At 48.3% G+C, this 57,671-nt stretch carries 52 protein-coding genes (2 of these 52 only partly in view); 9 read left to right on the forward strand and 43 right to left on the reverse strand.

Features of this window, described 5'->3' with window-relative positions:
- The 5 genes from SY83_RS22080 to SY83_RS22100 all read right to left on the reverse strand — a co-directional run.
- Positions 1 to 483, reverse strand: partial view of a phosphate ABC transporter substrate-binding protein gene (locus SY83_RS22080; protein WP_068610509.1) — the 5' portion only. It extends 375 nt beyond the left edge of the window; only the first 483 of its 858 coding nucleotides appear in the window; its start codon is at positions 481 to 483; its stop codon lies beyond the left edge, outside the window.
- Positions 484 to 520: 37 nt separating this feature from the next.
- Positions 521 to 1,981: a stalk domain-containing protein gene (locus SY83_RS22085; RefSeq protein WP_068610511.1), complete on the reverse strand. Its 1,461-nt coding sequence runs from the start codon at positions 1,979 to 1,981 to the stop codon at positions 521 to 523.
- A gap of 319 nt (positions 1,982 to 2,300) precedes the next feature.
- Positions 2,301 to 3,044: an amidohydrolase family protein gene (locus SY83_RS22090; RefSeq protein ID WP_068610513.1), complete on the reverse strand. Its 744-nt coding sequence runs from the start codon at positions 3,042 to 3,044 to the stop codon at positions 2,301 to 2,303.
- Positions 3,041 to 4,099, reverse strand: a complete 1,059-nt coding sequence (locus SY83_RS22095; RefSeq protein WP_068610515.1) for a Gfo/Idh/MocA family protein — start codon at positions 4,097 to 4,099, stop codon at positions 3,041 to 3,043. Before SY83_RS22095 ends, SY83_RS22090 begins: the two co-directional genes overlap by 4 nt.
- Before the next feature lie 2 nt (positions 4,100 to 4,101).
- Positions 4,102 to 4,968, reverse strand: a complete 867-nt coding sequence (locus tag SY83_RS22100; RefSeq protein WP_068610517.1) for a phosphogluconate dehydrogenase C-terminal domain-containing protein — start codon at positions 4,966 to 4,968, stop codon at positions 4,102 to 4,104.
- A 153-nt stretch (positions 4,969 to 5,121) separates the two neighbouring features.
- Here SY83_RS22100 and SY83_RS22105 point away from each other — a divergent pair, with 153 nt between their 5' ends.
- Entirely contained in the window at positions 5,122 to 5,946 is an 825-nt protein-coding gene (locus SY83_RS22105) for a sugar phosphate isomerase/epimerase family protein (RefSeq protein ID WP_068610519.1), read from the forward strand.
- Positions 5,943 to 6,569, forward strand: a complete 627-nt coding sequence (locus SY83_RS22110; RefSeq protein ID WP_068610521.1) for a GntR family transcriptional regulator — start codon at positions 5,943 to 5,945, stop codon at positions 6,567 to 6,569. The genes SY83_RS22105 and SY83_RS22110 overlap by 4 nt, the downstream gene beginning before the upstream one ends.
- Before the next feature lie 165 nt (positions 6,570 to 6,734).
- On the opposite strand, the gene SY83_RS22115 is transcribed toward SY83_RS22110, so the two are convergent.
- Positions 6,735 to 8,081 (reverse strand): MATE family efflux transporter, encoded by a 1,347-nt coding sequence (locus SY83_RS22115; protein ID WP_068610523.1) that lies wholly within the window; start codon positions 8,079 to 8,081, stop codon positions 6,735 to 6,737.
- A gap of 78 nt (positions 8,082 to 8,159) precedes the next feature.
- A complete protein-coding gene (locus SY83_RS22120; protein WP_068610525.1) occupies positions 8,160 to 8,954 on the reverse strand; it encodes a DUF817 domain-containing protein in 795 nt (264 codons plus the stop codon).
- A gap of 150 nt (positions 8,955 to 9,104) precedes the next feature.
- Between SY83_RS22120 and SY83_RS22125 the strand changes: the two genes are divergently transcribed.
- Positions 9,105 to 10,193 (forward strand): M15 family metallopeptidase, encoded by a 1,089-nt coding sequence (locus SY83_RS22125; protein WP_231891324.1) that lies wholly within the window; start codon positions 9,105 to 9,107, stop codon positions 10,191 to 10,193.
- A gap of 66 nt (positions 10,194 to 10,259) precedes the next feature.
- Here the strand turns inward: SY83_RS22125 and fsa are convergent, their stop codons facing one another.
- Genes fsa through SY83_RS22140 form a run of 3 tightly spaced genes read right to left on the reverse strand, consistent with a single transcriptional unit; the run spans position 10,260 to position 12,845 of the window.
- Complete coding sequence (fsa, locus tag SY83_RS22130; protein WP_068610528.1) at positions 10,260 to 10,916, reverse strand: fructose-6-phosphate aldolase; 657 nt, start codon at positions 10,914 to 10,916, stop codon at positions 10,260 to 10,262.
- 49 nt (positions 10,917 to 10,965) lie between these two features.
- Positions 10,966 to 11,796, reverse strand: coding sequence for a sugar phosphate isomerase/epimerase family protein (locus SY83_RS22135; protein WP_068610530.1), 831 nt, complete (start codon positions 11,794 to 11,796; stop codon positions 10,966 to 10,968).
- A complete protein-coding gene (locus tag SY83_RS22140) occupies positions 11,793 to 12,845 on the reverse strand; it encodes a Gfo/Idh/MocA family protein (protein ID WP_068610533.1) in 1,053 nt (350 codons plus the stop codon). The genes SY83_RS22135 and SY83_RS22140 overlap by 4 nt, the downstream gene beginning before the upstream one ends.
- 150 nt (positions 12,846 to 12,995) lie before the next feature.
- Between SY83_RS22140 and SY83_RS22145 the strand changes: the two genes are divergently transcribed.
- Positions 12,996 to 13,844 (forward strand): helix-turn-helix domain-containing protein, encoded by an 849-nt coding sequence (locus tag SY83_RS22145; RefSeq protein WP_068610535.1) that lies wholly within the window; start codon positions 12,996 to 12,998, stop codon positions 13,842 to 13,844.
- Positions 13,845 to 13,901: 57 nt separating this feature from the next.
- Here SY83_RS22145 and SY83_RS22150 read toward each other — a convergent pair whose 3' ends face one another.
- Positions 13,902 to 15,797, reverse strand: coding sequence for a PrkA family serine protein kinase (locus SY83_RS22150; RefSeq protein ID WP_068610537.1), 1,896 nt, complete (start codon positions 15,795 to 15,797; stop codon positions 13,902 to 13,904).
- 274 nt (positions 15,798 to 16,071) lie between these two features.
- Here SY83_RS22150 and SY83_RS22155 point away from each other — a divergent pair, with 274 nt between their 5' ends.
- Complete coding sequence (locus SY83_RS22155; protein ID WP_068610539.1) at positions 16,072 to 16,800, forward strand: DUF2161 domain-containing phosphodiesterase; 729 nt, start codon at positions 16,072 to 16,074, stop codon at positions 16,798 to 16,800.
- A 388-nt stretch (positions 16,801 to 17,188) separates the two neighbouring features.
- On the opposite strand, the gene SY83_RS22160 is transcribed toward SY83_RS22155, so the two are convergent.
- The 9 genes from SY83_RS22160 to SY83_RS22195 form a co-directional block, all read right to left on the reverse strand.
- Entirely contained in the window at positions 17,189 to 18,394 is a 1,206-nt protein-coding gene (locus tag SY83_RS22160; RefSeq protein ID WP_068610541.1) for an aminotransferase-like domain-containing protein, read from the reverse strand.
- Between the two features lie 188 nt (positions 18,395 to 18,582).
- A complete protein-coding gene (locus SY83_RS23405; RefSeq protein ID WP_197479924.1) occupies positions 18,583 to 18,750 on the reverse strand; it encodes a hypothetical protein in 168 nt (55 codons plus the stop codon).
- Positions 18,751 to 18,807: 57 nt separating this feature from the next.
- Positions 18,808 to 19,719 carry an NAD(P)/FAD-dependent oxidoreductase gene (locus tag SY83_RS22165; RefSeq protein ID WP_068611296.1) on the reverse strand — a complete coding sequence of 304 codons (912 nt, stop codon included), beginning with the start codon at positions 19,717 to 19,719 and terminating at the stop codon, positions 18,808 to 18,810.
- A 130-nt stretch (positions 19,720 to 19,849) separates the two neighbouring features.
- Positions 19,850 to 21,115, reverse strand: coding sequence for an MFS transporter (locus SY83_RS22170; RefSeq protein WP_197479925.1), 1,266 nt, complete (start codon positions 21,113 to 21,115; stop codon positions 19,850 to 19,852).
- 105 nt (positions 21,116 to 21,220) lie between these two features.
- Entirely contained in the window at positions 21,221 to 22,552 is a 1,332-nt protein-coding gene (locus tag SY83_RS22175; RefSeq protein ID WP_068610545.1) for an ABC transporter substrate-binding protein, read from the reverse strand.
- A gap of 161 nt (positions 22,553 to 22,713) precedes the next feature.
- Positions 22,714 to 23,967, reverse strand: a complete 1,254-nt coding sequence (locus SY83_RS22180; protein ID WP_068610547.1) for an NAD(P)/FAD-dependent oxidoreductase — start codon at positions 23,965 to 23,967, stop codon at positions 22,714 to 22,716.
- A gap of 161 nt (positions 23,968 to 24,128) precedes the next feature.
- The gene (locus tag SY83_RS22185; RefSeq protein ID WP_068610548.1) at positions 24,129 to 25,424 is read right to left on the reverse strand and encodes an ABC transporter substrate-binding protein; all 1,296 of its coding nucleotides are present in this window, start codon (positions 25,422 to 25,424) and stop codon (positions 24,129 to 24,131) included.
- A gap of 76 nt (positions 25,425 to 25,500) precedes the next feature.
- Positions 25,501 to 26,334: a carbohydrate ABC transporter permease gene (locus SY83_RS22190; protein ID WP_068610550.1), complete on the reverse strand. Its 834-nt coding sequence runs from the start codon at positions 26,332 to 26,334 to the stop codon at positions 25,501 to 25,503.
- Positions 26,334 to 27,215 carry a carbohydrate ABC transporter permease gene (locus SY83_RS22195; RefSeq protein ID WP_068610552.1) on the reverse strand — a complete coding sequence of 294 codons (882 nt, stop codon included), beginning with the start codon at positions 27,213 to 27,215 and terminating at the stop codon, positions 26,334 to 26,336. The genes SY83_RS22190 and SY83_RS22195 overlap by 1 nt, the downstream gene beginning before the upstream one ends.
- A gap of 175 nt (positions 27,216 to 27,390) precedes the next feature.
- Here SY83_RS22195 and SY83_RS22200 point away from each other — a divergent pair, with 175 nt between their 5' ends.
- Both SY83_RS22200 and SY83_RS22205 read left to right on the forward strand, forming a co-directional pair.
- Complete coding sequence (locus SY83_RS22200; protein WP_197479926.1) at positions 27,391 to 29,268, forward strand: cache domain-containing sensor histidine kinase; 1,878 nt, start codon at positions 27,391 to 27,393, stop codon at positions 29,266 to 29,268.
- On the forward strand, positions 29,246 to 30,871 hold the full coding sequence (locus SY83_RS22205; RefSeq protein ID WP_231891325.1) for a response regulator: 1,626 nt from the start codon (positions 29,246 to 29,248) through the stop codon (positions 30,869 to 30,871). The genes SY83_RS22200 and SY83_RS22205 overlap by 23 nt, the downstream gene beginning before the upstream one ends.
- A 320-nt stretch (positions 30,872 to 31,191) precedes the next feature.
- On the opposite strand, the gene SY83_RS22210 is transcribed toward SY83_RS22205, so the two are convergent.
- Together SY83_RS22210 and trmL are read right to left on the reverse strand one after the other, a co-directional pair.
- Positions 31,192 to 31,446, reverse strand: coding sequence for an AbrB/MazE/SpoVT family DNA-binding domain-containing protein (locus SY83_RS22210; protein ID WP_068610558.1), 255 nt, complete (start codon positions 31,444 to 31,446; stop codon positions 31,192 to 31,194).
- Positions 31,447 to 31,636: 190 nt separating this feature from the next.
- Complete coding sequence (gene trmL / locus SY83_RS22215) at positions 31,637 to 32,101, reverse strand: tRNA (uridine(34)/cytosine(34)/5-carboxymethylaminomethyluridine(34)-2'-O)-methyltransferase TrmL (protein ID WP_068610560.1); 465 nt, start codon at positions 32,099 to 32,101, stop codon at positions 31,637 to 31,639.
- 154 nt (positions 32,102 to 32,255) lie between these two features.
- Between trmL and SY83_RS22220 the strand changes: the two genes are divergently transcribed.
- Positions 32,256 to 32,972: a response regulator transcription factor gene (locus SY83_RS22220; RefSeq protein ID WP_068610562.1), complete on the forward strand. Its 717-nt coding sequence runs from the start codon at positions 32,256 to 32,258 to the stop codon at positions 32,970 to 32,972.
- Positions 32,973 to 33,039: 67 nt separating this feature from the next.
- Here SY83_RS22220 and serC read toward each other — a convergent pair whose 3' ends face one another.
- A complete protein-coding gene (serC, locus tag SY83_RS22225; RefSeq protein ID WP_068610564.1) occupies positions 33,040 to 34,125 on the reverse strand; it encodes a 3-phosphoserine/phosphohydroxythreonine transaminase in 1,086 nt (361 codons plus the stop codon).
- A gap of 121 nt (positions 34,126 to 34,246) precedes the next feature.
- Here serC and thpR point away from each other — a divergent pair, with 121 nt between their 5' ends.
- Positions 34,247 to 34,846: an RNA 2',3'-cyclic phosphodiesterase gene (gene thpR, locus SY83_RS22230; protein WP_068610567.1), complete on the forward strand. Its 600-nt coding sequence runs from the start codon at positions 34,247 to 34,249 to the stop codon at positions 34,844 to 34,846.
- Positions 34,847 to 34,864: 18 nt separating this feature from the next.
- On the opposite strand, the gene SY83_RS22235 is transcribed toward thpR, so the two are convergent.
- The 20 genes from SY83_RS22235 to SY83_RS22325 form a co-directional block, all read right to left on the reverse strand.
- On the reverse strand, positions 34,865 to 35,515 hold the full coding sequence (locus SY83_RS22235) for a TVP38/TMEM64 family protein (protein WP_068611297.1): 651 nt from the start codon (positions 35,513 to 35,515) through the stop codon (positions 34,865 to 34,867).
- A 122-nt stretch (positions 35,516 to 35,637) separates the two neighbouring features.
- On the reverse strand, positions 35,638 to 37,062 hold the full coding sequence (gene glnA, locus SY83_RS22240) for a type I glutamate--ammonia ligase (protein ID WP_068610569.1): 1,425 nt from the start codon (positions 37,060 to 37,062) through the stop codon (positions 35,638 to 35,640).
- 223 nt (positions 37,063 to 37,285) lie between these two features.
- Complete coding sequence (gene aroF, locus SY83_RS22245; RefSeq protein ID WP_068610571.1) at positions 37,286 to 38,335, reverse strand: 3-deoxy-7-phosphoheptulonate synthase; 1,050 nt, start codon at positions 38,333 to 38,335, stop codon at positions 37,286 to 37,288.
- Positions 38,336 to 38,523: 188 nt separating this feature from the next.
- Positions 38,524 to 39,030, reverse strand: coding sequence for a DUF2062 domain-containing protein (locus SY83_RS22250; RefSeq protein ID WP_157279906.1), 507 nt, complete (start codon positions 39,028 to 39,030; stop codon positions 38,524 to 38,526).
- 34 nt (positions 39,031 to 39,064) lie between these two features.
- Positions 39,065 to 40,015: a 4-hydroxy-3-methylbut-2-enyl diphosphate reductase gene (locus SY83_RS22255; protein ID WP_068610576.1), complete on the reverse strand. Its 951-nt coding sequence runs from the start codon at positions 40,013 to 40,015 to the stop codon at positions 39,065 to 39,067.
- 47 nt (positions 40,016 to 40,062) lie between these two features.
- Positions 40,063 to 41,535, reverse strand: a complete 1,473-nt coding sequence (locus SY83_RS22260) for a sensor histidine kinase (protein WP_068610578.1) — start codon at positions 41,533 to 41,535, stop codon at positions 40,063 to 40,065.
- A 4-nt stretch (positions 41,536 to 41,539) separates the two neighbouring features.
- Positions 41,540 to 42,226: a response regulator transcription factor gene (locus SY83_RS22265; RefSeq protein ID WP_068610580.1), complete on the reverse strand. Its 687-nt coding sequence runs from the start codon at positions 42,224 to 42,226 to the stop codon at positions 41,540 to 41,542.
- 118 nt (positions 42,227 to 42,344) lie between these two features.
- Positions 42,345 to 43,952 (reverse strand): S1C family serine protease, encoded by a 1,608-nt coding sequence (locus SY83_RS22270; protein WP_068610582.1) that lies wholly within the window; start codon positions 43,950 to 43,952, stop codon positions 42,345 to 42,347.
- 146 nt (positions 43,953 to 44,098) lie between these two features.
- Complete coding sequence (locus tag SY83_RS22275; RefSeq protein ID WP_068610585.1) at positions 44,099 to 44,518, reverse strand: YugN family protein; 420 nt, start codon at positions 44,516 to 44,518, stop codon at positions 44,099 to 44,101.
- A gap of 87 nt (positions 44,519 to 44,605) precedes the next feature.
- Complete coding sequence (locus SY83_RS22280; RefSeq protein WP_068610586.1) at positions 44,606 to 45,259, reverse strand: response regulator; 654 nt, start codon at positions 45,257 to 45,259, stop codon at positions 44,606 to 44,608.
- A gap of 4 nt (positions 45,260 to 45,263) precedes the next feature.
- The gene (locus SY83_RS22285; protein ID WP_068610588.1) at positions 45,264 to 46,292 is read right to left on the reverse strand and encodes a sensor histidine kinase; all 1,029 of its coding nucleotides are present in this window, start codon (positions 46,290 to 46,292) and stop codon (positions 45,264 to 45,266) included.
- A 3-nt stretch (positions 46,293 to 46,295) separates the two neighbouring features.
- Positions 46,296 to 47,285 (reverse strand): cell wall-active antibiotics response protein LiaF, encoded by a 990-nt coding sequence (liaF, locus tag SY83_RS22290; RefSeq protein ID WP_068610590.1) that lies wholly within the window; start codon positions 47,283 to 47,285, stop codon positions 46,296 to 46,298.
- 172 nt (positions 47,286 to 47,457) lie between these two features.
- Positions 47,458 to 49,005, reverse strand: a complete 1,548-nt coding sequence (locus tag SY83_RS22295) for a methyl-accepting chemotaxis protein (protein ID WP_231891326.1) — start codon at positions 49,003 to 49,005, stop codon at positions 47,458 to 47,460.
- Between the two features lie 132 nt (positions 49,006 to 49,137).
- Positions 49,138 to 49,299 (reverse strand): hypothetical protein, encoded by a 162-nt coding sequence (locus tag SY83_RS23195; RefSeq protein WP_157279907.1) that lies wholly within the window; start codon positions 49,297 to 49,299, stop codon positions 49,138 to 49,140.
- Positions 49,300 to 49,481: 182 nt separating this feature from the next.
- Positions 49,482 to 50,270: a 3D domain-containing protein gene (locus SY83_RS22935; RefSeq protein ID WP_331709964.1), complete on the reverse strand. Its 789-nt coding sequence runs from the start codon at positions 50,268 to 50,270 to the stop codon at positions 49,482 to 49,484.
- A gap of 132 nt (positions 50,271 to 50,402) precedes the next feature.
- A complete protein-coding gene (gene thrS / locus SY83_RS22305) occupies positions 50,403 to 52,361 on the reverse strand; it encodes a threonine--tRNA ligase (protein WP_068610592.1) in 1,959 nt (652 codons plus the stop codon).
- A 417-nt stretch (positions 52,362 to 52,778) separates the two neighbouring features.
- Positions 52,779 to 53,696, reverse strand: a complete 918-nt coding sequence (gene ytxC / locus SY83_RS22310) for a putative sporulation protein YtxC (protein WP_068610599.1) — start codon at positions 53,694 to 53,696, stop codon at positions 52,779 to 52,781.
- Positions 53,697 to 53,871: 175 nt separating this feature from the next.
- Positions 53,872 to 55,005 carry a cyclic dehypoxanthinyl futalosine synthase gene (mqnC, locus tag SY83_RS22315; protein ID WP_068610601.1) on the reverse strand — a complete coding sequence of 378 codons (1,134 nt, stop codon included), beginning with the start codon at positions 55,003 to 55,005 and terminating at the stop codon, positions 53,872 to 53,874.
- 95 nt (positions 55,006 to 55,100) lie between these two features.
- Positions 55,101 to 57,179: an MMPL family transporter gene (locus tag SY83_RS22320; RefSeq protein WP_068610604.1), complete on the reverse strand. Its 2,079-nt coding sequence runs from the start codon at positions 57,177 to 57,179 to the stop codon at positions 55,101 to 55,103.
- A 43-nt stretch (positions 57,180 to 57,222) separates the two neighbouring features.
- Positions 57,223 to 57,671, reverse strand: the final stretch of a protein-coding gene (locus tag SY83_RS22325) for an NAD(P)/FAD-dependent oxidoreductase (protein WP_068610605.1). 724 nt of this gene lie beyond the right edge of the window; only the last 449 of its 1,173 coding nucleotides appear in the window; the start codon falls outside the window, past its right edge; its stop codon occupies positions 57,223 to 57,225.

Genomic DNA, 57,671 nt, shown 5'->3' on the forward strand with positions numbered 1-57,671 from the left:
ACCGAAAGAACGGGTTACTACCACGATGGCAGCGTCCGCGCCGCCGACTTCTTTCCAGTTCTTGATCTTGCCAGTGTAGATGCCTTTCAATTGGTCGCTTGTCAGGTTGTCAACGCTAACGTTCTTGTTAACAATCGCTGCGAAAGGAATAACCGCAACCGGCGTAGCTACTTGACCGCTGAAAGCCGGGAAGCCGGGAACGGATGTGCTTGCATCCCAATCTACCGCGCCGATGTCTGCAATGCCTTTCTTAACCGATTGAGGTCCTGTAATCGAACCGGAACCGGATGCCGCGATGCGAACGCGGGGGTTCTTCTTCTTAAATTCTTTAGCCGCTTGAAGCGTCATCGGCAACAGGGCCGAAGAACCGTTTACCGTAATCTTGCCGCTCAGGCTGGAAGCCGCGCTTGTTAATGTTGCACCTGCGGAAATGACGAGGGCGGATGCCAGTACAATCGCCGTAAATTTGTTAAATAGTTTCATTGTTGTAAAACTCCTCTCAAGTTATAAGTGAATGATGTTAAATTTGTTCTTTCGTCAATGCTACGGCTTTACCGCCGGAGATTATAAGAATCTGGTCATTCTCTGTAACCAAGACATGCCCTTCAGCGTCTACGGATATTTCATAGATGTCGCCTTCACCCGCGTAAATTTGTGTTGCGGCGCCTGTTGTGAAATTTACCTGGTACACTTTGTTGTCGATGGTAACGGCATAGATGCTTCCGTCCTTCGCAACGGTGCTTACCAACACGTCCAGATCTTTATTCAGGTCTGAAATCGTCTTGTCACGGTTGACGATCTTCAAAGTGCCTTTAGCGTTAACACTGTCCACATCCACGCTTACATAAGCTACTCGGCCGTCTTTCAACAGGTCCAGGTACAGCTTGTTGTCAATACTTTCTGTTAATTTCTCAGGAACGATCAAACTTGTTTTCGCATCTTTCTTAGCGATGTCCGCGATGTAAATTTGAGTTCCGGCTTTGGTCGTATCCACTTTCAGATTATCATCTGTCGTGAGATCCACCGTTTTATCATCAATCTTGGAAGTTGTTGAAGTCGAACCGTTAATGTTAACAAAATAAGTGAAGAGTGTTCCGTCCCCGTTCGCGCGAAGGTCGGATTTGTAATCAGCGCCGGAATCCGCAACAAGCTTCGTCAGCTTGCCGTCGGCAATCGCCAATCCGTAAACTGTATTGAATTTGTTCTCAGGTCCGCCGATGAAGAACAAGTTGCTGTTATCTTCAGACCATTGCAAATCTGTTTTCGCATCATCATTGTCCGTAATTCTTCTTTGGAAACCCGTGGACAAATCCACCGTGTACACATTGCCGCTTACCGAAACATAAGCGCCGTACTGACCGTTTGGCGAAACTACGACATTCGCTGTTTCTTCGCCCAGATGAATCGGAGACGCCTTCTTATCGGCATGGATGACGTAATCCATTGTGGATCCGTCTTCTTTACCATGAGAAACGACTACAGCTCCGTTGCTGGACCATCTCGGCAAGGAGTGCGTTCCGGATAGCAATTTCACCGTGCTGATTTCACCGGTTTCTTCGGAAACTTCCAGATCCAACGCTGTTGCAAGAGGCTGCCACTCCGCGAATAAGGTACCGCCCACGATTACAGGAACTAAAGTCAGTTCAGAAGCGCCCAGGTAACCGTTTAGAGATTTGGATTTAGCGGATAAAGTAACATGAGCATACTCTCTCATAACGGTGACCATGCCTTTGTCATAGCTAACATCTGCTCCGATGGCTGCCGCGAAATCCTTCACGGATACCAATGTCGTACCGCCAACATTGACACTGCGCAATGCAGCCGGGGTACCGTCAATCACAGCCGTCGTCTTGGATACGGCGATTGCGGGTTTTACCACCGGTTTTACTGCCGGTTTAATTGTTGGAGCTGCATGTACGGAACCCCATGCGGATGTTGCCAATAAGGATGCTGTCATCATACCTAGAACCTTGCGTTTCATTAAACTGATCACCCTATTCTGTTTATTTGGAAGGCTGACCTCGCCGTTGGATGAAGAATCCCCTCTTCGAGCGAACCTAGCCATTCGTGGTACAAGAAGTATTTTCACATATCTTTGTAAAGGGACTTGCAGGCCATTGTAAAATTACCATTAATTACATGTAAATGTTTTATGAAGAAAACTGAAAAGGTTTGGAAATTATGTCGTTGAAACTAGTCGAAACTGCTCATTTTTTGGATCTTTAAGTCAAACTAAAGAACCCCAATCGTGGTCGAAAGGGGTTTCAGGTCCTGTTTCTTATAGCCTACGTTTACATTATCTATGAAAACAAGTCATAGACTTGCCTAGCTGATTTGTGCAAAATGAATGCCTGTTCCTCTTCCGTCAACCCGGAAGTCCGAATCTTGGCTAATTCCGTACCGGTATTATCCGCGTGATCGGTGCCAAACAGAAACCGGTGAGCGCCTAGTTCCCGTACCCATTGCCGAATGAGGAAACCGCCCGTCCAAGTGATATCCGCATACAGATTAGAGCAACACCGCATCGCTGTTATGGTTTCACCCGCAAGCACCATCATTCCGCAATGCGCGATGACAATTTTTACTTCAGGGAACCGTTCGGCGACAGGAATGAGGTTGGAGGGATTCGCGAAAGGTATGCCCGCGCCGGTATGCACCATAACCGGAATGCCCAGCTTCCCGGCGAGTTCAAACACTTTCAAACCGTCGCGGCTCGCAGGATGAACCGCGTGAGCAAACGTATGAAGCTTGATCCCGATAAACCCATGTTCTTCCACGCAACGTCGTACTTCCTGTTCATATTGCGTATCAGGCAAATGAGGATTAGGGTTAGCCATCCCGTGAAATCGACCCGGGAAAGCTTTCATAGCCGCGAATATAGCGTCATGTTGTTTACGAACCTCCTCTAGACCGTGACAGGAAGCGGGTTGCAAAATCGTAACTTCAATCCCGTAAGTATCGTGTTTGTGAAGCTGTTCTACTAATGTAAAATCCTCGTCAAACACCTGATCCCAGCCTAAATGCGCATGTACATCAATGATCATGGGCTGCTTGCTCCTCCTGTTATTAAGATTGGCATATGCCGCACCGCGCTCTCGTATACACCGAACGTCATTCGCAGCGTAATCAGGTTATCCCTTCCTTCCGTTTGAAAAGGGGTGCCGTGATCAAGACAAGCGATGAAATGGGATTGCAGCAATACATGGCTGTAAGCATGATCCAACGTAGTGGAAGAGGTTAGGACCCGTTCCTCGGTTCCGTCTTCAGAAATAAACAGAATCTGACCCGAAGTGTCGAGTTTCAGCGTACCGAGCGTGCCGTCAATGACCAGTTGCTCCAGATGAAGGGGTTTCACTCCTTGGCCAAGAGGACGATCCAGCTTCTGACGGGTAGCCCAGCTCATATCCATATATCCATAGAAGTCTTCGTGACTGAGCACCACAATGCCGCTGTCTTCCCCCGCGATATGGGGACTAATCGTAGCCGTTTCGGCATAGATTCGCTTGGGTGTGCCAAACAAATACCTCCAGGTATCGAACCAGTGCACACCCATCTCATAGAACAATAACCTCGGCATGTCACGGAAAAATGGTTGTGGCAACACCGCACCGGGTGCCATTCGCGGTGTGTAGTAGTCCGTATGGGTGTAACGAACCGTTTGCACCTTGCCGAGCGTACCGGCATCCAGTACTTCCTTAATGAAACGAAACGGCTCAAGCCATCTCCAATTCTCCGTTACCATGAACCGAACTCCGCAGGACTCGGCCTTGGCCACCATCAGGGAAGCCTCTTTCTCTGAAGCCGCAAGGGGCTTCTGGCAGAGAATATGCTTTCCCGCATCAGCCGCTAAAGTCACCAACTCCGTATGCGTTTCCGGTCCCGTGACGATATCCACAATGTCGATATCCCCTTGGTTCAACATTTCTTCCAATGATGTGTAACATTGTTCATCCGGAATGCCGAACGCTAACGCCTTCTGACGAAGGTTCAGGGGGTTGCGGTCGCATAGCGCCGTCACCACCGCGCCCGGGATTTGCGCCCAAGCGGCAAGGTGATTATCTGACCAGAACCCGGTACCTACCAAGCCCACTTTCCACACCTCTACTTCACCTCTCCTTGCTCTTGCAGATGAAGCATCCTCTTCAGCACCTCATCTAACGAGGCCTTGGTAAACACCTGCTTCCAATCCGGCTTAAAGATCTTCTCATAACCGTAGTCAATGGCAATCTGAGCCGCATCCGAGAAAGGATTTACCTGATTAAACGCGATCGCGAGCGGAATCTGGATATGTCCCAGCATAAATGAACGGGCGGCGGCGGCGGGAACCCCCATTCGAATCACCTCATCCATCGCTTCTTTCATAATACAAGCCGCTGCCGCTGTTACTACCTCAGCCGCTGCGGGCTCCAACAACGCCATATGCTCGACGGTAATTTCATGGCATTCCACAACCGGCGCAAACATGCGGATGCAAATATCCTTCGCCTCGTCGAAAGGTTCACGCGAGCCTTCATGAAGCGCGATGACAATATCTTGCTTGGCCGCGATCCCCCCGAACATATCCTGTCTGGCTTCAGGGGTATCCTGTTCATCAAACAAGGCGGGATGACAAGGATGCGTGACCACAAAAGTACAATCTTCTCTGAGCTTCACTTGATTGGCGTATGCCGCGGCGGGATCCAGCAAAATCAATGTACCTCCGGGCTTCATGCGGGGCACGACCTGCTCGGAAACGCTGCCGATCTTCGCGTCGGGTACAGCCAGGATGACGAAATCGGCTTCCGCTACCGCTTCCTCGTTGTCCGTAGGAGTAAGACCTCGCTCTGTGAGACGATCTTTGCCTTCTACCGAAGTCTCACACACGAGCAGTACATAGTCTGAACGCTTTAAGTTATCGGTTAGCCGGCATCCCATCTTGCCGCCGGCTCCAATGAGGGCAATTGTAATGGAGGTGTCACGCTTTGTCATGGTACATTCCTTCTTTCAGATAAAAGGGATGTGTAACTTATTGAAAAGCATAACATTGAATTCAAGATGTATACAATATGTTTTTTCATTGTATTGACACATCCATTCAGCATGGTAATCTGTATGTATTATATATGAAGGAGACTTTCATTGATGAAGCTTGGAATCAGCACGTACACGCTGACCTGGTCATTTGGCGTACGGGGATTTGAGCGACCTGTTCGACCTCTTACCCCTGTGGACTTAATCCGTATCGCCTCTGAACACGGGCTTTCTCTCGTCCAGATCGCGGATAACGTTCCGCTTCATGAAAGTTCAACCCGAGAGATCCATAAATTAATGCTTGCAGCGCTAGAAACAAACATCACGATTGAGATTGGCACCCGAGGCACGACACCCGCGCATCTGCTACGCTATTTAGAGATTGCTCGTCAACTCGACAGTCCACTTGTGCGAACTTTGATAACACAGCCTGATTTGATTCTGGCAGAGCAAGAGATTCGGGAGATCCTTCCCCTCTATGAACGGGCAAACGTAATTTTGGCCATAGAGAATCATGGTTTACAGACCGCGCCGACACTTAAATCTCTTTTGGATCGGATCGACAGCCCTATGCTTGCCTGTTGTCTGGATACGGTAAATTCATACGGTTCGTTGGAGGGACCCGCCGAAGTGACCGAATTGCTGCTTCCCTTCACCGTAAACTTACATCTTAAGGATTATGAGATTGTTAGACTAGACCATCAGATGGGCTATGAGATCCGGGGTACCCCTGCAGGCAGCGGACGATTGAACATCCCCCTGCTTGTGGAACAACTACAACAAAAGGGTCGGCCGTCAACCGCCATTCTGGAACAATGGACGCCCTATACGGGATCGATTGAGGATGCGATAGCTAAAGAACGGATTTGGATGCAGGAAAGTTTAACATACTTGAAACGTTTAAATGTATTTAACATGAAAGAGGGAACGAAATGACATTAAAGGAACAGGCCTACAACCGACTACGCCAATTTATATTAAGCGGCAAAATACGTCCGGGTGAGCACCTCACCGAATTATCGCTGGTTGAGATGTTGGAAATGAGCCGAACTCCCATCCGTTCCGCGATGGAACGACTGGCTTCGGAAGGCCTGGTCACCTATTCTCCCAACAGGGGCTTATCTGTGGCGGAGATGACGTTTGACCGGGTCATTGATTTCTTTGATTACCGTATGGCCATTGAAGGGTACGCCGTGCGGAAGCTGGCAGACAGAGTGTGGTCGGAAGAGGAAAAGGAATGGTTCAGAATCAACCTGAGTATGCAGAAGAGATGTGTTGATGCTCACGATTCCGCCATGTTTACCCAAGCGGATTCGGATTTCCACCGGAAATTAATATATAATTATGACAATCAGGAAATGATCCAAACGATGGATAAACTTCAGGATCAGCTGTATCTAACCGCGTTGAAGGTACTGCGCAAGGATCAATCCCGTATTCACCAATCTTATGAAGATCATAAGCGAATCTTCGAACTGCTGGTCGACGGCAATGCGGAGGAAGCCGGACGTTTGATGCTGGCCCATCTGGAGTATGGCAAACGAATTCTAGTGATGTAAAATAACCTCTATCGTGGCCTCTCAGGATGGGCGACCGCGATTAAAGGTTGGTTATTATGCCCATTGGATAGCGTGTTTTCGCTGGCGAAAACACATATACTTTCCAATGTGGTAACACAGGAAAGGACTCTGAACCTCTACAGGTGCCAGAGCCCTCTTCATTTACTAAGAATGAGAAGCTTCGGTAATCCGAACGCTTGACCAGTCTGTCCGGTAGTATCGGATCGTAACCGCCAACCCGTACACGGTAATATAAGTATACAAAGCGATCCATGCGCCCAAACTGCCCGTGTCAAAGATGAAAATTAACACGTAAGCAAGCGGGATAAACAGGAAAATGCTTAACAGGAACGAGGTTCTTAACAAGAATGTCGTATCCCCTATGCCTCTCAAGCCGCCTGCGTAGAAATTGAACAATCCGTCGAACAATTGCAAGAAAGCGGACACGGAGATGAGGTAAGCCGCCAGTTTATACACTTCAACTTCTGTCGGCGCATACAGTTTCGCGATGGGTACGGCAAAGATGAATTCAATAATTCCCAATACAAGCAAGAACAACAGCCCCAGAATGGCTGTGTCCGTCCCTGCCCGTTTAGCCCCGTCAGGGTTCCGGTTGCCGATTTCCTGACCGACCAGAATCGTTGCGGTCGCGCCAAACGCGAAGGCAGGCATAAATCCGAAGGACATGACGTTCAGCGCGATTTCATTCGCGGCCACCGCCTTTTCACCCAGCCTCATGACGAATACTGTGAAAATGTACATCGAGAAACTCATGGAAAATTCCTGCACGCCCAGTTTTCCGCTCTCCTGCAGGATTAATTTGGCTTCACCTGTATGGAAACGGGTCCGTACACGGGTGTTATACGGTTTATGCAACAGAATGTAGTAGACGAACAGACATCCCAACAAGTTAAGCAATTCGCCGAATAGAATGGCCCATGCGGCTCCGACGAGCCCCATCTCCGGGAGCCCGAAGTGTCCGAACGCCAGTCCGTAGGTAAGTACCACCATGACTACATTCGCTGAGACAGATAGGATCATCGTTGTGGTCGTCCGGCCAATGCCCCGAAGGAAGCCCTGAAATGTGAAGACCACGATTCCGATCGCCATCGCATAAAAGCGAATTCTTAAATAGTCGCTCCCTGTTTCCACGAACTTCTGACTGCCGCCGGTTAATTCCAGAATGAAATCCGAGCCGACCCAACCCGCCAACATAATCAGGAAGCCGAACAGCAGCGCCAGATACAGCCCCATGTTCGTCCGTTCGATCCCCTTCTTCATATCATTCTGCCCGTAATTCTGGGCCACTAAATAATTGATGGTATGTCCAAGCCCGGAGAAAATAGCGAATGCGTTGTACATAATAATGTTGCAAACCCCGACGATGGCAATAATGAGCGCGCCCATCTGTCCGAGGATAATTAAATTGATCGTACCCGTCACCGTTGCCGTGGCGAAAGAAGCAATAGACGGCAAGGCGAGCAGTAAGATGCGTTTCCAATTCGAGTTCATGGTGTTATGTTCTCCGTTACATATAGTGTTATATTCATTCTCCCTTACACCCGCGAAGCTGTCAACTTCTTCTCGTGTTTACAGGGGGCCGGTTTCTTGAGAAACGGCCTTATGCGGTGTGGTTTTGACATGCTTCAATTGAGCGACAATGATGAACGAGACGATGACCAGAAGAAACCATGAACTGATTTTGCCCAGATGCACCAGTGTCCACTTTGCCGCTTGATCCGGATATTGCCATGCTCCCAGATATGTGCTTATATTTTCAGCGACCCAGATAAAGAAACCGATAAGTACGAATGATAGAATCAACGGCATGCGATAAGTTCTGTGTTGGACGACATAAGTAACCGAAGTCCGCCAGAATACCGGAAAGAGCGCGGCGGTGAGCCACCAGCGTAAATCCAGCCAGTAATGATGTGTCATAAAATTTAGATAAATCGCCGCACCTAGCGGAACCGTCATCCAAGCCGACGGCCAGTTCACGATCCCAACCTGTAATCTGCGCCAAGCCTGACATAAGTAACTGGCTACACTGGCATACATAAATCCGCTATAAAGCGGAACGCCGAACCACTTGCTGTAAGCATCCTGAGGATAACTCCAGGAACCCATACGCACTTTAAACAATTCCAGGACCAGGCCAATGATATGAAACACGCAAATGACGATCAGCTCATCCCTGCTTTCCAGGCGTAACCTTAACATCAACCACTGGCCCACAATACATACAATGAGAATAAAATCATAGTCAGGAAGCATCGGAATCTGGGTTACTTTAGCGATCAGCAGGGCTGTAAAGATTAGGACCGGAAATATACAGGAAAGGGCTTGTTGTTTGCCAAAATGCCATAAAAAATGAATCTGTTTCAATGAGTAACCCTCCAAGATCTGGTTGTAATGCCATGCAACCTTTGTGTTACAGCTAACGTTGATAACAATAATACCTGCTAAACGTGGTATAATGATAGCGTCAAATTTATAAAACTTGATGAGCAAGAAATCAACTTGGGGGATTAATACATGTATATTCACAAATGGAAGACGATATCTTTAACTATAGCATTATGCGCATCATTACTTGCCGGCTGCGGCCTGAATACGGTGACGATCGGTAAGGAAAGCGGTGGCACGGGTAACGGGATAGAGAACGAATCCACCGTAGACGAAATTGGCAATGCCGGGGAAGCACTGAATCATGCAGGGTCCGGCAATGTTACAGGCGACACCACCGGGAATAGCGGGGATACGCCGGTAAGCAATGAGGGTTCAGGTGAAACCGGCCATTCTATTGAAGGGAATGCCGGTACGGATCAAGGCGGTTCCGAGCCTGCGGGAACCCCCGCTAAAGGCGATGCTGTCGCGGAAATGCCGCCGCCAAAACCGGTAGCCGGAAACAGCGGTTCCGCCGGCAATGGTATGAATAGCGGGACAAAGCCGAACAAAGGGAACACGGCCGTTGCCGCGCTAAGCCCGCTGAAAGAAACCGTTAAGGTGAATGCCCAAGGTCTGGCTGTCGTGACGAACGCCACCAGCCGGACGGTCATTGTGAACAAGAAGCGCAACCTGCCTTCGGACTACAAGCCGGCGGATCTGGTTATCCCGAAGATTCCTTTCTCCTTTAGCGGAGAGAGTCCTAAGAAGCAGATGCGCAAAGAAGCGGCAAGAGCACTAGAGAAATTATTCGCTGCCGCTGACAAAGCCGGCATAGAATTAAAAGCTGTTTCGGGGTATCGCTCCTATGCGACCCAGAAGTCGATCTTCGACCGGAACGCCGAGCAGAAGGGCGCCGCGGAAGCGAATCGCACAAGCGCTCACCCCGGTCAGAGTGAACATCAGACGGGGCTTGCGATGGATATATCCAGCAAGAGTGCGAACTACGCGCTGGAAACTTCGTTCGGCAAGACCAAAGAGGGCAAGTGGCTGGCAGCGAATGCGCCGAAATACGGCTTCATCATCCGGTATCTGGACGGAAAGGAAGCCATTACGGGTTACAGTTATGAGCCTTGGCATGTTCGCTATATCGGAACGGACTTGGCTGGGGACATTGCCGCATCCGGTCTGACCCTCGAGGAGTACGCGAACGAAGCGGTACCTGCGAGCGGTAATTAATATTTTGAATCATAAAGGGACTTATCGGAATCAATCCGATAAGTCCCTATTTTGACTATAATAAAATTAGAATGTTGCTTGTTTCGCGCCTTCCCAGTCTTTCAAGAATCGCTCAATGCCCGCATCCGTGAGAGGATGATGAATCATGGACTCAATGAGTTTATAAGGAATGGTGGCAATGTCAGCCCCTGCGGAAGCCGCTTCAATCACGTGCGTGGTATGTCGGACACTGGCTGAAATAATTTGGCTGTCGATGTTTCCGGCTACGAAAATTTGGCGAATCTCCTTGATCAGATTGATTCCGACTTGGTTAATATCATCCAGTCTTCCGATGAACGGGGACACATAGGTTGCGCCTGCTCTTGCGGCTAACAAGGCTTGCGGGGCACTGAAAATTAATGTAACGTTCGTAGGAATACCGAGCTTCTTGAACTCCGAAGTCGCTTTAAGTCCTTCCGCTGTCATGGGTAGTTTGATGACTACGCTGGAACCGAGTTTAGAAAGCTTCTTTCCTTGCTCCACCATTTCTTTGGCTTCGAGCGAAACCACTTCGGCACTTATAGGCAAGTCACCTACGATTGAGATTATTTCTTTCACTACTTCGAAGAAGTCTCTGCCTTCCTTGGCAATCAATGAAGGGTTGGTTGTTATTCCTGAAATAACGCCTAGCTCGTGAGCCTTACGGATTTCTTCAACATTCGCGGTATCAATAAACAATCTCATGGTACATCCCTCTTCTCATAGAATGGTTGGAGCCTTCGGCAATAGTGTACTAAAGTTTGTCCGCATTTACCAATGAAACAGGACCAACTTGACCGGCAATCCAATCATATTCCGCTTGAACGGATTCCCAGAAGGAATCCCCGAACCATTCTACTGCCAGATACCCTTGATAGTTGCAGGACTTCAGCACCTCTATAACCGGTATAAAATCCATCTCGCCGTCGCCTATCGGAACCCCGTAGGACACGGTGCCGTCAGGCGCATGCACGCCGTTTTTGAGATGCACATTAACTGTGTGAGGCCAAAGCTTCTCCAAAGCTTCCAAAGGGTCCTCACCCATATGATAGAGATTATAAATATCCAAGTTGACCCGAACACAAGGTGACTGTGCCGCATGGATGATTTCTAGTGTGGTTTCCGTGGAATCCGTCCATTGATCGTTATGCGTCTCAAGAATGAGGGTCTTCCCCGCATCCTCCGCCATCTGCCCGGCCATGCGCAACCCCTCGAATAAACGCCTCTTCTGGCGTTCATCATAGGAAGCGGAAGGAATCCAGTCCGTAAACAGTCTGATATACGGAGCACCGATATCCACAGCATCTTCTATCAACGGACTCAGGTGGTCTCGAAGCGCCGCAAGCGCCTGTCCTCCTTCCAATCGCACAAACTCGGAATAACCGGCAATGACCGTAGGCGTGACGTGATACTGATTTAACATGACGGCCAATGAATTCAATTCTCCATATCGCTTACGATACTGATCCGCATGACCGCTCCAAATTTCCACTCCCTGGAATCCGACGGCGGCTGTCTTCGGAATGATTTCCTCCAATCCTTCGGTCTTGCAACCTACGCTGCACAGAGACAACTTTAAGCTCATGATCCCACCTCCACCGGTCGATGTTCACGGGCTGAACGGTGAACAGCGTCTACAATTCGCAGATTCCTTAGGCCTGTCTCCACGGTAACCGTGGCGCTCTTGTTCTCGGCAATCGCTGTAATGAAGGCTTGATGCTGATTGTAAGGATTGTTTTCTATACATACTTCAGCCATCCGAAACTCCTCGTATGTGCGGCGAGTGGGAATGTTGGGCTCCTTCACCTGAATAAACGATCCCTCATACCTAGCATTCAGCATGAGCTCCGTTTCCCGGTTATTAGTAATAGTCACGTATCCTTCCGTCCCATAAACCGTAACTACATACTGATAGCTGCAATAAGAGGATTCCAGCGTTCCCAGCGCTCCTCCCCGGAACCGGCAAGTCGCGGAAGTCACATCATCTCCGCCGATATTGGGCGAAAACCGGTTATGGCTGTATGCGAATACTTCTTCGATCTCATCATCAATTAACCATTCCGCCATATTCACGCTATGCAGCGCCAGTTGAATGAACGATCCGCCGCCGGTCTTCACAAGCGAGCTCCGCCAGTTGTCTGCGGGAATGTACTTTCCGCTGACCCCTGCCCCTCTGCAACGCACGGAAGTCACCTCTCCAATCAATCCTCTAGAAATGATATCCTTCGCCTCGTGATACAATCCGTTATCATAGAAGCTCATGTACATGCCGGCGACGGTACCGCTCTCCCTGGCAGCGTGCGCAATCGCTTCCGCTTCCTGCACCGTTGTAGCCAGCGGCTTCTGGACCAACACGTGCTTGCCTGCTTGCAAAGCCGCTACAGCTTGTTCCGCATGCAGGTAATTCGGCGTAGAAATGTCCAGGGCATCAATACCTTCAACAAGCGCATCCACAAATCTAGTTGACCAAGGGATCCCCCTGAGTTCAGCCGATGCTTTCCGGCAAACCTCTTCATTGGAGTCCACTAACAGTACAAGCTTCGCATTCTTGGTTTCCAAATAACGCTTTCGGATCATCGCAGCCATCCCTCCGCATCCGATCAGTGCCACATGAACTATTGCCTTCATCGTCATCATCAAAACCTCTCTGCTAAAGTACTTTAAGAATACCAGAACCAACTTGAGATAAATGACAGAACAGTTATAATAAATAGCACTAAAGTATGATTAATACTATATAATCACATTATGAAGAATACCATTCTTACATAAAGGGGCTGCGCTATGATTTTTTATCCGGGTTCAACAAAGCTTACTTACGGATCCCGTCTGACCTCGCAATCCCCTATTTCCGATCGATTCCATGCCCACCAAGGCATAGAGTTTTATTACATTCACGAAGGCCGGGGTAAGATGATGATCAATCGACGATTAATCGAATTCGGACCGGGCACCTTATTTATTTTTCAACCCTACCAGATGCACAAGCTGCTCCTTCAATCCCAAGAGTTCGTTCGTTCCTACATGCTGATGGAGCCTACTTCATTCATCTCTGCGGCTGCTCCCTTTCCTCAATTGTCTAAATTCTTAACGTATTTATGGAAGACTGACCTTGACCATCCTTATGTTATCGGATTACATGAGCATCATTCACTGGTAATACAACTGACTGAATTGCCTGTACTCCTGGATCACACGAAAGAAAATACGCAAGGAGAAGAACAACAATTAGCTATCCTATCTTTTTTGCATAAGCTCAGGCATTATTGGCAAACGACAACCGATGCCGCCCGGCAAGTACATGTTCCCAGACCGCTTACCCACACCGAACAGATTCTGGATTGGCTTGAATATCATTATACAGAGCCGTTTGAACTCCAGCGTCTTGCCGACGCGCTTCATCTGTCGCCAAAGCATTTGTCCACGTTGTTCAGGCAATCGACCGGGGAAACGTTAACGTCCTACATCACAACTCGAAGGCTGAAGGATGCTTGTCTTCAGTTGCAATCCACCACGAAGTCCGTTGCGATCATCGGGGATGAAGCCGGCTTTCCGCATACTTCCTATTTCATCCGAACCTTTAAGCAGGAATATGGCGTAACTCCTTTGCAATTCCGAAGAAGCTTTCAATAACTCTGCGTACAAAAAAAAAGAGAACCCTAAGGCTCCCTTCAAATCAACTTGCATGTATTATCGATTCAATAAACTTCCTACATACCGCAGCAATTCATTCGCGCAATGCGGGCAGTATCCGTGCTCATCAATTAACCTCTTCGTTACTTCATTCACGCGCTTGAGCTGACTCTCATCCGGCGTCTTCGAGGACGTTGTAATCTTCACGATGTCCTTCAAATCCGCGAACAATTTTTTCTCAATCGCTTCACGCAGACGCTCATGCGAGTTGTAATCAAACTTCTTCGCCTTCCGTGAATAGGAGGAAATGCGAATTAATATTTCCTCGCGGAACGCTTTCTTCGCGTTCTCGGAAATGCCGATTTGCTCCTCGATGGAACGCATCAGCCGCTCATCGGGATCCAGTTCCTCGCCTGTAAGAGGATCGCGTATTTTTTGCCAGTTGCAGAAGGCTTCGATATTGTCGAGGTAATTCTCGAACAATGTTTTGGCGGACTCCTCGAAGGAGTAAACAAACGCTTTCTGCACTTCTTTCTTAGCGAGATCATCGTATTCTTTACGCGCGATGGAGATATACGTCAAATACCGTTCCTTCTCATCCTTGGTAATCGACGAATGCTGATCCAATCCGTCTTTCAAGGCGCGGAGCACATCCAATGCGTTAATGCACTCCACGTCCTGGCGGATGAGCGCCGTCGAAATCCGGTTAATAACATAGCGGGGATCGATACCGGACATGCCCTCTTCCGTAAACTCATTCTGCATTTCCTTCACATCGGCATCTTTATAGCCTTCGATGATTTCCCCGTCGTACATACGCATCTTCTTCACAAGATCCATGCCCTGTTTCTTGCTTTCCTTCAGGCGCGTCAGGATGGAAAAGATCGCCGAGGCCTTCAAGGTATGCGGCGCAATATGAATATGCTTCATATCGCTGTGACCGATGAGCTTCGTATATATTTTCTCTTCTTCAGAAACCTTCAAATTGTACGGAATGCGCATGACAATCATCCGGGACTGAAGCGCTTCATTCTTCTTGTTGGCAATAAATGACTTGTATTCCGTCTCATTCGTATGGGCCACAATGAGCTCATCGGCCGAAATTAAGGCAAACCGCCCGGCTTTGAAATTCCCCTCCTGCGTCAGGGAGAGCAGGTTCCACAGAAACTTCTCATCACATTTGAGCATCTCCTGAAACTCCATTAACCCGCGATTCGCTTTGTTCAGCTCCCCGTCGAACCGATAGGCCCGCGGATCCGATTCCGAGCCGAATTCGGTAATCGTGGAGAAATCGATGCTGCCGGTTAAATCCGCAATATCCTGCGACTTCGGATCCGAAGGGGAGAAGGTACCGATGCCTACCCGGTTTTCCTCCGAGATGAACACCCGTTCCACCATCACATCTTCGATTCGGCCGCCGTATTCCGTTTTGAGCAACATTTGACTGTACGGGGACAGACTTCCTTCGATTTTCACACCGAGCTCTTTTTCCAGCTCAGGCCTTAACTCTTGCGGAATCAGATGAAGCGGATCCTCATGCATCGGGCAGCCCTTAATGGCGTACACCGCCCCGTATTCGGTTCGGGAGAAGCGTTCCAGCCCTCTTTTGAGCATCGTAACAATCGTTGATTTACCTCCGCTGACCGGACCCATCAATAGCAGAATCCGTTTACGAACCTCGAGCCGCCGAGCCGCCGAATGAAAATATTCCTCAACCAGCTTCTCGATGGACTGGTCCAGACCGAAAATTTCAGACTCGAAAAAATTATATTTTTTCACGCCGTTATCGGTCCGCACGCCCTGGGACTTAATCATATCGTAGACTCGTTCGTGCGCTGTCATGGCCAAATACGGCTTTTCCCTCACTAAATTAATGTATTCCGAGAAAGTACCCGTCCATGCCAATCGTTCGGTCTCAACTCTGTGTTCTGCGATTCTTCTCCAAATGTCCACCCCAGAACCTCCTCCCATGTGCTAGCCAAATTGTTAGAACTCACTTGAAGGTAAAAATAGTGTATTACATACCTATGCACCCGAGGGGGATAAGTTTCCCGAATTTTTAGGCAAAAGCCCTCTGATTTTTGGAGGCGGAACCTACATGGGACGAAAGAATCATGGGGTAGCTAACAAGGCCCAGACTTGCGGTTTGGGAGACCGGTGATCGAGCAAATTATGCTATAATGCCATAATAGAACTTCATGGGAAATGGAATCGGAGGGGCTCAACTATGGCTGTCCGGGAAGAAACAGAACTATGCGCTCCGGTGAAAAGCTTCTTTGAAGCGCGAGGGTTCGCGGTGAAGAGCGAGGTGCGCGGTTGCGATCTGGTCGGGGTGCATCCTGAAGCGAAAGAACCGGTAATTGTTGAATTGAAAAAGACGTTTAATCTGGCCTTGTTATTTCAAGGCATGGAACGGCTCCGCATGTCGGGGAATGTATATTTGGCGGTGGAACGGAACCGCGCCAAGAAAGGCGCCCACAATCAACGCTGGAGTGATATTGTGGAGCTGTGCCAGCGGCTGGGGCTGGGGTTTATCACCGTGACGTTCTACGTCACGAAGAAGCCGCTTGTCGAAGTGCTGTGCGAGCCTTCGGCGGCGGGGGCGGGTGTTCCCGCCGCCAAGCGCTCTCGCGTGCGCGCGAGCAAGCTGCTCTATGAATTCGCCGAGCGCAGCGGCGATTATAATGTAGGCGGCAGCACGAAGCGGAAGCTCGTGACCGCCTATCGGGAGAAGGCGCTGCAGATCGCCTATCATCTGGAGCAGCATGGCCGGCTAAGCCCGGTCAAGCTCAGGGAGCTGACCGGGTCGCCGAAGGCGGCCGGCATCCTGCAGAAGGACTACTACGGCTGGTTCCGGCGGGCGCAGCGGGGCGTGTATGAGCTCACGCCCGAAGGAAAAGCCGCTCTGACTTCCCATGCGGAAGTCATAAGCGGCTTTAGCGGCGGTGCGAATTGAATTGCGTGTGGCAGTGCACGAGTTTAATGGACTTATGCAAGAATAACGTAGAAAAATTACGCTATTCGTTCATTTAGAAAAAATAACGTAAAAAAATGATCTTATTTTCCAGTATATTTACTGGTAAACGGATAAATGGACTGATTATGAGGAAATAGCGTAGATAATTTACGCTATTTTTAGCTTTTTCAGGAGTAACGTAATATTTCTACGTTAGATAGCCATATCCCCTTCGCTCAGCCATCGCCCGGATGAGTTCAATCAGCGGCAACGCCTAGCGCTATCGCTAAGCTATCGCTTTGCCACTGCTAAGCTATTGTTTTGCCACCGCTAGCGCCACCACTCAACAGCATCGCCTTGCGCATCTCCTCGATGTCATCGCTGCCTACTACGCCTGGCCGATCGCCAACTGCGCTAACGCTGCCTTCAGCCGTTCCATCCCGACCACCGTGGTCTCCCGGTCGGTATGCGTGTAGTTCATGCGCAGCGTGTTTCTCCGCGGTTCCCCCGCGTAGAACGAGGAGCCCGGCACGAACGCCACGCCTTGCGCTACGGCCAGCTTCATAAGCACTTCCGCGTCCATACCTTCCGGCAGTTCCACCCAGATGAACATGCCGCCCTTCGGCTCGCGGAAGGTTAACCCCTCGAAAGCGGGATCACGCAGCAATTCCACCATGAAGCGCATGCGCTCTTCATAGTTGCTGGAGATGAGCGCGATGTGCGCATCCAGCGAGAACTCCTCGCAGCTTAGCAGCTCGTACAGCGCTTGCTGGTCGGTCGCGCTCGAGTGCAGATCCGCGCTCTGCTTCGCGCGGGCAAGCATGGCGATCACGGCCGGATCACCAAGCACCCATCCGGTGCGCAGCGCAGGCGCCACCGTCTTGGAAAAGGTGCTCGTGTAGACGACCGCGCTTCCGTGAGGATGTTCGTCCAGCGAGAAAATCGTAGGATACGTTTCGCTGCGGTCGAACTGCACCTCACCGTAAGGATCGTCTTCCAGAATGAGCACATGGTTCGCTTTGCACGCCTGAAGCAAGCCTAATCGGCGTTCCAGGCTCCACACGCGGCCCGTCGGATTGGAGAATGTAGGGACAACATAAACCATCTTGGGCTTGTGCTGCGCAAGCTTGCTTGCAAGGTCGTCCAGCAACATGCCGTTCGCATCGCTTTCCACCGCCACAATCTGAACGCCTCGGGAGTGGAATACCTGCAGAGCGGCCAAATAGGTCGGATTCTCCACCAGCACCACGTCGCCAGGATCGAGATAGATACGGGACATCAGATCAATGGATTGCTGCGAACCCGTGGTAAGGATGATTTCGTCCTTCGTAACCCGCATATTCTTGAGCGCCATTCGTTCCGCAATCTTCTCGCGGAGCGGGGCGAACCCTTCCGTCAGGTTGTATTGCAGCACGCCCTTGCCTTTCAGAAATACACGATCGTAAGCCGCGCGCACCGCATCCAGAGGAAACAACTCCTCCGCAGGCAAGCCGCCCGCGAATGAGATAATGGTGTTGCCCTGAGTCAACTTAAGAATTTCACGTACGGCTGAAGATTTAACGCCGCCCATCCCTTTTGAAAAAACGTAGTCCACAGTACTTCCTCCCTGTCCCTGTTATGAAAGTTTACGAATTGTTGATATTAGACAAATGTTACATGGAAATGACCATGTCCGCAACCTTATTTTTTTCAAACATGTACAGCATAAAATCATCCCCGACCCACGCCTCATCAGCAGTGAATTCGGGGATGTGAATTTTCATCTTTTAACGCAAAGTACACTTACAAGCCGCAAGAGCCTTCATACCCGTCATTTCTCTTCATCTCGTCCAGGTGATCCCGCATTTCTTCATCATCAGGCATCTCAGCCACGATGGACGGCGGTTCATGAAACTCAACATGACCTTTGGGTTTACGCAAATCGGTGTCGGTACTCGGTGTTTGTTCCATCAGCGAACACTCCTGTCTGTCCAAATCTATTCTATAGAACTATCATTTACCAACACGTTACAAATTATTATTCTTTCGCTGCATGATGGTCTTGTGCATCCAGATTGCGGACTGCAGCCCTTCCCCCATCGCAATAACCGCTTGCTCGGAGTGAACGCCAACATCGCCGGCCGCCCATAATCCCGGGACGTTCGTTTCCTTGGTTCGGGCATCCGTAACGACGTGTTTATTCTCCATCCGCTCCGCACCCAGCATGGAGGCCAAATCCGAGTGGATTTTATTCCCGCCAAACGCGATAAAGCCGCATTCTCCTCGGATCATGGACCCGTCTTCCATTAATGCGCCACGGAAATCATGATTCCCCACAAATTCGATTTGGGCGACGGATTGTTCAACATAGATGATCCCCTTTTCTTCCAGCCTTGCGAGCAACCGATCTTCTATTCCAACCTTTTCATGATTAATATAAGTCAGCTTGTCCGTCCATGGTGAAATCGTCAGAGCCATATTCGCGCCCGGTATCCCGGAACCAATGACGACTCCTTCCTTCCCCTTCATTTCGTAGCCGTCGCAATCCGGACATACATACAGGGTGGATCCCAGACATTCGGCCAGACCCGGTATAGGAGGATAACGGTCGGACAATCCGGTGGCCAGGAGCAAGGTATACGCCTGCAGCGTCCCTCCGTCTTTCATCTTCAATTCAAATATATCCCCCTTCTTCGAAGCCTTAATCACTTCTCCCTGCATGAAGCGAATGCCCGTCCGTTCCGCTTGCTCTCTTCCTAAGCGGCGCAGTTCAAGTCCGGAAACGCCGTCTGGCCACCCCAGAATGTTATGATAACTGCGACATGTCGTAGATCTGCCGCTTCCCGCATCCACAACAAGCACGTTGTCTCCGTAACGTCCTAATTGAATGGCCGCCTGCGTTCCCGCCAAGCCGCCTCCGATAATAATTCCTTCAAATATAGACATCGTGTTAAATTCCTTTCTTCCTGTAGACCATTCTGTATTATCTTTACCCAAAATAAAGAAGACAACCCAGCAGCTCACATGGAGCGTAAAGGTTGTCATGAGTTTCGTCTTGAATTGTCTTAAGTCAATCTTCCTTGTTCAACAGAAATATGATAAGGGCCTGCGATAATGCCCCGATCAATAACAAGACGGGCAGCGTCCCGGCATACAGATCGTCAGCCAGTATAATTACGGCGAACATCGCGATAACCCGTCCGAAACTCAAGGCAATTTCTCTAATTGCAATTGCTTCTACCCGAAATCCGCCTTTCAGCGGCATGGAGCCGATCGTCCTGAAATTATGAGCCGACATGAAATTGAATTGTATAGGGAAACAAACCGCATACACGATCATAAAGGCCACCACAGTCCATACCGTCACGTTCCAGAACAGTATCGAGGCGCCAACCGCGTAGAATATGGACGTGAATCCCGCATACCACCGTTCACTTGATGCATTCGCTTTTTGGGAGTAAAGATAGCTGGTGATAATGGTGATTCCTGTGAACAGAATACCGATGTAACCGACAGAATCTTCTTTGCCAAAAACCTGTAACAGCAGAATGTTAGGAATGAATAACATGGTTCCGTTAAAGAGTCCGAATATAAACCAGGCGACCAATATTTTGCCCCAGTCTTTGCTTTTGCGGAGCATTAAGAATGTATACTTTATGTAATAAGTTTTGTGGTGAGAGGGGTGGGCATGAAGCTTTAAACTTCCGACCGAAGCGATCAAAAACATAATAAACGCGATCGTAAATACGACGGTATAACCGCTGAGTCCCGTGCTGTTCGCGATAATAAACCCGGCTAAAGCCGGTCCGATCAGATTGGCTGTGTTCACCATAATCAGGTTGAATCCCAGAAATCTCACACGATTTAGTTGCGTAGACATATCAAATTGCAGGGTTAAATACCCCAACCAATAAAATCCGGTCGCGATCCCGTTCAACACGCCAAACCCGTAGGCGTAATCCGCCACATGTTCCTGCGCTAAGATGACAGCCAGATAGAACAAGGCGGTAAACAATATGCCCAGGCGGAACACCAGCAGCCGATCCTTCGTCTTCGCCCAATATCCGCAAATCACGAAGAAGATTGGTGTAACAGAGAAGATAATAATGTTATACATACCGTTGACGAACAGATCATTCGTCAGGCGCCACAGGTACAAATTCAGGAATACCCCCGCCATCGCGGTTCCTATGTTATAAAAGCAATGTAATGCTAATACCGTCTTGGCATCCCGAGACAGCAATTTTTCCGGCGGCAAGCCTGCGGCCACCGAATCTCTCCATCTTTTGAACACTGCGGATCCTTCTCTCTTTGGTGTAAAGTTTGTAACGCGCATCTTGCCTTTATGTATTGTAAACCTGCTGTCCTTCTTTGTTAAATGCGGAAAAACCCCAGCAAAGGCGCTGAGGTTTTCCAATGAACGGTTATGCTCTTGTTTTCCTTATTTCTTTAAGTTATCCCAAGTTTTTTGGAATGCGTCGAACATGCCGTCTTTATCGGATTTTTTCGCAATATAAGCTTGCATCGCGGAACCGAATTCTTGTGTGGCGCCGTCCGGATATTTAAACCAGTTCCAGGAAAGCGTTTTGCCTTCTTTGCTGTAAGTGATGATGTCCGTTGCGATATCGCCAAGAACGGTTTGATCCGTTACTTCGATGGATTTGAAAGCAGGAATAAATTTGAATTCGTTTACGATGTATTTCTTGCCTTCTTCGCTCGTAACCAGCCAGTTCAAGAATTGCTTAGCTTCTTCTTTCACTTTGGAATTCTTGTTTACAACCCAGTTGTTAGGTACGCCTACATATAATTTGTCATTAGCGGCCGCATCTTCACTGATTGGCATCGGAAGCACGCCAAGATTCAGGTTAGGGTCAATGCCGTCGATTTGGACTTGTGTCCAGTTTCCTTGCTGCATCATAGCCGCTTTACCGCTTGCGAACAGCGTTACTTGTGTATTGTAATCCGTAGTCAAAGGATTCTTGTTGCCGTATTTCACGGTCATATCCAACAGTTTGGACCAGTTGTTGAAGCTTTCATTGCCTTTGATTTTGGAAGTACCTTCGTTCAATCCTTTAATGAATTCATCCGGGCTCGCTTGGTTAGCGAAAGCCACGTTCAGGTTGTGAATACCTAGAATCCACCACTCTTGATATCCGTTAGCAAAAGGAGTGATGCCCGCAGCTTCAAGCTTCTTAGCCGCTTCTTCCAATTGAGTCAATGTTTTCGGAAGCTCTGTAACACCCGCTTTGGTGAACAGATCTTTATTGTACAAAAAGCCGTAGCCCTCAAGATTCATAGGCATACCGTACATTTTGCCGTCTTTGGTCATTGGCTCTTTCGCCGCATCCACAACATCAGCTACCCAAGGTTGATCGGACAGATCCTCAAGATGCTCCATCCAAGTGTTCATTTCATTGTATCCGCCGTTGTTGAAAATGTCGGGAGTTTCGCCGGAAGCTACTTTCGCTTTCAGAGCCGCGCCATAATCCGCGCCGCCGCCTACAGATTCAATCTCCAGCTTTACGCCGGGATTTGCCGCTTCGTACTCGGCTTTCATCTTGTTCATCGCTTCTGCAATTTCAACTTTAAAGTTGAAGATTTTCAGCGTAACATCTTTCTTAGGCTCTTCCTTAGGCGTTTCCGTGTTGCCGCTATTTGTTGTTTCGTTCGTGCCTTTCGCCGCATTGCCGCCATTGTTGTTATTGGAACCGCAACCTGCCAATAGTCCAATCAGCATAACGAAAACCAGACTCATTAAAGACCATTTTTTCATACTGTGATCCTCCCTTTTTCTCTGTACCTCATTTGATGTAACTGCTTACAAGTAAAGTATAGGAAATAGAGAGAGACTCTGACACTTACCCTGTTGAACAAAAAGGTGCACTATGTTGACCTGAGACAACATAGTGCACCTTGGTACATAATGGATGTGGTTTAGGACGGAACCTGATCTTGCAATAGTTTGCCAATCACAGCACCCAGAGCTTCCGGCTCATGCGTATAGTTATAGATGCCTAAGAACACTTCTGTCGCTTCCGGACTTCCGGCAATCAACTGGTTTAAGGCTTGCTGTTGAGGTGTAATCGGTACATTTCTTGTAAACTGACATGCCAATGCAAATCGGCTCATCATCTTGGCTTCCATCTGACTACGATACGCTTCCGCCATAGGTTTCCAAGCCTGTTGCCACTGCCCCCTGTTTTCATCGAGCAGCCTGCTCAGCGCTTTGCTGCCGTATAGTGCATCATGCATCCCCTGTCCGACAGCGGGATCTTTGAACGACAGGGCATCGCCAAGCAGTGCCCACCCCTCTCCCATACCTTCAAACCAGTCGTTGTCATATCCCAACAGTCCCTTTACTGAGCCCTCTAAGTTCGCTCGGCGTAGGCTCGCTGTCAATGAAGTGTTCGCCATTTTCTCCTCGCAAAGCAAGCGAAAAGCCCCTTCCGCATCGGCTTTAAATTGTTCGACCCGCTCTAGATCCGTAAGGGGGAACATGAGCCCAACTACGTGCAGATGATCGCTGGTTGGAAAAGCGATGGCGATCGTTTCACCGGATTTGTAAAATTCCACACGAGGCTCGCCTGGTTGACGATATTCGCTGAAATAAGCGACATAAGATGCGAAATCCGTCGGGACGCAATGTAACTGCTTCGCGCCTACAAGACGGCGCACCAGCGAACGACGTCCGTCCGCACCGACCACGAGTTTGGCTTTAATGCTCTGTAAGTTGCCTTCCTTGTTTACGCCTCGTACCCCTATCACGGGACCGTGATCTCGGCCGTCTTCGCGCAACAGCTCCGTCACCCGGAAGCCTTGCATCGTTGCAACCCCGGGTTGCTTAGCGGCATGGTTGAACAGAATGCCGTCTAAGTGTGTGCGGCGGATGCACAAACAGCCGGTTTCCCCGCTCGCTTCGGGATAATCGCCTTCCATGACGGCACCGTCCATTTCAATGTACGCCCTCTTGTATAACGGTGTCCCCGTCTCCAGCAGTTGATTCAGCACGCCCATCTCGCGCAACATAGCTACCGAGTTATTAAAGAAATTATGCGTCGACAGTGTGTCGCTGGGGAACGTGCTTTTGTCCACAAGCAACACCTTGTAACCTAGTTGTGACATTTCGTATGCGAGAGATGAACCTGCTACCCTCGCTCCTACAATAATGACATCATATTCCATGTGCATATTGATTCTGTCCTCCATATCTGTTCTCGATTTACAATAATCGTAACAGCAGATCAGGCTGTACTCATAGTGACAACGTGTCATCGATATTGTCATATAGGTATTGCTGAGGACTTCGTTGAGACAAAAAAAACCGAACCCCTAAGGATTCGGTCTCTTCGTTACTTCTTCAAATTCTGCCAAGTCTTATCAAAATCGCCCAGCATCTCGTCCAGATTGCGCTTGCCCGCAATATATCCCTGGATGGTAGCTCCGAATTCGTTCGTTGCGCCCTCAGGGTATTTGAACCAGTTCCAGCTCAGTGTCTTGCCGTCCGCACTGTATTGGCTAACCGCTGTTGCCAGGTCGCCTAACACCTTAGGATCCTTCACTTCGATGGATTTCATCGCAGGAATAAACTTGAATTGCTCTACAATATATTTCTTGCCGGTTTCACTGGATACCATCCAGTTCAAGAAGTCTTTCGCTTCTTCCTTCACCGGAGAGTTCTTGTGAACAACCCAGTTGTTCGGCACGCCTACCAGCAGCTTGTCATTCTCAGCCGCATCATCGTTGATCGGCATAGGCAGAACGCCCAGGTTCAGTTCAGGATTGATTTGATCAATTTGAACCTGTGTCCAGTTCCCTTGTTGCATCATAGCGGCTTGTCCGCTCGCAAACGTGGTAACTTGTGTATTGTAATCCGTTGTTAACGGGTTTTTGTTGCTGTATTTCACAGTCAGGTCAAGCAATTTTGCCCACTCTTTAAACTTTGCGTTGCCTTGCATTTTGGCAGAACCATCGTTCAGGCCTTTGATGAACTCATCTGGATTCTCCTGGTGCGCAAACGCTACATTCAGATTATGAATGCCCAGAATCCACCACTCTTGATACCCGTTGGCAAAAGGAGTGATTCCCGCAGCTTTCAGTTTCTCCGCCGCCGCAGTCAGGCTTGTCAATGTTTTCGGAAGGTCAGTAATGCCGGCTTTCTCAAACAGATCTTTGTTATAAACGAAGCCGTAACCTTCAAGGTTCATCGGCATACCGTACAGCTTACCGTCTTTCGTCATCGGCTCTTTAGCTACGTCCAGCGTATCTTTAACCCAAGGTTGATCGGACATATCCTCCAGGTACTCCAGCCAAGTATCACGCTCAGCGAAGCCGCCGTTGTTGAAAATATCGGGAATGTCGCCGGAAGCCACTTTCGCTTTCAATCCTGCGCCATAGTCGCCGCCGCCGCCCAAGGATTCAATTTGAATCTTTACGTTCGGGTTTTCTTTCTCGTACTCGGCTTTCAGTTTATCCAACGCTTCGGCAATCTCCACTTTGAAGTTGAAGATCTTGACGGTTTTCGTTTCGCCGTCGCCTTTGTTGCCGCCTGTACCTCCGGCATTATTCTCGTTCGTGTCGTTGCCGCAACCGGCTAACAAACCTACGAACAGCGCCAGCACAAGGCTTAGCAATGTGTACTTTTTCATCTGATGGTGCCTCCCTATCCTGATGTCTCTTTGATCTCCGGTCATCCCGGGCAAGCTCCTATGTAAAAGCCAAAGGTTACCCTTTGACCGAGCCTGCCGTAATGCCTTCGATTATATGTTTTTGCATCGCCAAGAAGAAGATGACGATTGGCAGTATGCCCATAACTAATGCAGCCAGCGCCAGATCCCATTGCTTCGTGTATTGTCCGAAGAACGAATATGTGGAGAGCGGAATCGTGCGCAAATCGGGGTCAGCCCCCAGAATAAGCGACGGCAGCAGAAAATCATTCCAAATCCATAAAGCGTTGAGAACCATAATGGTCACAGTCATCGGCTTAAGCAATGGGAATACGATTTTCCAGAATACGCCGTAAGGGGTACAACCGTCAACCACAGCCGCTTCTTCTATTTCCAGCGGAATGGATTTAATGAAACCGTGATAGAGGAATACGGTTAAAGATACACCGAATCCGAGATAACAAATGACCAAGCCCGGAATGCTGCTTGTTAAATTAAACGTCTTCGCTACCTTCACAAGCGGAATCATAATGGATTGAAAAGGAATAACCATGGCGGCAACGAAAGCCGTAAACAGGAATGTGTTAAATTTCGTAGGACGACGAATCATCCGGTGAGCGGCCATCGAGCTTATGATGACCAAACCGATGATGCTAAATACTGTGATGAGCAAAGAATTTTTAAAGGCGACAGGGAAGTTCATAACATCCCAAGCCTTCGTATAGTTGGCCCATGTCAAGGCTTTCGGTAAGGCAGCCGAATTCAGGAGAATTTCAGCAAAGGGTTTCACCGAGTTTGATAACAGGAAGTAGAACGGTACCAAGAAGACCAAGCCGACGATGATCGCCAGAATTTCAAGGCCCAGTGTCCGCGATGTATATCTTGTATCCATTAGGCTTCAACCTCCTGTTTCTTCGTCAGGTACACCTGAACGCTGGATACCAGCGCCACAACGACGAAGAAGATGAATGCTTTGGCTGTTCCGAGACCGTAACGGTTATTCTGGAAAGCTTCAAGGTAAATATTCAAGGCAACCGATTGCGTGGAGTTGAAAGGTCCGCCTTTGGTAAGAGAAAGGTTTAGATCGAACATCTTGAACGAGTTCGAGATTGTCAGGAACAAACAGATCGTAACCGCCGGCATAACAAGAGGAATTGTGATGTTGCGCAGACGCTGCCAAGCCGTAGCTCCGTCAATTTCGGCCGCTTCATTCAATTCTTTGGGCACATTCACAAGCGATGCGATGTAGATAACCATCAGGTAACCGGCACCTTGCCAAGCGCTGACGATAACCAGTGCCCAGAAGGAAGTGATCTCATCACCCAACCACGGCAGGTTGAAGAATCCGATGTTCGTCATGCCACCGACTGCGGAGAAGCCTCTGACGAAGATAAACTGCCAGATGAAACCAAGCAGTAACCCGCCGATAACATTCGGTAAGAAGAATACCGTTCTTAGCAGGTTACGCGATTTTAACGCCTGAGTCAGCATGAGCGCGAGCAGAAACCCAATCAGATTCGTGACGATGACCGCCACAATGGTAAATCGAACCGTAAATCCGAAGGAAGCAAGGAACTGTTCATCCGAGAATAGTTTCACGAAATTATCGAATCCCGCGAACGTGATGTTGTTACTTACTCCGTTCCAGTTTGTGAAGGAATAGTACATCCCCATAACGAAGGGAGCGACAATAATAATCAAGAAGGCCGCAAACGCAGGGCCGATAAACACCAGTTGCTGTAGCCAATTTGAAGCCTTTTTATTACGGTACATGGTGTAAGCTCCTTTCTAATGATAAATCCGCATTTTGATCTTATAGTAATTACTAAGTATAGTAGTTCGCTCCCCTGCCTTCTACCGCCCCTTGTGAACGAACAGGTGGAATATATTGACCTTGATGTGATATGTTACAATAACCATAGATCATATGCAGAAAGGAGCCCCACCCTTGCGCTTAAGTTTTATTGAAGGCAGCATTCGCAGCAAGCTGATCTTGTTCCTTCTCATTGCCATTATCGTTCCTATGACAGCCTCCATCGTCATTTCTTATTTCTATACACAGGACCAGGTGATTGAAGAATCGGTCCGCAGCAATACGAACCTGATGTTCCAAGGCTCAACGAACCTGACCAACTATATGAACATCGTTGAGCAGAGTTCTCTGACACCGTATACCGACACCCGGACCGGTACCAACACACTTTTCAAGATCATGGAACGAGGCTTAACCGATTACATGAGCAAAGCTGAAATCTACAGCAGCTTGATCAACACCTCGCGCGCGGTCAAGGAGATTCATCAGGTGTACCTGTACATTCAAGAATCCAAAGATGCTTACTTGCTCAATAACGGTAACAAGAAAGAAGGGATCGGCACAGAGCCGTATCGATCTTTACCTGATGCTCCTTACCGGGCATATGTAGAACCTACGCATTTAAGCCATGATTACGGCCTGCCGAAGCAGTCGCCTTATTATGCGCCTCAGACGGTCATTTCCATTCATCGCCCGATTTACAAAGTTCCCACAGCAGAGCGGATTGGCCAACTATCCATCGATGTAAAGTTAGATGTCATCCGATCCATTTCGGAGCAGCTTTATACCCGCGGTAAAGAGGATCTTTATATTCTTGATCATGAAGGATATGTAATTTATGCCGGGGACGAGAAATGGACAGGTAAACATCTCAATGATGAATGGGCGAAGGATCTGTTGTCGCGTGAAGCCGACTCCGGTCATTACAACTCTTCTGATGAAATATTTAAAGGAATGAACGTATACCAGCATATTCGGACGCCTTACCTGCAATGGACAATCGTGAAGCGAATTCCGGATACGACTCTATATGAGAGCGTGCGGCAGATGACCGAAATTAACGTAATTGTCATGAGTGCTTCCATTCTTATTATTGTGCTCGGGGCTCTATATATTTCCGTCCTGTTTACACAGCCCATTAAGCAGTTGATTCGTTCCATTACCCAGATTGGCGCGGGGCGGCTGGATGTGGACATTGATGTCCGGCGTTCGGACGAAATCGGTATCTTGGCTAGGCGTTTTCAAGGCATGATGCAGACCATTAACAACCTGATTATGAAGGAATATAAGCTTGAAATTGCCAATAAAACAAACCAGCTTAAAGCTTTGCAAGCCCAGATTAACCCGCACTTCATGAACAACGCCTTACAGTCCATCGGTACGCTGGCTTTACAGCATAATGAGAAGAAGATTTACACCTTGATTTCCTCTTTAGGCAAAATGATGCGTTACAACATGAACACCAATGAAGCTCTGGTGCCCTTGTCCAAAGAAATGGAGCATGCGAAGGCCTACTTGGAGTTGCAAGGTCAACGGTTTGAGGACAAGCTGACAGCGAAGTTTTATGTTGAACCTGAGGCGTCCGCCATTGTCGTACCTAAGATGTTGCTTCAGCCCATTATCGAGAATTACTTCAAACACGGGTATGAAACACAGGGCGGCGAAGGTACGATCGATATCGATTGCCGTGTCGTTCACACGGATCCAATCCATGCAGCAAATGACGAACAGCATGTAGAGCAGCTGCTTAGAATTGAGATACGTAACAACGGCCGAAGCATAGATGAAGATGACCTGCTCGAGCTTCAAGCCAGGCTGGATCTGCCTCCGGGGAGTGTAACCGATCTGGGGTATGAAGGCGTTGGATTGCTTAATGTACTCTCGAGGTTGAAACTGTACTTTAATGATAATGCCACAATGACCATAGAGAATGTGCAGCCCGTCGGATTAACCGTCGTGATGATGATTCCCACAACTAAAGGAGTAGAACGTGTTGAAAGTATTAATCGTTGACGATGAGAAACATGTACGGGACGCCATATCCCTGCTGATCCCCTGGCAAGAAATCGGTGTGGATCTCGTGCTGGAAGCTGAAGACGGGGAGGCGGCCACCCGAATAATCGAACGCGAGCATCCGGCCTTGATTCTGACGGATATGCTTATGCCCATAAAGAACGGTGTCCAATTACTGGAATGGATCCGAACCTACTCGCCGGGAAGCAAGACGGTGGTGATCAGCGGTCATGACGACTTCGACTTTGTGCGGCATACGGTCAAATACGGCGGGATGGATTATCTGTTAAAGCCCATAGACCCCGACCAGCTGGCTGAAGCCGTCCAGAAAGCAATCGACGCGTGGAAAGCAGATGAACAAGACCGGATGCAGTCCCGGGAGCAGACGATTGAGATGAATCAGATTAAACCTGTATATTGGGACAAAATATTCTCGAATCTCATACACGAGCCCCGCTACTACTACTCGGTCCAGGACGCCATATCCCGGGAATTCTTCATCCCGAAGGAGGGTGGCCGTTGTCAGGCGGTTATTCTGACTTTGGATACGATGGACAGTACGGTCATGGACAAATTCAGCTCGCATTTGGACCTGCTCTACTTTACACTGACGAATATTTGCAATGAAATTCTCCGCCGTGAAGGCGTCGGGTACGCGTTCAGGCATTGGAGCAGCGAGAATGAACTCGTCCTTCTGTTTTGGAACGGCTTTGAGCGCCTGAAGATGATTCTGACGGAAATCAATGACGGCTTCTACATGACCCTGAACGGCCGCTTCGACTTCGGTTTAGGCGCTGTGGAAGCTTTCCCGAACGGATTGGGCAACTCCTATAAAGAAGCGCGTCAAGCGCTGAGAGCCCGAAATTTACTGGAGCGCCATAACCGGCTGCATAGTTATAACAGTCAGGAACGGCCTAAGCTTAGCGCCCTTCATTTCACGGACTATGAGGAGAATATCCGCTTCGCCGTTCGCAGCAGCCAGCCTGAACGTATTAAAGAAGCTGTGGCCAGCTGGATTGCAGAGGTCAAGAAGCTTGAATCCATTACCGTCGAGCAACTGGAGCTGTGGTGGCATGAATATAACGTCTTTCGCTCCCATTGGATTAAAGATTTATTGCCTGAACAAACCGACATTCCGGGATTAACCGACGAACCTGCCAAGATGATCGTTCCTATGGATAAGCAAGGCAAGCTTTCTCTTGACTTATGGCAAGATGAACTAACCCAAAGCTTGATTCATCTTGCAGCGCTCATGGTACGCTATCAGCAGAAAGATAACAACGTGATTTATGATATTGCCAAATACATTGACAGTCATTACCACGAAGAAATTACGCTTCAGGATATTGCTACGAAGTTCTATCTTAGCCGGGAGTATATATCCCGCAAATTCAAGCAAGAAATGAGCGAGAATTTATCCGATTATATCGGACGCATCCGGATCGAGAAGGCTCAGCTCCTGTTGCTCAACCCGAACCTGAAAATTACACAGATTTCAGAGATGGTAGGCTACAACGATGAGAAGTATTTCAGTAAGGTATTCAAGAAAATCACACAGATCTCACCCAATGAGTACCGGAAGAGAGAGCTTCTTAAATCTTAATTACAATTCTTTATTTTCATTTCGGGGAAGGTTCGGTATAATAGGGGTATTGTTTGTCTATTTACGCCGCATGGAGGTGCTGACGATGGAATTTCTGGGTATGTCCTTCTCATTGAAGACGATCATAATCCTGCTCGTATTTTTAACATTCTTGGCCGGAATCCTTACCGCAGCTTACAATGAGGACCAAACGGACGGTCTGTAAACTTCGAAGATCAGAACAAGATATAAGATATAAACTTATACTTATACTTTCTGATACTACAACCAAAGAAGCATCATTGCCCAAGGGCAATGATGCTTCTTTGGTTGTAGCCGTGTTAGGCTCTCTGTTTCATCCGATCCATATCTCCCAGACATTCGGAGCAGACATGACGTTCTTTGAAGTCCTTTACACCTTCCGCGGATCCGCAAAAAATGCAGCGGGGACGGTAACGCTCCAGGATGATATGCTCCCCTTGAACGAGAATCTCCACAGGATCTCCCTCATTCATCTCATAGCGCTTACGCAATGATTTCGGTAAGACAATTCTCCCGAGTTGATCAACCCTTCTTACGATTCCAATCGGTTTCATTATTAATCCATCTCTCCTCATCTGACTTTTAACATTATGTAAAAATAGACCAAACAATTAACATCCAATGGAATGTATTCGCTTTGTTGTATAGCAATACCTCTATTTTTAACATTGTTAATTTAAACCATTTAATGTCTGTTCGTTCTTTCTCATACAGTTCGTGAATTCATTGCCATTTGAGACCTTATTACTTTAAACCTTGAAAACCTGTTTGGCGTAACGCCTCGAAGGTTAGGATCGCCGCGGAGTTGGACAGGTTCAGTGAACGAACTTTGTCCGTCATCGGCATTTTGATACAAGTTTCAGGATGTGCGTCCAGAATTTCTGGCGGCAACCCTTTCGTCTCTTTGCCAAACACGAAGAAATCACCGTCCTGGAATTGAAAATCCGTATAGTACCGGGACGCTTTGGTGGTTGCAAAGAAGAATCTTCCTTCTTGATGCTTGTCTTTCACTTCCTGAAAGCTGTCGTAGTATTCGATATGAACTGCATGCCAGTAGTCCAATCCTGCGCGTTTCAGTGTCTTGTCATCCGTATCAAAGCCAAGGGGGCGCACCAAGTGAAGATGAACCCCGGTGGCCGCGCAGGTTCTGGCAATATTGCCTGTATTTGCAGGAATTTCAGGTTCAACCAATACAATATGAAATGCCATAATCTTTTGTTCACCTCACATTCGTCCTATTATACAACAGCATTAGCAAAATTTCGATTTAACACACAGTTTACCTAATCTTAATACGGGCTTGATAGACATCCCTCATAATGAACTACGGTAGGGTTGGAAACCAATTAAAGGAGTAGATCCGATGAAGAAGAAAATACTTGTCGTGGATGACGAACCATCCATCTCCATGTTAATCGACTTTAACCTCAAACTAGTCGGATACGATGTGCAATGCGTATATGACGGGGAAGCCGTGTTCGACGCCATACGGACGTTCCGCCCTGATCTGATTATACTGGACCTGATGTTACCTAAGATGGACGGTGTTCATGTTTGCCGTGAGCTGAGAAACCAGAACAATTTGGTGCCGATTATTATGCTGACGGCTCTGCAAGACTTATCGGATAAGATTGCCGGACTGGATAACGGCGCGGATGATTACATGACCAAGCCTTTCTCCCCGCAAGAGCTGATTTCTAGAATACAGGCGATCCTCAGGCGGGCGCAAACGTTGCCTTCCACTCAGGAAGGACAGCCCATCATTATCGGAAACATTCATTTAAATCCGGAGCAACGGGAAGTGTCATTAGACGGTAAACCCATTGAACTGACTCCGAAGGAGTTTGAGTTATTGTTATTCCTGTGTAAACATCGCGGCAAAGTATTAAGCCGTCAACAATTGTTACACGGCGTATGGGACTATCATTTCCTGGGCGATACGCGGATTGTGGACGTACATATTTCCCATCTTCGAGATAAAATCGAGAAGAATGCGCGTACCCCGGAATATATTATGACCATTCGCAATGTCGGGTATAAGCTTACAGAGCCTGCGGCGAAGGAAAGTTCGTTAGCCTGATGGTGTGAATCAATATAAAAGCTGTCCGGGATTAATCCGGACAGCTTTTGTATCTACAGGCTTCCGGTTATCCGTTGACCCGCTGGAACTCCGCCATAAAGGCCGACAAGGCTTCACAGCTCTCACGGGTTACCGCATTGTAGGTGGAAGCTCTCAATCCGCCAACACTGCGGTGGCCTTTCAATCCGATGAAACCGGCTGCCTCTGATGCTTTAACGAATTGCTTCTCCAATTCTTCATTCGCAAGACGGAAGGTCACATTCATCATGGAACGGCTGTCCGCGTCAACACAACCTGTGTAGAATCCCTCGCTTGTATCAATCGCGTTATAAATAAGTCCGGTCTTCTCACGATTCAACTGCTCGATACCCGCGAGTCCGCCTTTTCCTTTAATCCATTTCAGCACGAGATTCACCATATAGATGGAATACCCTGGAGGGGTATTGTACAGAGAGTTATTCTTTAGGTGCGTATCGTAACGGAACATCGTCGGAACCGACTTAGGCACATCGCCCAGCAGGTCTTTACGCAAGATTACAAGCGTAACCCCGGACGGACCCAAATTTTTCTGCGCGCCGGCATAGATCATGCCGAATTGCGAAACATCCAAGGGGCGGCTCATAATATCACTGGACAGATCCGCAATTAACGGCACGCCGCCCGTATCCGGATACTGTTGAAATTGTGTGCCTTCAATGGTCTCGTTCGAGGTAATATGCAAGTAGGCCGCATCTTGCGGATAATTCAAAGTGCTCAAAGCAGGAATGTTCATGTATTTATTCGCTTCGGAAGTAGCGGCAATTTGAACATTTCCGAAGCTCTTAGCTTCCTTAATCGCTTTGTCAGCCCATGAACCTGTATGTACGTAGCTTCCTGTGCGCCCTTGCAGAAAATTCATGGGGATCATAGCGAATTGCGTGCTGGCTCCGCCTTGTAGAAACAGGATTTGGTACCCTTCCGGAATGGCCAACAGTTCCTTTAACAACGCTTGGGTTTCATTGTGCACACCTTCATAAATGGCTCCGCGATGAGACATCTCCATAATGGACATCCCTGAATCTTTAAAGTCTACGAATTCCGCTTGCGCTTGTTGTAGTACTTCTAATGGCAATGCGGCCGGACCTGCATTAAAATTGTAAGCTCTCCCCGTCATTTCGCTTCTCCCCTTTAACCCATTAATGTGTTATGGCTATGATATCAAGATTCGACATTTCCGACAAGTGAATAATCCAAGGCTTTTCGTGGTAAGATCGAATCATAGGATGATGAAGGAGATGTTTGTTACGACTACTAAAGAACCCGGGGAAACCCTGCGTATTTTCTTTGCGATTCCATTGCCCGGCTCTATCAAGGAATCACTTTACAACATGACACTCCAATGGCAAGAGCGCACTCCGTTTCAGCGATTGTCCCATCCCGAGGATTATCATATTACACTGAAATTTATAGGCGAGACCTCAATGCGCATGGCGGAAACTTTAATGAAAATCGGAGGTGAAGTCGCTCAGCGACATAAGCCTTTTACACTCTTCGCTCATGGAGCAGGCGCTTTTGGCAAACCTTTGCGTCCCTCCGTCTTATGGACAGGCGTTACAGGCGATGTAGACGCGCTGCGCAAGCTCGAGAGCGACTTGGTGGAGAGAATTTCCACCATCGGAATACCTAAGGAGGACCGCCCCTACAGGCCTCACATTACCTTAGCGCGCAACTACAAAGGAGATCCTGCATCGCTGGGACCGGAGCTATGGAGCCGGCTCGGTAAGGATGTCCCTCCCGATGCGACCTGGACCGCCGACCGAGTGGTGCTGTATCGAACACGAAGCGGTCATAAACCGATGTATGAAGAAATGAAGTCGTTTCCCTTGCAACCTTAATTCCCGGACTAACAAGGTTCACTTTATTACTCGTCTCTTTTTCAACAGCAGCGGAATAATCGCAAAAGCCACATACATTCCCAAGGCGGCATAAAACTTACCTGATCCAATATCTTGAAGTGATGCGCCAAATACGTTATAAATCACAGCACCCGGGATTATGCCGATTAACGTCCCCCACGCATAGTCCCAAAAGCGAATTTTGGAAAGACCCGCTCCGTAGCTAACACCATCGAAGGGAAAGAATGGCATTAAGCGCATATACAAAACGACCATAAACCCTTTCTCTTCGGCCTTCTGATCGAATGATTGCAGCCTCTTATTCTTTAATATCCTTTGAAAGCTGTTTCGCCCCCACTTCCGAGTGATATAAAAGGAAAGTAATGCTCCGGCCAAAGCCCCGATAATATCATAGATGGTTCCCCAGAAAGCTCCAAACACGTACCCCCCATATAAGGTCACAGGTGTAGCCGGAAACAGAACTAAGGGACGCAGCGTATAGACAATGATGTACAGCAGACCACCGAGTGGTCCTAATTCTCGCAACCATATGGTGATCCTGTTTAGATCCAAGTGATCCCATACACCCAACCATTTTACAATAAGCAGGCCACTAGCAGCGACAAGAAACCATATCAACAGCAACCAAAATGACTTTGTGCTCGCCATAGGTTCCATTCCCTCCTTCATTACCAAGCAAATACTCCTGAATCTTATTATATGTTTAAAAAAGAGGCCCCCGCAAATATGCGGAGACCTCCTTGGGATGAATGAATTTAGAAGTGCAGGGATTAGCAGTCGTAGTATAGGCCGTACTCGTAAGGATGAATGCGAATCGCAACGGCTTTCGCCTCGCCACGCTTCAAGTCAATGAAGTTGTCGATGAAATCTTTGGTGAAGACGCCGCCTTCAACCAAGAAATCAAAGTCTGCTTCAAGCGCATCCAATGCTTCGTCCAGGGAGCCCGGTACACTGCGGATTTCTTTCTTATCTTCATCGGACAAATCGTAGATATTCTTATCATAAGGACCGTAACCAAGCTCGGTCGGATTAATCTTCTTCTTGATACCGTCAAGACCGGCCATCAGCATAGCCGCGAAAGCCAGGTATGGATTAGCCGTGGAATCCGGTGTACGGAACTCGATTCGACAGCCTTTCGGTGTTACTGCCGCAACAGGAATCCGCACTGCCGCAGAACGATTACCTTTGGAGAACACAAGGTTAACCGGTGCTTCGTAACCAGGAACCAGGCGTTTGAAGGAGTTCGTGCTCGGGTTCGTAAGTGCGATTAATGCCGGAGCATGGTATAGAATACCGCCGATGTAATGAAGAGCTGTTTCGCTCAGGTTGGCGTAGCCGCCTTTTTCGTAGAACAATGGCTCGTCACCGTTGAAGATGGACTGGTGAACGTGCATACCGCTTCCGTTGTCACCGAACAATGGCTTAGGCATGAATGTAGCCGTCTTGCCGTATTGTCTTGCAACATTGTGAACAATGTATTTATATTTCATCAGGTTATCAGCCGTTTTCGTTAACGTATCAAAACGGAAGTTGATTTCCGCTTGGCCCGCTGTAGCTACTTCGTGGTGATGACGCTCAATGCGCATTCCAGCTTCAGCCATCAGACGGCACATTTCGGAACGAATGTCTTGTTGCGTATCTACCGGAGCTACAGGCACATATCCGCCTTTCTGGCGAACTTTAAAGCCCAGGTTTCCGCCTTCTTCTTTACGGCCGGTATTCCAGTTCGCTTCTTCGGAATCCACGCTGAAAGAGGATGTGTTCGTTGTGCTCTCATATCTTACATCATCGAAAATGAAGAATTCGGATTCAGGAGCGAAGAATGCTGCTGTACCTACGCCTGTTGTCTGCATATACTCTTCAGCTTTCTGAGCGATGCTGCGCGGGTCGCGCTCATAGCGATCGCCGTCCGGCGTATGAATGTTACACATAATGATTAATGTAGCGTGTGCTGTGAAAGGATCGATGTATGCTGTTTCCGTATCCGGCATCATAACCATATCGGACTCCTCGATACCTCTGAACCCTTGGATGGAAGATCCGTCGAAAGCAACTCCGTTCTCAAACGTTTCCTCTTCTACCTCTGTAGCTGGAAGCGAAATATGATGACCTCTACCTGATAGATCGACGAAACGAAAGTCTACCCATTCAATATTGTTTTCCTTGATAAGATCCAATACCTTTTGAACTGACATTGATGAACTCTCCTCCCCAAATTCCGAACATTAATCGACTTACAACAGATCATTGTTCATTTCCAAATTTATAGCCTATTATAGAACTCAGGCCACTTATCGTCAATACTTATGTAAGGTATTTTTTGCATCAGTGTGAGGTATGCTTACACTTGTAAATTAAATGGAAAAACGGACCAAAACCTCTCCGTGGAGAGATTGGCCCGTTTTTTGCTAATAAGCTTTACCTGAAGCTCGCAACCGGCGCCTTGGCCGTTTCGAATTTCTTGCCCATCAAGGGTGCCAGTTTCTCCAGATCCTGCAACAGTTCTGCGAATTGATGCGGGAACAGGGACTGCACGCCGTCACCGGTCATGGAGTTATCAGGGTCCGTATGCATCTCAACGATCAGTCCGTTGGCGCCTGCTGCCACAGAGGCTTTGGACATCGTGGCTACCAGTTCGCGGCGTCCCGTACCGTGGCTCGGATCCGAGATCACGGGAAGATGGCTTAAACCCTGAAGAACGGGAATAGCGGTCAAATCTAACGTATTCCTAGTGTAGGTTTCGAACGTACGAATACCACGTTCACAGAGCATAACGTTCGGATTTCCGCCAGCTAGGATATATTCAGCCGCGTTCAGCAGTTCATCATAAGTAGCGCTGAAGCCCCTCTTAAGCAGGACTGGCGTCTGTATCGTGCCAAGCTTACGCAAGAGATCGAAGTTCTGCATGTTCCGCGTACCGACTTGCAGAATATCCGCGTATTCGGCGCATACATCGACGTATTCCGGCGCCATAACTTCCGTGATGGTCAGAAGTCCGTGCTTATCTCCGGCTTCCTTCATCATGACCAAGCCTTCAACACCGACGCCTTGGAAGCTATACGGCCCGGTCCGCGGTTTAAATGCACCCCCGCGTAATACTTGACCCCCCGCCGCTTTCACCAATCTGGCAATCTCATCAATCTGCTCCGGGCTTTCTACAGCGCAAGGTCCGCCCATAATGACAAGATTCTCCCCGCCGATCTGGACGCCTTTAATCTCAATGACGGTATCTTCCGGGTGGAAATCACGGCTAGCCAATTTGTAGGATTTAGAAATCTTAATCACATTCTCAACACCGGACATTTGGCGCAGATGCTCCGCCAGCGTCGGGTTGGCCTGGCCTATGATGCCGATTACAGTCCGGTCCATCCCTTTGGATACGTGAGCTTGATTGCCGCTCTTCTCAATATACTGAACAATCTCCGTCAGGCGTTCATTCGATATGGCATTTGAAGTTATTGCAATCATCTTCATCTCTCCTTGTAGTTTAACTTTATCTATAAGATTCATCCTATGCTGACTTATGCACTTTAATGCTTATACGCTTTTAAGCTTTTAATCACTAAAGTAAATATACAGGAAATGACTTCAGTTCGCAATACTTTTCATACAAAAAAACCTCAAGAAACAAACCTTTCTTGAGGGACTTATCCATACTATTCTAATATGCTATCTTTAAGCATCAATGTGTTTTTGCGCAATTTACGCTTCTCCCTGCGGCGATTCGTGTAGGTCTCGAGCAACCATTTCACTGGGAAATAGAGCACAAGCCCTAAAAGGGTTCCCACCACCATACCTCCTACAATGAGCTTGAGGTTCAGGTACACCAGCTTCTCAATCCATTCCGGTAAGAAGGAGAGGTATGCTTCCAAATTTTTTGGAACAATCATACTGCCTACTTTGCTGTTCATGAAGGCAAACGGAATATAAATAATTTTCCCGATGACAAACCCGATCAGAGCCCCCGCCACACTGCCTCGCAATAAATAAACCAAGGGGAAGATCAGGAAGAAAGCCAGTCCCATTGTAGGCAACGTAAACATCTCGATGGCAAGGCCAATGGAGAAACCCTTGGCGACCATGGCTGCGCCGCCTTTGGCGCGAAACAACATCATATATTTATATTTAAACCAACGCGCCATTAATCTGAACCTTGCTTTCATCCTGCTCCCCCCTTTCCGGGAAATACTCATGCTGTTAAGTGGCGGATTTCTGTTTAACGTTAGGCAGGAGCTTGTTCATGTTCACTGTGCGGTTAATCGCATGCGTTTCGGGAACCTCGGGATCGAATTGTTCCAAATAAGCGATAACCTCTTTAGTAATCGGTGTTGGCGTGGAAGCTCCGGATGTAACGCCAACGATCTTGACCCCTTGCAACCATTCCGGTTGAATTTCCGATACATCGGAAATCCGGTAAGCGGTTACCCCCGCAATCTCTTCGGAAACCTGGGCTAACCGATTGGAGTTATTGCTGCGCGGGTCGCCTACGACGATGACCAGATCGCAAGCACCGGCTTGTTCCGCTACTGCTTCTTGCCGCACTTGTGTAGCCAGGCAAATTTCATTATGGATCTCGGCCTGTGGGTAAGTTTCCAATAATTTCTTCATGATATGCTTAATATCCCACTGTGACATGGTCGTTTGGTTCGTAATAATAATCCGTTCGGCGGTGAGATTCAACTGATCAATCTCTTCTTCCCGCTCAATGAGATGAACATGGTCGGGTGCCACACCGATGGCTCCTTCAGGTTCCGGGTGAGCTTTCTTGCCGATGTAGATAATTTCGTAACCTTCCGTAACTTTTTCGCGAATTAGATCATGCGTCTTCGTTACATCCGGACAAGTCGCGTCTACACAGGTTAAGCCTTTGTCGCGAGCTCTCTTCCGCACTTCAGGGGAAACCCCGTGGGCGGTAAAGATGACCGTTCCTTTCTCAATCTGGTCGAGAATCTCCATACGGTTCTCCCCGTCCAACGTGATAATACCCTCTTTCTCGAAGGCATCGGTCACATGACTGTTGTGAACAATCATTCCCAATATATAAATCGGTCTGGGCAGATCCAAATTCTTAGCCGTTTGCAATGCAAGAACCATAGCGTCCACGACACCGTAACAGTAGCCTCGCGGCGTAATCTTCAACACTTCCAAATCCGACACCTGCTTTCAAATTACGACTTTCCTGCTTTCATTATACCTTATTCCACAGTACGTGGAAAGCTTGCGGGGAGCCAGATCGTAAAGGTGGTGCCAATTCCCAGACTGGTGCTGACCTCGACCGAGCCTTCATGTTGATCGATAATCCATTTGGCTATTGATAATCCCAAACCTGTGCCTGACGTTTCACCCCGTGATGCGTCAGCCCGGTAGAAGCGTTCAAATATGAGCGGCACGTGACTTTTATCCATACCCATGCCGGTGTCCTCAATACGGATTCCGACAGAACCTTCACCCTTAACGGCATCCAACTTAACAAAACCCTCCGAGGTGTATTTGAATGCATTTTCTATAAAGATGAACAGCAGCTGTTGCAATAAATCTTTATTACCGTTCACCACAGCTTCTTCCAACGCATGCAGATCCCCGGCTTTCCATTCCGCTTCATGGGGCAAGAACTGCGCGCGCCGAACCACTTCCTCCACCAACCCATGGATCTCAACGGGCTCCTTCTGCAACTCCTGTCCGGCATCCGCGCGGGCCAACGCCAACAGATCGTTCACTAACCGGCTCATGCGTTCCGCTTCATCCGCTATATCGCGCATCGCTTCCAACGACATCTCCCTGTTGGCAGGAGCGACTAAATCCTCCGGGACCGCGGCGTTCTTCCACATTCGCTCCAGCAAATCCACGTTTCCTCGAATCGTCGTTAACGGCGTCCTCAGCTCATGGGAAGCATCGGAGACGAAACGCCGCTGTGCGCGGTAAGCCTCTTCCATATCGCTGTACATGACTTGAATCCGGGAGAGAAGACTGTTGAATGTGTCTGTTAAACGACCGATTTCGTCCCTCGGCCCGTTATATTTAATGCGTTTGCCCAAGTCCGAGCCCCGTTCAATCTGGTTGGCCGCCACGATGACATGGTCAATGGGCTTCAAAGCTTTACGCGCAAGGAAGAAGCCCAGAGAAGCCGCGAGTAAAATCACGCCAAAGCCGGCCAGGCTCAAACTGAATTTCATCGTATTTAACCAGGAATCAATGGAATCTACCCGGGTAGCGACCTGCAAGACGCCGATGACTTCACCGCTGCCAATCAATTGATAAGGCGTGTTATAAACGTAAACGGTAATATCACCCACTTTTTCTTTCACAAAAAAAGCTTGGCCTTCCTTAGCTCTCTTCAGCGTTGCCTCTGTACGTCCCAGCTCGAACTTCCCCAACGTGTTGGATTTGTTCATTAACTCCCCGCCGGGATACACCGATTGAAAATAAATATTGGAATTCTTGAATGTGTCCAGTTGAGGGAAAATAACGGTATACCGAGCCCCGTCCCCGTAAGGTTCTTCGTACACCCGCGCTTTGCTGTTAATATATTTGCTTTGAGAGTCCAGTTCTTTTTTTACCGAAGAATACAGTTGATATGAGAAAAATCCGTATAAGGCCATGCTGAATGTTGTGATCATCACGGCTAATATCAAGGTGTACCACAATGTCAGTCTCAGCCGGATCGACATGCTGTTAATCTCCCTTCATGACATACCCGGCGCCGCGAACCGTCTGAATTAATCGCTTGCCTCCGTGCTCCTCTGTTTTCTGGCGCAGCATGGCGATATAGACCTCCAACACATTGGACTCGCCGCTGTAGTCATAGCCCCAGATTCGCTCCATAATGACGTCGCGGGACAGCACTCTGCGGGGATTATGCAGAAATAGGTGAAGCAAATCGAATTCCTTCGTCGTAAGTTCCACTCGTTTTCCGTTCCGAATAACCTCTCGCGTATCCATATCGAGCATGATATCTTCAAATTGCACCCGATTCGTTTTCTGCTCGGCGCTTTCGATTTTCCTTCGCAATAACGCTCTTACTCTGGCCAACAATTCTTCCAGCGCGAACGGTTTCACCAAATAATCATCGGCGCCTAAATCCAGCCCTTTTACTCGTGAAGAAATTTCGTCCTTGGCTGTAAGCATGAGAATCGGGATCTCGCTTCCCCCTTCTCGAATTCGACGGCACACTTCCCACCCATCGAGCTGGGGCATCATCACATCCAGAATCATGACATCGGGTTCGTCGCTAAGCAGCTTCTGGAGTCCATCCGCGCCATGATTCGCGGTCACTACATCATAGCCTTCAAAGGTTAAGCTCCTGCGCAACATAGACGTAATTTTCTCATCATCATCCACAACTAGTATTCGGTTTCGCATCGTTCTCTCATCCGTCCTTTTCACAAAATATCCCCGAGAACGAACCTAGCCGCACAAGCACCGGTCGCTCTCAGGGAAACTGTCTCATGATTCAATTGTCGAGGTTACATGATGATGATCATTGTTGTTTTTGTTGTTCCAGTGCTTGCTTCTCGTACTCATTACGGTCGCCGATCTTAACCGTTACTTGGCTGGTTTTACTATTGCGCAGAATGGTCAGGTTCACGGACTCGCCTACCTTGTTTTTGGAGATTTCCGCTTTAAGGGCATCGCTGTTATCTACCTTGACCCCGTTCACTTGCGTAATTACATCATAGGTCCGCAGATCGGCTTGATATGCCGGCGTATTGTAAGGTACGCTTGCGATAATTGAACCTTTGGTACTCTTAAGTCCGAGTTGGGCTGCCATTTCGGCTGTAATATCGGATAAGTTTACACCAATAAAAGGAACCGGCTCCTTCGGAATTTCCTTATTATTCTTCAATTGGTCCAGCACGCCGTCAATCGTGCTTGTAGGTATCGCGAATCCGATGCCTTGGGCCTGGGCGCTTACAGCCGTGTTAATGCCGATAACCTCACCGTCCAGGTTCAACAAGGGGCCGCCGGAGTTGCCGGGATTGATCGCCGCGTCGGTTTGGAACAGATTCTTGTAGTTCCGCTCGCCCGCTTCATCCGAAATGGAGATTGGACGCTCTTTGGCGCTCAATACACCGACGGTAACCGTGTGGTCGAAGCCGTATGGATTCCCGATTGCAACTACCCAGTCTCCAATGGAGGTATTGTCGGATTTGCCAAGGGGTAATGTAGGGAAGTTATTATCTCCCTCAATCTTTAACACAGCCAGATCCAGTTCATAGCTTGAACCTAGAAGCTTGGCGGTATAAGGCTCTTTACGGCCTTCCAGAGTCACTTTGATTTCATCCGGATTTTCGCCTACTACGTGTTGATTTGTAAGGATATAGCCTGTTTTGTCAAAAATAAACCCGGTTCCAAGCCCGGCAGGCTGCAGCTCACCCGTTCCCGGTTGCTCCGTTTCTCCGCCTTGCCCGCCGCCGAAATCGTCGCCGAAAAATTGCCGAAAGAACGGATCATCCAACAGGGAACGTCCTGTGCCGCCGCCGTTTCTGGATTGCGCTCTTTGGAACGTCTCTACTTTAATAACGGCAGGACTTGCTTTCTGATAGAGTTGTGCGATATTGTTCGGCCTCGCCATGTCCAACGCCGCCGAAGAAGCCTGACCGCTGTTGGACGAATTCGATTTCTCCACAGCCGCGTTCGCCGAACCCCCGGACTCCATGACCCCTTCATCCGGTGTGAAGAGGTTCATCCGATCCGATACAACGGCAAAGCTTCCAAGCAGCACCGCTCCCGCGATAAAGGATGCAAACATGCTCTTAAAGCTGGATTTGCGTCGGGTATTGCTGTAATCCCAAGTTCGTACCGGCGCCACCGGATATCCTTGACGATTCAGTTCCGCCTTTTGTAAAGCATGTTGCGAGTTGTACTCGGGCTGACGGTCTTCGTCATGGGTTACCGAGATCGGCGATCTCTTGCTCTCCACGGGCGGCTGCGCTTCATTCACGTTCGATTTAAAAGGTCCATAAGAATAATAATAAGAGGTTCGTTCCTCGCCGGGCGTGCCGTCTTCACTATTTCCCCTTCCAGGACGGTTCTCGTCTTCCGCGTCAAATCCTGTTTGCTTGTCATTCTTATAATCGTCACTCATCTATAATGCCTCCTCGTATGAAATTGAAGTAAGTATTTGAGTATATATTGCCTGAGTTTCCTTAAACAAACCTTAAAAAAGAATGAAAGGAACATAAATAGTTAATAAATTATCAAGGTGTTTATACATGCGAAAAAACCCGGCTGTTAGACCGGGAATTGGCTTTCTGCTTTAGATAAATGCTCTTTGGCTTGATTAAGCCACTTATCGTCGATATTGGCATCGGGATTCAAAGGCTTTTGGAATTGGTCAAAAAGAGCTCCCGCAATCTTCGGCTGCGCATCCGGATCCGGATTATCGTCCTCGCGATACACATGTCTCAGCACATAGGGTGTACCCAGCTTCACTTGAGCATCGCTCGCGTCCGCATCCACGTCCAGTTCGCCTCGGGTTACTTCGAAAGGGATTCGGAGCCATACCTTATTGGCCTCATCCAAAGCGTGGTCGAAGACGCCTTGTTTATAGTCCCATCCGCCTCCAAGAGAGAATCCGTGACGGGATAGATACGTGTTGGCATCATTGTATGCCAGTTCTTTGTTTTCCAGTTGTGAAGTCAGTGTAATCATAAAATATCTCCTTTGGGGTTCAGAATGTCCGTATAGGTGTTATTTTAGGATTTACCCAAACTTTCCTTTTTATGAAACGCTCATGCTCTACTTTTCTGCCCAACCTTTGCGGTGTGCGTAAATGGCAAGCTGTGTCCGGTCCTCTAATTCGCACTTCATCAGCAGATTGCTGACATGTGTTTTCACGGTTTTGATACTGATATGGAGTTCTTCACCGATTTCTTTGTTGGCTTTACCGTCCGCAATCAACAGCAATACTTCTTTCTCCCGATCCGTCAATCCTTCGGTATCATCCTTCGCGGTACGTTGCCTTAAACCTCGCGTTAAAGCCTGAGATACCTCCGCGTTCATGACAGGCATTCCGCGGAACGCTCCCTGAATGACATAGACAAGCTCTTCCGATGTAACGGTCTTCAGCACATAGCTTGTAGCTCCGGCCTCCATCGCCTGCACCACTTTCTCATCATCCAGGAAGCTCGTCAGAATAATGATTTTCATATCCGGATATTTTGCGGATATTGCCTTAGTGGTCTGGACGCCGTCCATCTCGGGCATCATTAAATCCACTAATGCCAGATCCGGTATGGTGGAATCTTCTTGTTGTAGGATTTCCAGCGCTTCGCGGCCGTTTGCGGCCTCTCCGATTACATTCATACCGCTTTCCAGCATCAAATATGTACGCAGTCCCATACGCACCATCTCATGGTCATCCACAATCATAATGTTCAACACTCGTTCCATATCTCTAGCCCCCTCCGGCTTCGCTGAATTTAGGGATTGCCGCCTTCACCCTCGTACCCGCTCCGGGTTTACTGAGCACCTCCAAAGATCCGCCCAGCTTTTGTGCCCGCTCCAACATCGTTGATAAACCATAGGAGTTCAGCTTGACTCTTGCGCCGTCGAAGCCTGAACCGTTATCTGAAATGGTCAACATGTATTGATTATCGGTTTCGTACAGCGACAAGGTCACCCTTGATGCCGAGGCATGCTTCGTCACATTCGCCATAGCTTCTTGTACGATCAAGAAAAACTGATGTTCTTTCGCATCCGACAAGCCTTGAATGAGCTGGATATCCATGGTGCCTTGTAAGCTGTTCTGACGGCAATAGTCCGGAAACCACTTATCCAGTGCGCTTTCCAAGCTCTGTCCATCCAGTTCAAGCGGACGAAGTTGGGCGATGAGCGAGCGCATCTGCTTCTGGGCGTGTTGGGACATCTGAATGAGCTGCTGAAGCACTTCAAGGCTTGCTTCGCTATTCCGTTCCAGCAGCTTGGGGAGCGACGAAGCGGACATATGGATAGCGAACAATTGCTGGGCCACGGTATCATGCAGATCTCTGGCCAGCCGTTTACGTTCTTCCAATACCGCGTCTTCCTCGCTTTCCGCGCGTTGCATGACCAGTTCTTCACCTAGTGTCTGCAGCATCTTCACTTTCACTTCCACCGATTCGGCCATTTCATTAAAGTCCCGGTAAATCTGATGGAAGGAATCGGATTCACTGTATGCTACGCGATTGGTGAAATTACCCTTGGACATCTGGAACACAGACAGCTGCAGAACATTCAACTTACGCTGAATGTTCTGCGCCGCAATGTAACCTATAATCAAACCTAGAAACAACACACCCGCAAGATACAGCAACCATAGGTAGTCATGATCTAAGGAGTGCGCAAAATAAACACAGCCGGCGAACGTGGCCGAGGTTACCAGAACCGTTGCAATGAGGAAATAGGCGATCATTTGCCATTTGACGTTATTTCTCCAGCCGCCCATCGTTTAGCCCACCCTGATTACAGTAACATCCCCGATAAAAGTGGACGTTACCAGCCTGATTTTCTTCTCGGCTTCTTTGAAGCTGGGTGTCTCCGCGCTCGTATTCTTGAACAGTCCGCCGATTCTCTTATCCAGTACCGTTGTATCCCCAAGAAAAGAAGAAGTAATCGCGTTAATACCTACTTCGTAATCGTTAGGAACCAACACTTTCACATCTCCGATAAAAGAAGAGACGTTGATTCTCGTTTCACCGTATGGGATTTGAGCTTTCGTTAAATCCAGAACGGTGTCTCCGATGAACTGCGAAATATTTAACGGCTCCAGCTCCCAGTAATCCTGACCCAGATGAATATCCCCGATAAAGCTGGATTTGGAGTGCTTGCTGTGAAAATGTGTATGGATATCTTGATGGATCTCTTGATGAATCATCTCGTGAACGTGATGCTCGTAATGCTTATGATGATCTGCCTTGAACTGCTTCCATTCCTGCTTTTGGGAAGTCCAGTCAGGTGGTGTCGGCGTACTCAACTTTATTTCCGGATCGGATTCCGGCGATTTCCCGGATTTTTTATCTGGATTCATTTCTGACTTGGGATCCAGCGGCCCGTCATGTGTATAAGGATTATGATAGGAAATTGAATTTTTACGCGGACGGAAGAAGAAACTCAACCCGATCACAATCAGCGCAATGGGAATAATCAATCGGATTAATTCTCCAAACGACATTTCAATAACGCCGAAATTCTGACCCAAGAAGTAAAAGCCCAATACGACAGGTATAAGACTCCAAATCCACTGAGACCCGCCTTTTCCCCATTTCCACTGACTAAAGGCTCCCCAAGAGCCGAAGTAAATTAATACCAGAGGCCATAGATTTCCGATGAGTGATCCGATATCCACCTCAATCAGGTTAAATTCTTTCAGTAGAAACAGAGAGCCCGCTCCGATTAACAGCAACCCGATAATCATGCGATGAAATAATGTTCCGTTCATGGTTGTACGCCTCCGGCTATTTGTAACGTTTATATATTATATTGTAAAGAAATGAAAACATGGGTGCCAGCGTCGCCGGATGGAAAATGGTATCCGTCTGGAGACGGATAGGTTTGCCTAAAAAATAAAAACAGCACCACCTGTTCAGGGATACTGTTAGCCGCACAACAAACTAAGAAATAATTAAATCCATTCCCACCACGCCTGCGGGGTTCCCGGAGGGATCCAGAATCACTTTCGACATCGTAATGCACGGTTTCTTAGTAATGGCGGAAATATACACTGGTGACAGATATAGATGACCATCCATCGCCTGCTTCCACCATTCTCTGCCTTTAGCATTCAGCAATCCGGCTTCGGGCAAGGAGAAAACGAAGGATCCGTCCGCGCGGTTAGACCATATCGCTTCAATCTCGGCATTCGCTTTCATATATCGGGTTAACCCTTCGGCATGACTCCGTTCGTCCAGCCCTGCCAGCTTAGGATCGGAAGCAATGGCCCCCAACAACGTTCGCATGGGCTCCAGATCCATGTCTACTTGCTGTGTCTGGGAAGTTACTCCTACTTGCTGTATCGAATGTATTAATTCGCTTGAGGAGCTCTTCAGCTTCTCATTCACCCGTTGCAATTTATTAATTTCGGTGCGTTGCGTATTCAATTGATGCAGTGTAACTTCCACACTCTCCAGCGTATTATTGACAGTATATACGACATCCTGAAGCATGTTTGTGGACTCCGCCATAAGCGATGTTTGATGCGTACTTGAATCATTCGTCTGGCCCACAAGATGATTCACTTGCGATATCCGATTAAAGATGTCGTCCATGCTGTGTTGAATGTTCTGCATTTCATCTAACCCGCGCGCAACAGCCAGCTTCTCCTGTTCCACAGAAGCGACGACCTGACCTACGCCTTGTTCAATTGAATTCAGAATGAGCGATGAGCGTTTAACAGCCTCATTACTTTGTTCCGCAAGCTTCTTGATTTGCTGCGCAACAACGGCGAATCCTCTGCCGTATTCACCGGCATGGGCCGCTTCAATAGAAGCGTTCAGCGCGAGAAGCGAGGTTTGGGAGACCACTCCTTGAATAAAGGAGTTAATTTCCTCAATCTTGGAGGCATGATCCGAAAGCTCCCTGATCCGCTCGTCCATCGTTTGGTTATAGGAACGAAGAGAATCCATGACTTCATTCGTCTTCGTAAGGGACTGCACCACATGCATAACAACCGTTTGAGTGCTCTGGCTCTCGGTATTCATGTATGCCGAAGTATCACTGATCTGGTCGGCAGCGGCTGCCACTTCCTGCAAGGAAGAAAATGCTTCATTGATTCGGTTCACGGCCAACCGGCTGTGATTGCGTAACTGCTCCTCGATTTGCGTGGAACTGTCCGCGACACGGTTCAAGCCTTCAATCGATAAGTTCACTTCCTCGATAGCAGCATTTAACTGGTCCGATACCACTTGCGATTCATTCACGAACTGTACCACAGTTTCTATGGAGATGTCCCTCTCCATGTTTTCCTTATTCAGGCTTGTAATCCCAACATCTCCGCTTTGCTTATTCCAAAGGATGAAGGCCGCCGTAATCAACATCCCGCCAATGGACAGCAGACCTGCGGGTATAGACAGAAAACTGATCACACCTGCTGTAATAACTCCTACAATCCCCACCGTACGCAATTCTTTGTTCAGTCTAAGCTTCACCGCTTGTGTCCCCATTCGAATCTCCCCCAAGGAATAGAGCATTCTATGTATATGTTAGAATTTCTTACATTATAATGGAAGTATATTCAAAAGAAAAGAGGGACTTTTCAGTCCCTCCCTGAAGCTATTTAATAACCAAAACCTTCATTACTTCGTCATGTTCTCGCTTGGAGCTTGTACGGATTGCTTTTTGCTCTTTGTAGTTGTCTCTTGAGCAAACTCCGTTTTAAATGCGTTTTGGTTTGCTTCTTGAGTGCTTGAGAAGTTTGAAGAAGATGCAGCCTTTTGGTTTACTTTGTTGTTTTTCATTGCATTTCACCTCCCGAATTTTTTGCGCAATATGAAGGCGAGCCCTCATTTGCTCTTATATTATGGGACACAGCCCCCCCTTTTATGCTTTCACAATTATGGGAACCAAGGCCGATGACGCTGACCAAAATAAAGCGCACGGCCCTGGGAGCCGTGCGCTTGGTAAGACATGAAGTTGGGCATTATAAAGCTTGAGGCTTGCGTGTTTCCGCTTTGACCAACCGGTTTAAATCGCTCATCATGCGCTCATTAAACTTGCCGGTACCTGTGCGGATTACACGGACACCCACTTTCTTCTTGCCCCATTCTTTATAAATTTGATTCTTGGTATCAAAGTACAAATCAATCTTGTGACCTTTGATCGCCGATCCGGTATCCGCCACTACCCCGTACCCGTATCCGGGAATTAGCAGAATGGTACCGATCGGGAATACCCTGGGATCCGCTGCGATGGTGGATACGGTATCCCGCTTCACCTTAACACCTGAGTAAGTAATACCGTATGCTTTATCTCCAGGGCGCTTGCCTGTGGATTCAACACCGGCATAATACCCTGTTGCCGTTACTTCAACGGACTTGTAATTCTTTATATCTCGGCGCAACAAGGTTGTAATACCCTGTATCTCCGCGCTAACCGCTTGCTCCTTGACCGCTGTTTGCCGTTTGGCCGTCGCCTGTTTGGCTGCCGGGGCAACCTGTTGAAGCGGCTTGGCTTGTTGTACCTTTGGCTTGGAAGCAGCCTGTACCGGTTGAACCGATTCTTCTCGGCTCCGTGCTGCATATATTGCTGTACCCTCCTGAACAGGCGCGGTATCGGATGTGCTTGGCACAACGCTCATGTACTCGCTTTTTCTCTGTTCAGGCTTGTCCCTCAGAAATGAACCCTCCAAGGGATATAACGCCGTAACCGCCAAGATGATCAGCAGAATAAAACCAACCCACTGCGGCCGGCTTAAAGAACCAACAGACATTCGGATACCTCCCCCTAGTATACTAATTGTCCCTTTTCGAGGACATTCAAACACTAGGATTGGATTTTTTCACAAAATAGACGCATTTGTAGGGTATCCAAAGTCTGTGATTCTATGCCGTAACCTTTGGCATTAGAGCGTATTTGGCACTTCAACCAATTTATTATGAATTTCTGAAAGAAGTCTCTGCTTTACCTCTTCAACGCTCTGCGCGCCTAGATCGCCTTCTCCGCGCTTACGGACAGACAAGGTATTCGAATTCATTTCATTCTCGCCGACAACAAACATGTAAGGCACTTTCTCCAGCTGCGCTTCTCTGATTTTGTAGCCCAGCTTTTCATTGCGATAGTCCGCTTCCACCCGGATTCCCGCGGCTTGTAACTGCTCTGTTACTTTGCGCGCGTAATCTTCAAACGCTGTGGATACCGGAATCACTTTAGCTTGCAATGGAGCGAGCCACAGCGGGAACGCGCCGGCAAAGTTTTCTAGCAGGAACGCGGTCATTCGCTCCATCGTGGAAATGATGCCCCGATGAATCACGACTGGACGATGTTTTTTTCCGTCATCGCCCACATACTCAAGTTCAAAGCGTTCAGGAAGAAGGAAGTCAATTTGAGCCGTGGAAAGGGTCTCCTCTTTGCCTAAAGCCGTCTTGATCTGAACGTCAAGTTTAGGTCCGTAGAAAGCCGCTTCTCCTTCTTCCTCGAAGTAAGGAATGCCAACTTCCTCGGCAACTTCCCTCAACATGCTTTGAGCCAGATTCCACATTTCATCGTTCTGGAAGTATTTCTCTGTATCCTTCGGATCCCGATAAGATAAGCGGAAACGATAATCTTTAATGCCGAAGTCGCTGTATACCTGTTGAATCAGAGTGATTACTCTGGCGAATTCTTCTTTAATCTGATCAGGACGGCAGAAAATATGGGCGTCATTCAGCGTCATCGCGCGAACCCGGTGTAACCCGGTCAGTGCGCCTGACATTTCATACCGGTGCATCGTTCCTAACTCAGCAATACGAATCGGTAAATCCCTGTATGAACGCATATCGCTCTTGAACACCATCATGTGATGCGGACAGTTCATCGGGCGCAGAACCAGCTCTTCATTATCCAGCGTCATCACAGGAAACATGTCTTCCGAGTAATGTTCCCAGTGACCTGAAGTTTTGTATAAATCCACATTAGCCATAACAGGAGTATAGACGTGCGAATAACCGAGACTTTCTTCCAAATCAACAATGTAACGTTCCATGGTTCTTCTAAGCTTGGCGCCGTTGGGCAGCCAAATCGGCAAACCTTGACCTACTTCGCGGGCAAAAGTAAACATCTTCAACTCACGGCCCAATTTCCGGTGGTCGCGTTTCTTGGCTTCTTCCAATAACCGAAGGTGTTCATCTAAATCCGCCTTCTTGGGAAAAGCGGTTCCGTAGATGCGCTGTAACATCTTATTCTTGGAATCGCCGCGCCAATAAGCACCGGCAACGCTTAGCAGCTTGAATATCTTGATACGTCCTGTTGATGGCAGATGCGGCCCGCGGCAAAGATCGAAAAACTCGCCCTGATCGTAAATGGTCAAAATAACGTCTTCAGGCAAATCGTTGATCAGTTCCAGCTTCAGATTATCGTTTAATTCGGTGTAGATGGCTAACGCTTCTTCACGGCTGACTTCCCTGCGGCGAATCGGCAAATTTTCATTCGATATTTTGGCCATTTCTTTCTCGATCTTATCCAGATCCTCAGAGCTCAGAGGTGTTTCAATATCGATATCGTAGTAAAAACCGTCTTCAATCACAGGACCGATGCCCAGTTTCACCGCTTGTTGTCCGTAAATCCGCTTGATTGCCTGCGCCATCATATGCGCTGTGGAATGACGATACATCTCCAAGCCGTCCTTGCTGTCTAGAGTCACAATTTCAAGGGACGCGTCTTCATTCAACGGATAGTAAATATCAACCACCTTTCCGTTCACTTTCCCTGCAACGGCATTCTTCTTTAATCCGGAGCTGATGGATCCGGCCACATCTTCAATGGTGCTTCCCGCGGCGTATTCTCTGACGGCGCCATCCGGGAACGTTACTTGTACTGCTGACATGTTAAAAGCCTCCTTATAGTCGTGTATCCGGGCAACAAAAAAACGCACACATCCCTGTAAGAAGGGACGAGTGCGTGCGCTCGTGGTTCCACCCTAAATTCGATCCGCGAAGGAATATCAGCATCCTGCTTGCGCTGTCCTTGCGATCCTCATTAGCATTCGTTAACGGAAATGACCCGGTGAATGATACTTTCAAGCTTGTAGCCTGGGTTCCCATTCACTGCTGCAAAGGGGTAAATTCTGTATTGGTGCGGAAGGAAATTTCAGCTGGATTCCTCTCTCTGGACCGTCAATTGCAGAATTATTGTCTTTGTTCATGGCATCCTATATCCAAGTCTATCCCCATATTAGCTTATACAGACGACAGCGGTCAAGGGTAGACGTAAATTAGAATCATTCTTTCCAAAAAACGGTTGTCTAAGTCAACGTGGATCGTTGTTCCTTACGGAAATCTCCCAAATGAGGCGAGCAAGATCCGCAAAGCGTGCACAGGGTGGCTCGATCATCAAATATTTGCTTGATCGTCTTAATCACTTGCATTTCGGGTTCCCGGGTATGAATAAATACCTTTTGAGGGGATACGGTAATTAACGTGCTCACAATCATATCTTCATAATTGATATCTTTATCAATCATCTCCACCACGAACGTCTCCACCTGTTTCGTTTCGATGGGCTCGAAATCCTCATTCAACAGAATAAAGTCGTTTTCCCCTTTATGCATGAGGTGCGCCACGGGTATTTTGGCATCTTGAATATATACGAAATATTTTAACAAAGCGATGAATTCCTGATACTGTTTATCCATCAGATACTCGTCTATCGCATATTCAACCACTTCGCGCAGTTCTTCCGCATAGGCATGAAGCCTGAAATGAATGAAACCGTCGATGTTCACTTCAGGAAACTCTTCAAGATATGTGATAAAAGCCAAGGCGATCTGATTTTTTCTGCGTTTTCTCGCCTGATGACCTCCGATTTCTTCTTCGGACTGGTCCAAAATATGAAGCGTATAGGTTTCGATTTTTGAAATCTCATCCCTTATTTTGTAAGCATACTCGTTGATAATCATTTTTTTGATAATCCGCTCTTCATACTCTGCAAGAACATAAGAGGCTATACCGCGCCCCGCCCGTTCTCGGACCTTGTTTGCAAGCTCCGTATCGGTCTCATACCAAGTACATCTTAACCCCACAAGTTCCTGCTCCGTCTCCGTATCTATGAACACCTTCAAAGAATCTATATGTAACTCCCGGAGTTCCTCCATTAACTCGCCGAACAGCTTATCAACCTGCGTCTCCGACCCTTTAGCCATCCACAAGGTAAACAGCTCCATGACATCGCTCCTTTCTCTTCTCTACTCAAGTTTATGTTTCAAGAGAAACAGATATACGACGAAGCATTTGGAATCCCCGCGGGTGTATAAAATAACCTCTTTCCAATTGGGTTCAATAATAAAACCCCTAACATTCGGTGGATACCGAAGTCAGGGGTTCTCGTTTCAGTTTACGCTAATTCTGCATAATAAAATCTTTGTTCACTGTGGCCGAAGCATCATCATATACACGCAAAATCTCATATTTGGTGTTTCGCTGCGCAGGAATTTTACCTGCTTCACGAATCAGTCTGAGAATGGATTCGATGTTGACTTTATGCGTTGTGCCCGCGGCGGATACGACATTCTCTTCAATCATCGTGCTGCCGAAATCATTACAACCGTAGGATAGCGTGGTTTTGCCTACTTCAGGACCCATCGTTACCCAGGAGGACTGGAAATTGGCTACATTGTCCAGCATAATACGGGAAATCGCCAATGTCTTCAAGTACTCCTCGGGCGACACCTTCTCCGCTTTCATGTTCGTATTGTCCGGTTGGAAGGTCCATGGGATGAAAGCCAGGAATCCGGGCGTCTTGTAACCATGGCTCAAGCATTCATCCTGCGCGTCTCTGATTCTCTGCAGATGTAACGCCCGCTCCTCCATAGACTCTCCGAACCCGATGACCATCGTGCCCGTAGTGTGCATGCCAATGCGGTGCGCCGTTTGCATCACATCCATCCAGTCCCTCCAGGAGCCCTTCAGACGGCTGATTTTGCGTCTTGTGCGGTCATCGAGAATCTCGGCGCCGCCACCCGGCAGAGAGTCTAAGCCGGCTTCGTGCAACTCACGGACAACCTGCTCGAGGGGTAATCCTGACACCTCAACCATCTTCATAATCTCCGCGGGGGAGAAAGAGTGCATCGTAATATCAAAGCGTTTCTTAATCTCTCGAAGCAAGTTCGTGTAATAACTGAATGGTAAATTGGGATTGGTTCCGCCCTGCATCAGAATCTCGGTTCCATCCACATCAAGCGTTTCCTGGATTTTCTGAAAAATCGTTTCATCTGGCAATACATAACCTTCATCGGAATTCGGGGAACGATAGAACGCGCAGAATCGGCAATACACATCGCATACGTTCGTATAATTTATATTCCGCCCGACCACAAATGTGGTAATCGGCTCCGGGTGCCATTTCAGCATAATTTGGTTAGCTACATTACCTATCTTCTCAACCTGATCGGATTCAAACAACGTGATACATTCTTCTGTATCAATCCGCACGCCGGTCGCAGCCTTATGTAAAATTTGTTCTACTGTACTCATGGGGAGTCACTCCTTACTCGATCGAAATCCTGTTTCCTACATCGTATCACAAACACTCTCTACCGTCATCCACTGGCGAGCCTTAGAGCCTTAGCTTAGATGCCGCGCCAGTTCCACGGACCCAGCCACTTCATTAATGAAGGAATGAGGAGCAACCTGATGATTGTCGCGTCTATAAACACAGCCGCCGCGATTCCAATGCCCAATTGCCTGACCCCCGCCACATCTCCGGCGGCGAACGGTGCGGTAACAGCCATCATAATCAACGCCGCCGATGTAATAATTCCTCCTGCGGAGGCAAGTCCTTCAGCAACAGCTTGTTCATTATCCCCTGTCAGCCTGTAATGCTCAGCGATTCGGGACAACAGAAACACCCCGTAGTCCATGGAAATGCCGAACACCAGTCCGAATATGAAGATAGGAATCATGACGGCCACCGCCTCATGACTTTCACCGCTGATCCACGGCGAAACCATAACCAGTACCCCATAGGCGGCACCGATGCTCAAAGCATTCATTAGCAAAGCCTTAAGGGGGATGAGGAATGAACGAAATGCGATGTAAAGAACGATAAAATTGGACAATACGATAAAAATCAATGCCCCCGGCATTGACTTTCGAAGGGTCTCAAACACTTCTTGCTGATACTTCGCTTCACCGCCCCATAGAATTGTTAAAGGTTCTGGGAGTTGAAGTTGCTCCCATCGTGTCATCCAGGTCTGTACTGCCGCATCGGAAGGGCTCCCTTTCAACGTTACTTTCAACACCGTGGAATCTTTGCGAAGAAGGGCTTGAACCGGCAGCCCTTGTCGGGAGAAGACGGACTGCACATGGATAACTTGTGGATCCGACGTCAGAACCTTGATTACAGTACGAATATGTCCCAAATCCTGACGGGTGAGTTGCCGATTATCCTTGCCTATGATTGCCCATACCTGATTGACCGGGGTTTCATTGTTCGCTGAGTGGGTCTGAAAAACCTCCTCCCAGTCTTCGAAAGCTTGTCTTGACGCATATTCAGACGGGAGCGAGCTGGCATCGGGAATAGCGATTCGCATATCGTTTAACGGCAGCAGGCAGACAAGCAGCAAACCGGATCCGAACATAATTACCGTTCCTGGGCGGCGCATGACCGCATGTGCGGACCAGCGCCATATTCCCGCGGTTTTCATGGGGTAACGCGGCGCGCGCAAACGTTCGGACAGCCTATACAAGATGACCGGGAGCAAGGTTAAAGTCAGAAGGACCGATAACAAGAGTACTACCATAGCACCCCAAGCGACCGATGCGAATATGGGCATGGGAATAAAAGCGATTCCTGCCAGTCCCAAAGCCACGCAGGCTGCAGACAGCACAACGGCCCTGCCCGCGGTCTCCATCGTGATGCGTAAAGCATCACCCGCAGAGCGCCGGTGTAACTCCTCCCGAAACCGGCTGACCATCATAAGCGCAAAATCTATGCTTAACGCCAATCCCACCATCGGGATCACATTCAAAACAAAAGAGGAAAGCTCCGCATGCTTACCAAGCTCGGCCATAAAGCCCATTGCGCCTGCGACAGAGATTACTCCCATCCATACGGGCAATAAAGCGGCCCAAACGCTTCCGAATGCCAGCCACATGATGATAAAGGCAATGGGGATTCCTAAGCTTTCGGCTTTACCTAAATCGGTTCGACTGGCCGCGTTGACATCCGTTTGAACAACCTTGCTCCCTGTCAGCCTGACGCCGATTCCTTCCTGTGGCGGAAAAACCTGACGAAGCTCCTTTAGCGCCCCTTCCATTTCACCGGAGGGTTGGCTGAATTCAATCAGTGCGTAAGCGAAATTCGCTTTACGCATCTCGGGTCTGTTGACAGGTGAAATGATCTTCTTTACACCCTGAATGCTCGCGGCAACGTGCAATCTTTGCTCCAAGTAGGATTGAAATTCATCCGAAGACACCTTCTTTTGAACGTCAAAAAGAACGATAACCGGATCTTCAGGAATTCCGAAGTCCTCCGACAATACATGTTGAACATCGTTATAGGATCCCTGTGTTCGTAATCCGTGATCATGCAGAACAGCGGGTAAGTCAGACGCATGCGCAGCGAACCAGCTTAAACAAACGAGCCAAGTGATCAGAATGCCGCGAGGATACCGGATTGCCTTGTCTGCAAGCCATAAATACAGCATGAGGATGATTCGCCCCTTCCGGTTTTCGCACCCGTTTCTCTCCTTAGCCTCGGAGTCTGGTCGCCCTGAATATTTGGTTGGACATGAACGGAGCAACCTTGCCTAAGCCAAAAAGAATCGTCCCCATCCCTGTTGAAGAAAGTGCCCCCTGGAGCCACTTTCCCATTCGAACCGGAGACGTAAATTCACGAGTAAGCTCGCGGGTGTACGCGATTTGCCAGCCATCCATCGTCAGATCCCCATATAAGTACCGATGCGCCAGCGGCAAACCTAATTGTGCGGAACGCAGCGCCATCGCCATTCCGTCACCGCATAACGGAGGAATCATCACAGCGGCATCGCCTATAAGCGGAAAGCGGCTCCATGCCTTAAGCTGACGGTCCAGTCTTACCGGTGATGTAGCGGAAAGGCTGCCGACAATCGGTGAACCAACCGCTAATCGTTTGCGTAAGGCAGGGTTCTGGGTGGATGCCGATTCGATTGCGGCGGCAA

The sequence above is a fragment of the Paenibacillus swuensis genome (assembly GCF_001644605.1).
Taxonomy (GTDB): Bacteria; Bacillota; Bacilli; order Paenibacillales; family DY6; genus Paenibacillus_N; species Paenibacillus_N swuensis.

Coding starts and splice junctions, on each gene's coding strand:
- SY83_RS22085 (WP_068610511.1), bottom strand. CDS start 1,981: ATGAAACGCAAGGTTCTAGGTATGATGACAGCATCCTTATTGGCAACA.
- SY83_RS22090 (WP_068610513.1), bottom strand. CDS start 3,044: ATGATCATTGATGTACATGCGCATTTAGGCTGGGATCAGGTGTTTGAC.
- SY83_RS22100 (WP_068610517.1), bottom strand. CDS start 4,968: ATGACAAAGCGTGACACCTCCATTACAATTGCCCTCATTGGAGCCGGC.
- SY83_RS22105 (WP_068610519.1), top strand. CDS start 5,122: ATGAAGCTTGGAATCAGCACGTACACGCTGACCTGGTCATTTGGCGTA.
- SY83_RS22110 (WP_068610521.1), top strand. CDS start 5,943: ATGACATTAAAGGAACAGGCCTACAACCGACTACGCCAATTTATATTA.
- SY83_RS22115 (WP_068610523.1), bottom strand. CDS start 8,081: ATGAACTCGAATTGGAAACGCATCTTACTGCTCGCCTTGCCGTCTATT.
- SY83_RS22125 (WP_231891324.1), top strand. CDS start 9,105: ATGTATATTCACAAATGGAAGACGATATCTTTAACTATAGCATTATGC.
- fsa (WP_068610528.1), bottom strand. CDS start 10,916: ATGAGATTGTTTATTGATACCGCGAATGTTGAAGAAATCCGTAAGGCT.
- SY83_RS22135 (WP_068610530.1), bottom strand. CDS start 11,796: ATGAGCTTAAAGTTGTCTCTGTGCAGCGTAGGTTGCAAGACCGAAGGA.
- SY83_RS22140 (WP_068610533.1), bottom strand. CDS start 12,845: ATGACGATGAAGGCAATAGTTCATGTGGCACTGATCGGATGCGGAGGG.
- SY83_RS22145 (WP_068610535.1), top strand. CDS start 12,996: ATGATTTTTTATCCGGGTTCAACAAAGCTTACTTACGGATCCCGTCTG.
- SY83_RS22155 (WP_068610539.1), top strand. CDS start 16,072: ATGGCTGTCCGGGAAGAAACAGAACTATGCGCTCCGGTGAAAAGCTTC.
- SY83_RS23405 (WP_197479924.1), bottom strand. CDS start 18,750: ATGGAACAAACACCGAGTACCGACACCGATTTGCGTAAACCCAAAGGT.
- SY83_RS22170 (WP_197479925.1), bottom strand. CDS start 21,115: ATGCGCGTTACAAACTTTACACCAAAGAGAGAAGGATCCGCAGTGTTC.
- SY83_RS22175 (WP_068610545.1), bottom strand. CDS start 22,552: ATGAAAAAATGGTCTTTAATGAGTCTGGTTTTCGTTATGCTGATTGGA.
- SY83_RS22180 (WP_068610547.1), bottom strand. CDS start 23,967: ATGCACATGGAATATGATGTCATTATTGTAGGAGCGAGGGTAGCAGGT.
- SY83_RS22185 (WP_068610548.1), bottom strand. CDS start 25,424: ATGAAAAAGTACACATTGCTAAGCCTTGTGCTGGCGCTGTTCGTAGGT.
- SY83_RS22190 (WP_068610550.1), bottom strand. CDS start 26,334: ATGGATACAAGATATACATCGCGGACACTGGGCCTTGAAATTCTGGCG.
- SY83_RS22195 (WP_068610552.1), bottom strand. CDS start 27,215: ATGTACCGTAATAAAAAGGCTTCAAATTGGCTACAGCAACTGGTGTTT.
- SY83_RS22210 (WP_068610558.1), bottom strand. CDS start 31,446: ATGAAACCGATTGGAATCGTAAGAAGGGTTGATCAACTCGGGAGAATT.
- trmL (WP_068610560.1), bottom strand. CDS start 32,101: ATGGCATTTCATATTGTATTGGTTGAACCTGAAATTCCTGCAAATACA.
- SY83_RS22220 (WP_068610562.1), top strand. CDS start 32,256: ATGAAGAAGAAAATACTTGTCGTGGATGACGAACCATCCATCTCCATG.
- serC (WP_068610564.1), bottom strand. CDS start 34,125: ATGACGGGGAGAGCTTACAATTTTAATGCAGGTCCGGCCGCATTGCCA.
- thpR (WP_068610567.1), top strand. CDS start 34,247: ATGTTTGTTACGACTACTAAAGAACCCGGGGAAACCCTGCGTATTTTC.
- SY83_RS22235 (WP_068611297.1), bottom strand. CDS start 35,515: ATGGCGAGCACAAAGTCATTTTGGTTGCTGTTGATATGGTTTCTTGTC.
- glnA (WP_068610569.1), bottom strand. CDS start 37,062: ATGTCAGTTCAAAAGGTATTGGATCTTATCAAGGAAAACAATATTGAA.
- aroF (WP_068610571.1), bottom strand. CDS start 38,335: ATGATTGCAATAACTTCAAATGCCATATCGAATGAACGCCTGACGGAG.
- SY83_RS22250 (WP_157279906.1), bottom strand. CDS start 39,030: ATGAAAGCAAGGTTCAGATTAATGGCGCGTTGGTTTAAATATAAATAT.
- SY83_RS22260 (WP_068610578.1), bottom strand. CDS start 41,535: ATGTCGATCCGGCTGAGACTGACATTGTGGTACACCTTGATATTAGCC.
- SY83_RS22265 (WP_068610580.1), bottom strand. CDS start 42,226: ATGCGAAACCGAATACTAGTTGTGGATGATGATGAGAAAATTACGTCT.
- SY83_RS22270 (WP_068610582.1), bottom strand. CDS start 43,952: ATGAGTGACGATTATAAGAATGACAAGCAAACAGGATTTGACGCGGAA.
- SY83_RS22275 (WP_068610585.1), bottom strand. CDS start 44,518: ATGATTACACTGACTTCACAACTGGAAAACAAAGAACTGGCATACAAT.
- SY83_RS22280 (WP_068610586.1), bottom strand. CDS start 45,259: ATGGAACGAGTGTTGAACATTATGATTGTGGATGACCATGAGATGGTG.
- SY83_RS22285 (WP_068610588.1), bottom strand. CDS start 46,292: ATGGGCGGCTGGAGAAATAACGTCAAATGGCAAATGATCGCCTATTTC.
- liaF (WP_068610590.1), bottom strand. CDS start 47,285: ATGAACGGAACATTATTTCATCGCATGATTATCGGGTTGCTGTTAATC.
- SY83_RS22295 (WP_231891326.1), bottom strand. CDS start 49,005: ATGGGGACACAAGCGGTGAAGCTTAGACTGAACAAAGAATTGCGTACG.
- SY83_RS23195 (WP_157279907.1), bottom strand. CDS start 49,299: ATGAAAAACAACAAAGTAAACCAAAAGGCTGCATCTTCTTCAAACTTC.
- SY83_RS22935 (WP_331709964.1), bottom strand. CDS start 50,270: ATGTCTGTTGGTTCTTTAAGCCGGCCGCAGTGGGTTGGTTTTATTCTG.
- thrS (WP_068610592.1), bottom strand. CDS start 52,361: ATGTCAGCAGTACAAGTAACGTTCCCGGATGGCGCCGTCAGAGAATAC.
- ytxC (WP_068610599.1), bottom strand. CDS start 53,696: ATGGAGCTGTTTACCTTGTGGATGGCTAAAGGGTCGGAGACGCAGGTT.
- mqnC (WP_068610601.1), bottom strand. CDS start 55,005: ATGAGTACAGTAGAACAAATTTTACATAAGGCTGCGACCGGCGTGCGG.
- SY83_RS22320 (WP_068610604.1), bottom strand. CDS start 57,179: ATGCTGTATTTATGGCTTGCAGACAAGGCAATCCGGTATCCTCGCGGC.